Annotated in this window: 61 protein-coding genes and 1 riboswitch (1 of these 62 running past the window's edge); of the genes, 30 read left to right on the top strand and 31 right to left on the bottom strand. The window is 35.4% G+C overall.

Translation table 11 applies throughout. The features are described 5' to 3' along the window. The first annotated feature begins 135 nt into the window (after positions 1-135). Complete coding sequence (locus BLS98_RS14340; protein ID WP_089737186.1) at positions 136-801, top strand: SH3 domain-containing protein; 666 nt, start codon at positions 136-138, stop codon at positions 799-801. 111 nt (positions 802-912) lie between these two features. Here the strand turns inward: BLS98_RS14340 and BLS98_RS14345 are convergent, their stop codons facing one another. Next, positions 913-2025: a 5-(carboxyamino)imidazole ribonucleotide synthase gene (locus BLS98_RS14345; protein ID WP_089737187.1), complete on the bottom strand. Its 1113-nt coding sequence runs from the start codon at positions 2023-2025 to the stop codon at positions 913-915. A gap of 24 nt (positions 2026-2049) precedes the next feature. Then, the gene (locus BLS98_RS14350) at positions 2050-2601 is read right to left on the bottom strand and encodes a DUF1543 domain-containing protein (RefSeq protein WP_089737346.1); all 552 of its coding nucleotides are present in this window, start codon (positions 2599-2601) and stop codon (positions 2050-2052) included. A gap of 97 nt (positions 2602-2698) precedes the next feature. Here BLS98_RS14350 and BLS98_RS14355 point away from each other — a divergent pair, with 97 nt between their 5' ends. After that, positions 2699-3529: a sulfite exporter TauE/SafE family protein gene (locus BLS98_RS14355; protein WP_068944152.1), complete on the top strand. Its 831-nt coding sequence runs from the start codon at positions 2699-2701 to the stop codon at positions 3527-3529. Next, complete coding sequence (locus BLS98_RS14360) at positions 3529-3912, top strand: DUF1634 domain-containing protein (RefSeq protein WP_045499602.1); 384 nt, start codon at positions 3529-3531, stop codon at positions 3910-3912. Before BLS98_RS14355 ends, BLS98_RS14360 begins: the two co-directional genes overlap by 1 nt. On the opposite strand, the gene gloA2 is transcribed toward BLS98_RS14360, so the two are convergent. Next, entirely contained in the window at positions 3913-4290 is a 378-nt protein-coding gene (gloA2, locus tag BLS98_RS14365) for an SMU1112c/YaeR family gloxylase I-like metalloprotein (protein ID WP_089737188.1), read from the bottom strand. A gap of 20 nt (positions 4291-4310) precedes the next feature. Beyond that, entirely contained in the window at positions 4311-4751 is a 441-nt protein-coding gene (locus tag BLS98_RS14370) for a nuclear transport factor 2 family protein (protein WP_089737189.1), read from the bottom strand. Positions 4752-4865: 114 nt separating this feature from the next. Here BLS98_RS14370 and BLS98_RS14375 point away from each other — a divergent pair, with 114 nt between their 5' ends. Next, the gene (locus tag BLS98_RS14375; RefSeq protein ID WP_089737190.1) at positions 4866-5948 is read left to right on the top strand and encodes an endonuclease/exonuclease/phosphatase family protein; all 1083 of its coding nucleotides are present in this window, start codon (positions 4866-4868) and stop codon (positions 5946-5948) included. Between the two features lie 41 nt (positions 5949-5989). On the opposite strand, the gene BLS98_RS14380 is transcribed toward BLS98_RS14375, so the two are convergent. The 9 genes from BLS98_RS14380 to BLS98_RS14420 form a co-directional block, all read right to left on the bottom strand. Continuing rightward, positions 5990-7045: a diphosphomevalonate decarboxylase gene (locus BLS98_RS14380; RefSeq protein ID WP_089737191.1), complete on the bottom strand. Its 1056-nt coding sequence runs from the start codon at positions 7043-7045 to the stop codon at positions 5990-5992. 27 nt (positions 7046-7072) lie between these two features. Beyond that, positions 7073-8842: an AMP-dependent synthetase/ligase gene (locus BLS98_RS14385; protein ID WP_089737192.1), complete on the bottom strand. Its 1770-nt coding sequence runs from the start codon at positions 8840-8842 to the stop codon at positions 7073-7075. Continuing rightward, a complete protein-coding gene (locus BLS98_RS14390; RefSeq protein WP_089737193.1) occupies positions 8839-9852 on the bottom strand; it encodes an NAD-dependent epimerase/dehydratase family protein in 1014 nt (337 codons plus the stop codon). Before BLS98_RS14390 ends, BLS98_RS14385 begins: the two co-directional genes overlap by 4 nt. Before the next feature lie 448 nt (positions 9853-10300). Further along, on the bottom strand, positions 10301-11305 hold the full coding sequence (locus BLS98_RS14395; RefSeq protein ID WP_089737194.1) for an MvdD family ATP-grasp ribosomal peptide maturase: 1005 nt from the start codon (positions 11303-11305) through the stop codon (positions 10301-10303). After that, on the bottom strand, positions 11298-12254 hold the full coding sequence (locus BLS98_RS14400; protein WP_089737195.1) for an MvdC/MvdD family ATP grasp protein: 957 nt from the start codon (positions 12252-12254) through the stop codon (positions 11298-11300). Before BLS98_RS14400 ends, BLS98_RS14395 begins: the two co-directional genes overlap by 8 nt. A gap of 89 nt (positions 12255-12343) precedes the next feature. Continuing rightward, positions 12344-12562: a microviridin/marinostatin family tricyclic proteinase inhibitor gene (locus BLS98_RS14405; protein WP_089737196.1), complete on the bottom strand. Its 219-nt coding sequence runs from the start codon at positions 12560-12562 to the stop codon at positions 12344-12346. 114 nt (positions 12563-12676) lie between these two features. Next, entirely contained in the window at positions 12677-13456 is a 780-nt protein-coding gene (locus BLS98_RS14410) for an alpha/beta fold hydrolase (protein WP_089737197.1), read from the bottom strand. 92 nt (positions 13457-13548) lie between these two features. Then, positions 13549-14268 carry a pyridoxine 5'-phosphate synthase gene (locus BLS98_RS14415; RefSeq protein WP_089737198.1) on the bottom strand — a complete coding sequence of 240 codons (720 nt, stop codon included), beginning with the start codon at positions 14266-14268 and terminating at the stop codon, positions 13549-13551. Positions 14269-14409: 141 nt separating this feature from the next. Next, a complete protein-coding gene (locus BLS98_RS14420; protein WP_089737199.1) occupies positions 14410-15672 on the bottom strand; it encodes a mechanosensitive ion channel family protein in 1263 nt (420 codons plus the stop codon). A gap of 177 nt (positions 15673-15849) precedes the next feature. Between BLS98_RS14420 and BLS98_RS14425 the strand changes: the two genes are divergently transcribed. Together BLS98_RS14425 and BLS98_RS14430 are read left to right on the top strand one after the other, a co-directional pair. After that, positions 15850-16341, top strand: coding sequence for a DUF456 domain-containing protein (locus tag BLS98_RS14425; RefSeq protein WP_089737200.1), 492 nt, complete (start codon positions 15850-15852; stop codon positions 16339-16341). Positions 16342-16360: 19 nt separating this feature from the next. Beyond that, entirely contained in the window at positions 16361-16879 is a 519-nt protein-coding gene (locus BLS98_RS14430; RefSeq protein ID WP_089737347.1) for a hypothetical protein, read from the top strand. On the opposite strand, the gene BLS98_RS14435 is transcribed toward BLS98_RS14430, so the two are convergent. Together BLS98_RS14435 and BLS98_RS14440 are read right to left on the bottom strand one after the other, a co-directional pair. Further along, entirely contained in the window at positions 16845-17486 is a 642-nt protein-coding gene (locus tag BLS98_RS14435) for a uracil-DNA glycosylase (protein WP_045499653.1), read from the bottom strand. The two genes, BLS98_RS14430 and BLS98_RS14435, sit on opposite strands and share 35 nt — an antisense overlap. A 99-nt stretch (positions 17487-17585) precedes the next feature. Beyond that, on the bottom strand, positions 17586-18092 hold the full coding sequence (locus BLS98_RS14440; protein ID WP_089737348.1) for a GNAT family N-acetyltransferase: 507 nt from the start codon (positions 18090-18092) through the stop codon (positions 17586-17588). 127 nt (positions 18093-18219) lie between these two features. Here BLS98_RS14440 and BLS98_RS14445 point away from each other — a divergent pair, with 127 nt between their 5' ends. The 5 genes from BLS98_RS14445 (at position 18220) to BLS98_RS14470 (ending at position 23866) form a co-directional block, all read left to right on the top strand. Next, on the top strand, positions 18220-20367 hold the full coding sequence (locus BLS98_RS14445; protein WP_089737201.1) for an endonuclease MutS2: 2148 nt from the start codon (positions 18220-18222) through the stop codon (positions 20365-20367). Positions 20368-20502: 135 nt separating this feature from the next. After that, positions 20503-21165: a hypothetical protein gene (locus tag BLS98_RS14450; RefSeq protein WP_089737202.1), complete on the top strand. Its 663-nt coding sequence runs from the start codon at positions 20503-20505 to the stop codon at positions 21163-21165. 495 nt (positions 21166-21660) lie between these two features. Continuing rightward, positions 21661-22323: an ATP-binding cassette domain-containing protein gene (locus tag BLS98_RS14460; protein WP_089737204.1), complete on the top strand. Its 663-nt coding sequence runs from the start codon at positions 21661-21663 to the stop codon at positions 22321-22323. Between the two features lie 32 nt (positions 22324-22355). Beyond that, positions 22356-23153, top strand: a complete 798-nt coding sequence (locus BLS98_RS14465; protein WP_089737205.1) for a hypothetical protein — start codon at positions 22356-22358, stop codon at positions 23151-23153. 32 nt (positions 23154-23185) lie between these two features. Next, a riboswitch (cobalamin riboswitch) is annotated at positions 23186-23366 on the top strand. A gap of 116 nt (positions 23367-23482) precedes the next feature. Next, the gene (locus BLS98_RS14470) at positions 23483-23866 is read left to right on the top strand and encodes an acyl-CoA thioesterase (protein WP_047098292.1); all 384 of its coding nucleotides are present in this window, start codon (positions 23483-23485) and stop codon (positions 23864-23866) included. A 57-nt stretch (positions 23867-23923) separates the two neighbouring features. On the opposite strand, the gene BLS98_RS14475 is transcribed toward BLS98_RS14470, so the two are convergent. Together BLS98_RS14475 and BLS98_RS14480 are read right to left on the bottom strand one after the other, a co-directional pair. Continuing rightward, complete coding sequence (locus tag BLS98_RS14475) at positions 23924-24514, bottom strand: HD domain-containing protein (protein ID WP_089737206.1); 591 nt, start codon at positions 24512-24514, stop codon at positions 23924-23926. 1 nt (position 24515) lies between these two features. Next, positions 24516-25220 (bottom strand): XAC2610-related protein, encoded by a 705-nt coding sequence (locus tag BLS98_RS14480; RefSeq protein WP_089737207.1) that lies wholly within the window; start codon positions 25218-25220, stop codon positions 24516-24518. Between the two features lie 600 nt (positions 25221-25820). On the opposite strand from BLS98_RS14480, the gene BLS98_RS14485 reads away from it, so the two are divergent. The 5 genes from BLS98_RS14485 to BLS98_RS14505 all read left to right on the top strand — a co-directional run bounded on the left by BLS98_RS14485 (position 25821) and on the right by BLS98_RS14505 (position 30453). Next, entirely contained in the window at positions 25821-26150 is a 330-nt protein-coding gene (locus BLS98_RS14485; protein ID WP_045499677.1) for a PadR family transcriptional regulator, read from the top strand. A gap of 11 nt (positions 26151-26161) precedes the next feature. Then, positions 26162-27880, top strand: a complete 1719-nt coding sequence (locus tag BLS98_RS14490; protein ID WP_089737208.1) for a PspC domain-containing protein — start codon at positions 26162-26164, stop codon at positions 27878-27880. A gap of 314 nt (positions 27881-28194) precedes the next feature. Then, positions 28195-28779, top strand: a complete 585-nt coding sequence (locus tag BLS98_RS14495; RefSeq protein WP_089737209.1) for a 1-acyl-sn-glycerol-3-phosphate acyltransferase — start codon at positions 28195-28197, stop codon at positions 28777-28779. A 52-nt stretch (positions 28780-28831) separates the two neighbouring features. Continuing rightward, on the top strand, positions 28832-29260 hold the full coding sequence (locus tag BLS98_RS14500; protein ID WP_089737210.1) for a PaaI family thioesterase: 429 nt from the start codon (positions 28832-28834) through the stop codon (positions 29258-29260). A gap of 224 nt (positions 29261-29484) precedes the next feature. Next, positions 29485-30453, top strand: a complete 969-nt coding sequence (locus BLS98_RS14505; protein WP_089737211.1) for a chorismate-binding protein — start codon at positions 29485-29487, stop codon at positions 30451-30453. A gap of 375 nt (positions 30454-30828) precedes the next feature. Here the strand turns inward: BLS98_RS14505 and BLS98_RS14510 are convergent, their stop codons facing one another. The 12 genes from BLS98_RS14510 to BLS98_RS14565 form a co-directional block, all read right to left on the bottom strand. Next, on the bottom strand, positions 30829-31026 hold the full coding sequence (locus BLS98_RS14510) for a hypothetical protein (RefSeq protein WP_066694630.1): 198 nt from the start codon (positions 31024-31026) through the stop codon (positions 30829-30831). Between the two features lie 5 nt (positions 31027-31031). Continuing rightward, a complete protein-coding gene (locus BLS98_RS14515) occupies positions 31032-31634 on the bottom strand; it encodes a MarC family protein (protein ID WP_089737212.1) in 603 nt (200 codons plus the stop codon). A gap of 44 nt (positions 31635-31678) precedes the next feature. After that, positions 31679-33418, bottom strand: a complete 1740-nt coding sequence (locus BLS98_RS14520) for a BatD family protein (protein ID WP_089737213.1) — start codon at positions 33416-33418, stop codon at positions 31679-31681. Continuing rightward, positions 33418-34164 carry a tetratricopeptide repeat protein gene (locus tag BLS98_RS14525; protein ID WP_089737214.1) on the bottom strand — a complete coding sequence of 249 codons (747 nt, stop codon included), beginning with the start codon at positions 34162-34164 and terminating at the stop codon, positions 33418-33420. Before BLS98_RS14525 ends, BLS98_RS14520 begins: the two co-directional genes overlap by 1 nt. A 99-nt stretch (positions 34165-34263) precedes the next feature. Beyond that, a complete protein-coding gene (locus BLS98_RS14530) occupies positions 34264-35271 on the bottom strand; it encodes a VWA domain-containing protein (protein ID WP_089737215.1) in 1008 nt (335 codons plus the stop codon). After that, positions 35271-36263 carry a VWA domain-containing protein gene (locus tag BLS98_RS14535; RefSeq protein ID WP_089737216.1) on the bottom strand — a complete coding sequence of 331 codons (993 nt, stop codon included), beginning with the start codon at positions 36261-36263 and terminating at the stop codon, positions 35271-35273. The genes BLS98_RS14530 and BLS98_RS14535 overlap by 1 nt, the downstream gene beginning before the upstream one ends. Further along, positions 36256-37152 (bottom strand): BatD family protein, encoded by an 897-nt coding sequence (locus BLS98_RS14540; RefSeq protein ID WP_089737217.1) that lies wholly within the window; start codon positions 37150-37152, stop codon positions 36256-36258. Before BLS98_RS14540 ends, BLS98_RS14535 begins: the two co-directional genes overlap by 8 nt. A gap of 56 nt (positions 37153-37208) precedes the next feature. After that, positions 37209-38072, bottom strand: a complete 864-nt coding sequence (locus BLS98_RS14545; RefSeq protein WP_089737218.1) for a DUF58 domain-containing protein — start codon at positions 38070-38072, stop codon at positions 37209-37211. 136 nt (positions 38073-38208) lie between these two features. Next, entirely contained in the window at positions 38209-38664 is a 456-nt protein-coding gene (locus BLS98_RS14550) for a GNAT family N-acetyltransferase (RefSeq protein WP_089737219.1), read from the bottom strand. After that, positions 38664-39668, bottom strand: coding sequence for an AAA family ATPase (locus tag BLS98_RS14555; RefSeq protein WP_089737349.1), 1005 nt, complete (start codon positions 39666-39668; stop codon positions 38664-38666). The genes BLS98_RS14550 and BLS98_RS14555 overlap by 1 nt, the downstream gene beginning before the upstream one ends. A 284-nt stretch (positions 39669-39952) precedes the next feature. Continuing rightward, a complete protein-coding gene (locus tag BLS98_RS14560) occupies positions 39953-40345 on the bottom strand; it encodes a hypothetical protein (RefSeq protein ID WP_139166127.1) in 393 nt (130 codons plus the stop codon). A gap of 91 nt (positions 40346-40436) precedes the next feature. Continuing rightward, positions 40437-41738: a hypothetical protein gene (locus BLS98_RS14565; RefSeq protein ID WP_089737221.1), complete on the bottom strand. Its 1302-nt coding sequence runs from the start codon at positions 41736-41738 to the stop codon at positions 40437-40439. A 238-nt stretch (positions 41739-41976) separates the two neighbouring features. On the opposite strand from BLS98_RS14565, the gene BLS98_RS14570 reads away from it, so the two are divergent. The 7 genes from BLS98_RS14570 (at position 41977) to BLS98_RS14600 (ending at position 50430) form a co-directional block, all read left to right on the top strand. Further along, positions 41977-43314, top strand: a complete 1338-nt coding sequence (locus BLS98_RS14570; protein WP_089737222.1) for a peptide-N-glycosidase F-related protein — start codon at positions 41977-41979, stop codon at positions 43312-43314. 334 nt (positions 43315-43648) lie between these two features. Beyond that, the gene (locus tag BLS98_RS14575; RefSeq protein WP_089737223.1) at positions 43649-44119 is read left to right on the top strand and encodes a DinB family protein; all 471 of its coding nucleotides are present in this window, start codon (positions 43649-43651) and stop codon (positions 44117-44119) included. A 159-nt stretch (positions 44120-44278) separates the two neighbouring features. Further along, positions 44279-45022 carry a 23S rRNA (guanosine(2251)-2'-O)-methyltransferase RlmB gene (gene rlmB / locus BLS98_RS14580; RefSeq protein ID WP_089737224.1) on the top strand — a complete coding sequence of 248 codons (744 nt, stop codon included), beginning with the start codon at positions 44279-44281 and terminating at the stop codon, positions 45020-45022. A 33-nt stretch (positions 45023-45055) separates the two neighbouring features. Then, positions 45056-46105 (top strand): DUF6263 family protein, encoded by a 1050-nt coding sequence (locus tag BLS98_RS14585; RefSeq protein ID WP_089737225.1) that lies wholly within the window; start codon positions 45056-45058, stop codon positions 46103-46105. A gap of 108 nt (positions 46106-46213) precedes the next feature. After that, complete coding sequence (locus BLS98_RS14590) at positions 46214-46444, top strand: hypothetical protein (protein WP_089737226.1); 231 nt, start codon at positions 46214-46216, stop codon at positions 46442-46444. 30 nt (positions 46445-46474) lie between these two features. Further along, positions 46475-49015, top strand: a complete 2541-nt coding sequence (locus BLS98_RS14595) for a YfhO family protein (protein WP_089737227.1) — start codon at positions 46475-46477, stop codon at positions 49013-49015. A gap of 122 nt (positions 49016-49137) precedes the next feature. Then, positions 49138-50430, top strand: a complete 1293-nt coding sequence (locus BLS98_RS14600; RefSeq protein WP_089737228.1) for a glycosyltransferase family protein — start codon at positions 49138-49140, stop codon at positions 50428-50430. A 125-nt stretch (positions 50431-50555) separates the two neighbouring features. Here BLS98_RS14600 and BLS98_RS14605 read toward each other — a convergent pair whose 3' ends face one another. Then, on the bottom strand, positions 50556-51200 hold the full coding sequence (locus BLS98_RS14605; protein ID WP_089737229.1) for a hypothetical protein: 645 nt from the start codon (positions 51198-51200) through the stop codon (positions 50556-50558). Between the two features lie 222 nt (positions 51201-51422). Between BLS98_RS14605 and BLS98_RS14610 the strand changes: the two genes are divergently transcribed. The 5 genes from BLS98_RS14610 (at position 51423) to BLS98_RS14630 (ending at position 55023) form a co-directional block, all read left to right on the top strand. Then, positions 51423-52403, top strand: a complete 981-nt coding sequence (locus BLS98_RS14610; protein WP_089737230.1) for a YpdA family putative bacillithiol disulfide reductase — start codon at positions 51423-51425, stop codon at positions 52401-52403. A gap of 81 nt (positions 52404-52484) precedes the next feature. Then, complete coding sequence (locus BLS98_RS14615) at positions 52485-53432, top strand: hypothetical protein (protein WP_139166128.1); 948 nt, start codon at positions 52485-52487, stop codon at positions 53430-53432. Positions 53433-53435: 3 nt separating this feature from the next. Further along, positions 53436-53723, top strand: coding sequence for a hypothetical protein (locus tag BLS98_RS14620; protein ID WP_089737232.1), 288 nt, complete (start codon positions 53436-53438; stop codon positions 53721-53723). A gap of 21 nt (positions 53724-53744) precedes the next feature. Further along, the gene (locus BLS98_RS14625; protein WP_089737233.1) at positions 53745-54461 is read left to right on the top strand and encodes a hypothetical protein; all 717 of its coding nucleotides are present in this window, start codon (positions 53745-53747) and stop codon (positions 54459-54461) included. A gap of 43 nt (positions 54462-54504) precedes the next feature. Further along, positions 54505-55023, top strand: coding sequence for a hypothetical protein (locus tag BLS98_RS14630; RefSeq protein WP_089737234.1), 519 nt, complete (start codon positions 54505-54507; stop codon positions 55021-55023). A gap of 104 nt (positions 55024-55127) precedes the next feature. Here the strand turns inward: BLS98_RS14630 and BLS98_RS14635 are convergent, their stop codons facing one another. Then, positions 55128-56309 (bottom strand): MFS transporter, encoded by a 1182-nt coding sequence (locus BLS98_RS14635; protein WP_089737235.1) that lies wholly within the window; start codon positions 56307-56309, stop codon positions 55128-55130. Positions 56310-56614: 305 nt separating this feature from the next. Between BLS98_RS14635 and BLS98_RS14640 the strand changes: the two genes are divergently transcribed. Then, positions 56615-57493 (top strand): helix-turn-helix domain-containing protein, encoded by an 879-nt coding sequence (locus BLS98_RS14640; protein ID WP_089737236.1) that lies wholly within the window; start codon positions 56615-56617, stop codon positions 57491-57493. 89 nt (positions 57494-57582) lie between these two features. Continuing rightward, on the top strand, positions 57583-57671 hold the beginning of the coding sequence (locus tag BLS98_RS14645) for an oleate hydratase (RefSeq protein WP_089737237.1). Its footprint extends 1852 nt past the window's final position; the window shows 89 of its 1941 coding nt (coding positions 1-89); its start codon is at positions 57583-57585; its stop codon lies beyond the right edge, outside the window.

Here is a 57671-nt window from a genome sequence, read left to right on the forward strand (position 1 = left end):
TAATAAATGACAATCATTTCGTTTATCTTTTTTCTTAAGAAGACCTGAAAATCATCACCCGTCTCAATACCTTCCAGCCTCTTTCTTCCAGCTTTTTCAAATAATAAAACTATTTTTATCCAAAATTAAAATTCAGTGAAAACAAAGAAGATATTCCTTTTAACAGCAGCTTTAAGTGTACAGTTATCATTTGCCCAGTTTGCAAAAATTGTAGATAAGGATGGCTATGTAAATATAAGGGAAAATGCAGATGCTAACAGCAAGATCATTGGAAAGATCAATTCAGATGAAATCGTCTATATATTTGAAGATGATAATAAGAATTGGGCTAATGTAAGCAATGGATATATCCACAATTCAAGGCTGAAATATATAAAATCTTATCAAGCTGTTCCGCCAACTATACGTGATGCAAACAAAGCAATCTTTAAGTCAGGAAACATTAAAGTAAACATTGTTTCCGGAAAATTTAATTTTAAGGAAAATGAAAAAGATTTTACTTCAACCCTGTATGGAGATTTCTATAAAGAGCAGCAGGTCTGGGGAATAGACGGAACTGTTCCTAAAACCCATTATCTTTCCATCACTGCGCAAATTGGAGACAAAACAATCCAGATTCCTGAAAAGGAGATTGAAAATTTGTTCGAGATCGATAATAAATCTACGAGCTGTTATTATGACCGCATCAATGATATTTTATACATCTCCATGCTGAATTCTGATGGTGCAGGTACCTATGTTGCTCTGTTTACTATTGAAAAAGGAGAATATAAAGGGAGAACTTTGGAGATACCCTTTTAATAAAGTTATCTCTTACCGATTGAGCAGATCCGACAGGTCAATAAAAATCTGTAAGAAGTATAAAGGGCAGTTGTACATCAATACAACTGCCTTTTTTTATTTTAAAATTGATTATTCTGAAATCACTCTCACCATTCCCTTCACCATTACAAGCTTTTCCATAAGCTCTTCTCTGGAATCTGCCAACACATTGATGTGTCCCATTTTTCTTCCCGGTTTGGTTTCTGTTTTTCCGTATAGGTGAATGTAAGTTTCTGGCAACTTAAGAACATCTTCCATTCCTTCGTATACTACCTTTCCAGAGTAGCCTTCTGCTCCTACCAGATTCAGCATTCCGCTGTAGGTAATAGCATCCGTATCTGCTAAAGGAAGATTCTTTACCACACGGTACATCTGCTCAAACTGTGAATTGGTATTTCCTTCCTGACTCTGGTGCCCTGAATTATGCAGTCTTGGTGCCGTTTCATTTACCCATACTTTTCCTTCTTTATCCAGGAATAATTCGATAGCAAAAAGCCCGGGTGAATTTACTGCATTCAGAAATTTTTCTGTAATGGAATCAATCTGCTGCTGAACATCTTCAGTCAACAAAACCGGACAAACATTGAAGTCTAAAAGATTAAGTTTAGGATCCGCCACCATCTCCGTTACAGGAAAAATATTGGTTTCTCCTTTTTCATTTCTGGCCACAATAACGGAAAGTTCTTTATCAATATCAACAAGGCTTTCAATTACTGAAGCTTCTTTCCATACATGTTGGTAATCCTCTTCTGTTTTAATAACCTGTACGCCTTTCCCATCATAGCCGCCAGTATTCATTTTCTGAACAAATGGCAATGGCATCATGATTTTTTCATCACTGTTCCACACTACCTGAAATTCAGGGCTTGGAATATCATGCGTTTTATAAAATTCTTTCTGAAGGATCTTTTGCTGGATAGTTTTGATAATACTGGCATTAGGAACCACTCTGATTCCCTGTTTTTCAAGCTCAGCCAATGCATCAGCATTTACGTGCTCTATTTCAATAGTTACCACATCTTTATCTTTACCGAAATTCAGAACGGTTTCATAATCATTGAAATTTCCTTCCGTAAAATACGAGATATTGTGGCATGGTGCATCAGAAGCCGGATCCAGAGTATAAAACTCGTCATCATACTTCAAAGCACTTTGTATCAACATTCTTCCCAGCTGTCCGCCTCCCAGAATTCCTATTTTCATTTTTTATTTTTATTAGATTTACGCTTATTGAACTTTATCAATTTTTAAATATCCCAGTCCCATTGGGTTCTCCTGATTTTCAGCATCAGATTTTGTAAGAACAATAGAATATTTTTCTTTCATCTCTACTGGCAGAATATCGCTCACATTGAAAATATCATCAATATCTACTCCATGCTTGTCATCAATATGGCTTACAGCTCCCTCAAACCCCATTGTTTTATAGAACTCTGTGGCTTTTGCTCTTTTTACAATCTCACCCATAGATTGTCCTACCATCAAATGCTGCTCATGGAATTCTTCGAAAAAACCTGGCTTATAGCCTCCCAAATTAAGGAAGAACAATTGGTTTTCGGATGTATTTTCACCCTTTTCAACGATCTTCACTTCATAACCATCAGCAAATCTTACTTCCTGATAGCAATCAAGGTGAATCTTTCCTTCCGCTTCTTTCCAAAAGGCTTTCATATCAGGAACAAGGTCCTTCAAACTCTCAGCAATCCCAAAAAAAACATCATGTTGCTCAATGTTTCGTCCTTTGGGAGTTGCCCCTAGAATCACATAAAATAATTTCATTTGATTTTTCATGCATGCAAAAATACGTTAAATTTATCTTTTTCAAATGTTTGGCAGACTACTACAATAATTTTATATTTGTAATATTAATTGTAGTATGTCAGAAATCATCATACTCTTCTTTGGCGCTATTTCCGCGGGCCTTTTAGGCTCATTGACAGGGCTTGGAGGAGGAGTTATCATCATTCCTTTATTAACGCTGGGGTTCGGCGTTCCAATGCATTATGCTATCGGTGCTTCTCTTATTTCGGTCATCGGAACTTCTTCCGGTGCTGCGGTAGCTTTTGTAAAAGAAGGATTTACCAATATGAGAATCGGAATGTTCCTTGAAATAGCCACTACGGCCGGAGCCATTGTGGGAGCTTTAGTTTCAGGAATGCTGAACCCGAATACCATCGGAATTATTTTCGCAAGTATCCTTCTTTTAACGGTTGTTTTAAATTTAAAAGGAAAACCTGATCATCAGGAACCTTTAATTCATGGCAGTCTGGAAGAAAAACTAAAACTTTACGGAACTTTTCCTGATAAAGGAATTCTAAAAAGCTATTCTGCAAGAAATACAGTTCCTGGGTTCTTAATGATGATGTTTGCAGGAGCAATGTCCGGACTTTTAGGAATTGGTTCCGGAGCGTTGAAAGTATTGGCTATGGACAATATGATGAAACTGCCATTCAAAGTTTCTACAACCACCAGTAATTTTATGATTGGGGTAACAGCAGTTGCCAGTGCATTGATTTATTTCCAGAGAGGTGAAATCATTCCGGTAATTGCAGCTCCTGTACTGATTGGAGTGGTAATTGGAAGCTTTATTGGTTCTAAAACTTTAATGGTATCTAAAACCAAAAAGCTAAAAGTATTTTTTGCCATTGTAATTACAATCCTGTCTGTATATATGATGTATAACGGTATCAACAAAAGCTTCAGATAATGAAAAAGAATTTTACAGATGTAGATCTGAACCGCTCCGTAGGAAACCTTCTGAGACTGGGCGTTATTCTGTCTGTGGCTACTTCACTAATCGGTTTCATCAAACTGTTTACCGAAGGTTTTGAAATGCCTAAAAAGTACACGAGTCTTGTTGTAGGAAACTCTTCTGAGAAGGTATGGAGCCACTTTTGGGATTCTCTTTGTAAAGGAGAAGGAATGGCTATTATTCAGCTTGGAATTCTTATACTGATCGTTACTCCCCTGATGAGAATTGTCTTCGCTTTAATAGGCTATTTAAAAGAAAAAGATTACATATATGTATTCATTTCTTCAGTGGTTTTAGCAATTATGGCCGTGAGTTTCTTTGCTGGTTACGCGCACTAATTACATTTCATAAAACTCCAACGGCAACTGATCCGGATCCTGGGTAAAGAAAAATTCTTTCCCGGTGAATTCATCGATGCGGATCTCTTCACAATTCAACCCCTTCCCTATTAATTCATCTCGTTTTTCCGTTACATTTTCTACTGAAAAAGCAAGATGTCTTAATCCACAAGCTTCAGGACGGGATGGACGTGCAGGCGGATCCGGAAAAGAGAATAGTTCAATTACATAATGTTCTCCTATAGCCAGATCAAGTTTATAAGACTTCCTTTCTTCACGATAGACTTCACGAACAATCTGTAATCCTAAAATTTCTGTATAGAATTTCTTTGATACTTCGTAGTTTGAGCCAATGATGGCAATATGATGGATTTTCATTTTCTTCTTAAATATTTTTATTATTTTATTTCCTTACAGTTTTCTTTTCTTCGGGTATCAATAATATACTGAATCTTCCATTCGTTATTCTGTTTCACCAGTTGAAAGCTATTGGCTCCACAATGGGATAATTTTCCTTTCAGATAAAAACTATAAGGTGTAAATACGCTTGCCAGATTTCCATCTGTATGAATAGCTTCAACTACAATTCTTTCATCCAGATCACCTTTTGTAAACTTAGAAACAGTTCCTATAAACTCCTGTATATTATCACTTTTCACAGTACCGTCTTTTGTAATCGTCTGTAGAACGGCATTTTCTGCAAAAGCAGTTTTTACAAGTTCGGGATCAGCGTTTTTCATTCCGAGAAACAGGTTTCGGATAGGTTTTTCAATGTCCTGATTCTGCTGTGCGAAACAAAAACTACTGCATAAGACAAGTATTGCTGTTATGGTATTCATTAAGGGATAAATTTAACTAAAAATAGGTAAAATAAATTTTAAATTGATTATAAGATTTTAAATTTCATTTTTCTTAAATTGTAACAAAAATTATTTCAGCCAAAGAATTTTCATATGTTGATTATTTATATGATTCTGACCGTACTTTTACTGGTCTTAACTATACAGCCTAAAATTCAGCATTCTCACTGGATATTCCGGGTTCCTGAATTTGCTAAAATACAGATCACTTATCTTATTTTTTTTACTTTTCTGTTAGGATTTATAATTGATTCTACAGATTATTTGTGGTATTCCCAGGGTTTGCTACTTGTTTTGTTTGTTTATCACAGCCAAACCCTCATCAGATATACACGCCTTTACCCTGTAAAAAAACATAAACACCGCCGCAAATCCTCTGGAAAACTTCATTTTGTATCAGCCAATGTTTACCAGTTCAATAAGGAATATGGAAGGTTTTATAAGCTTATTGAAAAATATGAGCCTGATTTCTTTATGACGATGGAGAGTAACAGCGATTGGGAAAAAGCAATGAGAAACCTGGAAAAGGAATATCCCTACCAGCACAAAGTAACCCTTGAAAATACGTATGGAATGCATTTCTATTCCAGGATTGAAATTAAGGAAACAAGAACCCATTATTTTGTAGCAGACGATATTCCGAGCATTGAAATACACATGGAAACAACAGATGGTTTTTCCTTTGTTTTCTTTGGTGTTCATCCGCCACCGCCAAGCCCTACAGAGGAAGAAACCTCCAGGGAAAGAGACGGTGATCTTCTAAGTACTGCCAAGCGGGTAAAAGATATCAAAAAACCGGTTATTGTAGTGGGAGACTTCAATAACGTTGCCTGGTCAAGGTCATCTGTACTTTTTAGAAAAACAAGTCATCTTATAGATCCTAGAGTAGGACATTCTTTTGTTTCTACTTTTCATGCGAAGTATCGCTTTTTAAGGTTTCCGATTGATTTGATGTTTCACAGCGAAGATATTTTTATCAAACAACTGAAGACACTGGAAAATTTTGGTTCAGATCACCTTCCTGTATATTGTGAGTTTTTCATAGACCATCATAATAATCAGCAGGAAGAACTCATAGAAACGGCAACTTCAGAAGAAAAAGCTGAAGCAGAAATTATGATAGAAGAAGGAAAACAGGAAGACGGCAACCGGGAAGCAGTAGTTACTGAAGATTAAACATAAAAAAGTGGGTTAAAAACCCACTTTTTTATTATCTTTTAAAACCTCATCACATCCTTCACTACTCCATTCTTCTGCGTATGTTGTAGCAATTCTGCTTCGATAAATGTTTTGATTTGCCCTTCTGAAGCATCACTTGGGAATAAAAGGTGTACATTGGCACCTGCATCCAGAGTGAAGAATAACGGAAGCCCTGTTTCTCTTCTGAAATCCCAAATTTTATTGATAACTTCTAAAGTTCCTGTCTTCATCAGGATAAAAGCCGGATCACTCATCATCATCATTGCGTGAAGGGTAAGCGCTTCGTGCTCTACCAACTTGATGAAACTTTCCATATCCCCGCTTTTCAGAATTTCCTTCATTGGAACAAAGTTTTCCCTTGCTTCCTGAAATCTTCTTTCTGCATATGGGTTGGTATTCATTAAACCGTGCCCTACTGTTGAAGAAACGCTTTTCTGTCCTTCATGGATCAATAAAACCCAATCATTGAAGTTTTTGAATACTTCATGAATTTCAGTCTCTGGATATGCTACAGCAAATAGATCTGAACTTCCCTCAACTTCTTGTGTTTCTCCCCATACGATCAATCCGTTGTACAAGCTTCTGCATGCACTTCCGCTTCCTAATCTGGCTAAAAACGAAGCTTTTCTTAGGGATTCTTCTTCTGAAGTTTTTCCTGTAAATGTTTCATCCAACGCCATCAGGCATTTAGCAATAGCTCCGAATCCTGATGCAGAACTCGCAATTCCTGAACTGTGAGGGAATGTATTTTCTGTTCTGATGATATATTTCCCTTTTAAGATCCATGGAAGATATTGTTCAATATTTTTGAAGTATTTTTCAATCTTTTCAGCAAACTTCACCTCTTCATTTCCTGACAAAAAGGTTTGTACAGAAAAAAGCTCATCAGCCAAAAATTCCATGGTAGTATTGGTTTTACAATGATTTAAGGTATAACTGATACTTGGATTGGCAGGAATCTGATGGTCATATTTCCCCCAATATTTAATCAAAGCAATATTAGATGGACAGCTCTCTGAAACCGTTTGTGTATGAATAGTGAAATTTTCTTTTCCTATAAATTGTGTTGTCATAGTCTATTTAAGTGATTTACAAGACGATTAATACATCTTCTCTATAATATCTGCATATTTTTTAAGAACCACATTTCTTTTTACTTTCAATGTTGGAGTAATTTCCCCTGTATTGATGTCAAATTCTGCTGGCATTAAGGTGAATTTTTTCACTTTCTCATAATCAGCAAGCTGACTTTGCAGTTCTTTGATTTTCTCTTTATAAAGGTTGATTATCTTTTCATTTTTCACCACTTCTTCCCAATTGGTGAATGGAATATTATTCTTTTTAATATAGTCCTGTAAGAACTCAAAGTTCGGAACGATTAAAGCAGATACAAACTGTCTTCCTTCTGCCACCAGCATAATCTGCTGAATAAAATTATTATTGGTCAGAAGATTTTCAATCTGTTGTGGTGCAATATATTTCCCGTTGGAAGTTTTCATCAGATCCTTAAGCCTGTCCGTAATAATCAGATTGCCTTTATCATCTAATTTACCGGCATCACCGGTTTTAAACCAGCCGTCTTCTGTAAATACTTTCTGGGTTTCTTCAGGTCTGTTATAATACCCTTTCATGATTCCATTTCCTCTGGCTTGGATCTCATCACTTTCTCCGATACGGATTTCTACTCCAGGTAACGGTTTTCCGCTCGTAGCATGTTCAAAATGAGTTAAAGGGAAAAGCGTTAAAGTAGCGGTTGTTTCGGTTAAGCCATATCCAACCGTAACATGAATACCAACGGATTCAAAGAATCTGGTTACTTCAGGTGATAATGAAGCCCCACCACAAGGTAAAAACCATAATCTTCCACCCATTTTATTCTTGATCTTACTGAAGACCAACATATCTGCAACGGATTCTTTTAATTTTAAGCCAAAAGGAACAGATCTTTCATTTCTTCTTAATTCGGCGGTTTCCCATCCTGTTTTCAAAGCCCAGTTAAAGATCTTTTTCTTCAATGGTGAACCTTCTTCAGCCTTTTCAAGAACTCCTGCATATACTTTTTGGAAGAATCTCGGCACTGCACACATGGCAGTAGGCTTTACTTCTTCCAATGCTTTGGCTACGTTTTTCGGATCTTCAAGGAAATAGACTCTTGCTCCACCGTACAGGCATAATAAGCTCCAGCTTCTTTCAAAAACGTGGCTTAAGGGTAGAAATGCGAGAGAAAGCTCTTCTTCAAAATTTTTAAATTTAAAAAATTCAAAATGGGAGTCGAATGCTTTGATGAAATTCCCGTGAGTTAACATAACTCCTTTCGGTGTTCCTGTAGTTCCGGAAGTATAGATCAGCGTAGCTGTATCGTCATTTTCTTTTTTGCAGATCTCCAGCTCTGAGGAAGCTTTTGAAATAAAGTCTTCAAGATAAAAGCTGTTGAATTCTTTCTTAATCCACACTGCTTTTTTAGAAACAATAATGGTTTCAAGAAGGTTATCTTCTTTATGTAAAAGCTCCAGACAAGCGTCATACTGCATTTGGTTACCTACCAAAATTACTTTAGCTCCGGAATCTTTAATGATATATTCTGCCTGCTCAGCATTATTGGTAGAATAAATAGGAACGGTAACTGCCCCCATGGCCATTGCAGCTAAATCTACAATCATCCACTCAGATGAATTGTCTGAGTAAATAGCCACTTTATCATTTTCCTGAACTCCTGATTCTTTTAACGCATTGGCTGTTTTAAAAATAATTTCACTGAATTTCTTCCAGCTCAGCTCTTTCCAGGCTTCTTCTTTCTTTTTAAAACCGATGGCCGCTTTTAAAGGATGTTTTTCTACATTTTTAAGGATTATTGCCTCTGCAAGATTCATTTCTTCAGCTTTTTGTCGTTAATATAATTGTTCAGGTGAAAGTCTATGCTTTCTTGAATAGGAATAAACTGATAATTCAATTTTTCCGTGACTTTGTGATTGGAAATGGTGTTGAATGAAGTGATTGCTTCAATATTGGATTCTGTAGCCATTTTCAGTTTGGGAATTAGCCATCCGAAAAGGGTATTGGCTAATTTTCCTATATTTAATACAGATCTTGAAAGTATTCTTGCCTCTTTAAGCCCTAATCGGGTTCTGATCTGTTTGGCCAGATCGGCATATCTGTTATTTTCGGAAACGATGATAAAACGTTCTCCAAAAATATTATTGTCCATCAGTTCAATGGCCGTTTTAGCAACATCTCTCACATCCACATAAGCAGACCCGCCTGCAAAAGTAAAGCTGTTGTCTTCAAAGGTTGAAAAAAGCTCACCGCTGCTTTGCGTCCAGTTTCCGCTGCCTACAATCATTCCGGGATTGATGATTACTACATTCATTCCTTCAGCAGAAGCTCTCCAGGCTTCCATTTCAGATAAATGTTTGGATATAGCATACGCAGAATGCTCCAATTTCGGATTAAAATCTGAATCTTCATCCAGCTCTCCTTTTTCATTGTAATTATCTAAAACGGCTACAGAGCTTACATGCAGAAATTTTTTAACATCGGATCCTTCGCAGGCATACAATAGGTTTTCTGTACCTTTAATATTGGTACGGTACATTTCTTTTTCATCTTTGGAATGAAAACTTACTTTTGCGGCACAGTGGTAGACCTCATCTACCCCTTTCAATGCATCTTTTAAGGAATCAATATCATCAAAATCTACATTAACCCATTCGATCTTATTAAAAAAATCATCAGGATTCTCCGTATAAAAGCTGTATGAATGCCTTACTTCGTTTAAATTGCTGCCTGATCTTTTGGAAGCACGTACATTTTTACCTCTTTTAAGAAGTTCCAGCACGATTATTCTTCCCAGAATTCCGGTTGCACCCGTTACAAAAACCATTAATTATGTTGCTTGATTGCTGACTAAAATATGACAATATTTTCTATCCGGCAATTCTTCAGGTTCCTGCAAAAGTTACCTAAAAAACTGCTTTTGCAAATTTGCGATTTTTAAAGCAAAATTCAACTTTATTTAACCAATATTATCATTCTGGAAATCAGAAAATATGAAATTTAAATACAGAATACTTTTATTTTAACCACAAAGACACAAAAGTTTCTTGAACATAAAAGTTTTTTAAGTTATCTGCTTTGTGAATAATAAGAATACTTAAGCTTATGAAAACCTCCGATTTTCATTAATATGATACCTACAAACAAATATTCTGTTGAAAGTGTGAAAACAATTCAAAGAATTTTTGCCAGGGTGGTTTAAACAATTATCCATTACATACAAAAGCCCTGAAAGTATTAAAACTTCCAAGGCTACTATATAAAAAGTTAATCATTTATACCATCACAACATTATCTCTTCTCGGAGCTTTATCACAGAGAACATCTGCAATACTCTTAGAGATAAGGTTTCCTTCCGTTAGCTTATCCAGCCAGAAGAATTCTCCGGCGGCATTAATTTCGATGAAGTAATATTCATCCTCAGGAGAAACAATAATATCTATTGCTCCATAGTCTACGTTATAAATATCCAAAAGTTCCAAAAGCTTTTCTTCAACATCTGCCGGTAATTCGGTCTGTACCCATTTATCAAGCAGATTAACCCCATCTTTTCTCCAGTCTACTTTAGCATCTTCAAACTGTTGAGAATCTACCTCAAAGGCATAAATATCTCTCCCCACGATAGTCACCCGCAGTTCTTTTTTCTTTTGAATCATTTTCTGAAACTGCATCGGGCAATACAGCAATGAATCCAGCTCTTCCAATTTATCTTCACTCACCACATTGGTAAATACCACACTTTCCACACCATCTTCGTAGATAGCAAATCCGGTTTGCATCTTGGCCACAACATTTTGATGTTTTAAAATGAATTGTCTCGCCTCCTCAGGATTATTGGTCAGACAGGTTTCTGGTATAGAAAGTCCAATTTTTTGAGCAATTTTCAGCTGCTCCTCTTTACTGTCGAGCCTTCTGTAAACACTTGGTTTTCCTAATGAGTAGGCATCAATAGATTCAAAAAAACCGAATAATGTATTACGAATCTCTCCCATCGCTGCACTAAGAAACTTAGCATCCATTTCCTCCTTCAGTCCTTTTCCGATATTGTAAGCCCGGCGATACCAGACTGCTGAAATATCATCCAATCGGTATTTTTTTTCCGGTGTTTCAAGCATTGTAACCCATTCTCCATCCTGAAAAACGGTTGATAATTTATTCTGTAAAGGATATAAATCAACATCAAAGCGAATAACCTCACAATGGTTATCCTGAATATATTCCGTTACTTTTTCAATGGAAAAATTATCTGCAGTATGTGTTATAATTAAAATTTTATTCATGAATATTGATTCTTTTAATAAGATTATCGGCAATTCTTTCTGCAATAGGAAATCCCAGTTCTTTTTGAAGCATTCCCCATTCTCCTTGTGGATTGACTTCCAGAAAATAATATTTTCCATCTTTTCCCCGAATCATATCAATAGCTCCGGTATACAACCCCATTTCCTTCATCATTGAAGTCAGATTGATTTTGATATCCGCAGGCAATTCATAAGGTATCCAGGAATAGTCTTGATGACTTACCCTCCAATCTGCATTTTCACTGTTATTGATTTTTCCTGTATAAAATTCTCCATCTATATACATAATCCTCAGTTCATATTCTTTATCGATATAAGGCTGAAAAATCATAGGACAATAAATAATATCCGAAAGGTTTTCCAATGTTTCCTGTTCAATCACCATCGTGGAAATCAGATTCTCACCACTCATTGTTTTCCGGGTTACGCCGTGAAGTTTTGCAATGGCTTTTCCTGAACAATGCTGTTCAAAAAAAGCTTTTACTTTCTCTTCATCATTGGTAAAAACCGTTGGAGGAACTATCAGATGATTTTGTTGGGCTATTTTTAGCTGAAGCATTTTATTCCCATCCATTTTCTTTTCTGTCTCATAAGGATTGATCCATGGGAGGTGTTGTAGTTGGGTAAACAGATTGTAGCGCAGATGAGCATATTCATTCAGAAATATTTTTTCATATTCCTGATCCAGCTCTTCGGGAACACTCATCCGCCATGCTTTTCTATGCCAGACTCCTGTAATATTATTGGAATGGATGGAATTTCCATCTCCATCAGTAATCTCAAATGAGTCCTCGCTGATGCTGATTTTCTGAAGATGATTTAACTTGTCAGAATTCAGTCTGAAGTAGGGAATATTTTTAGAAGAAAGGTGTTGAAAGAAACGATCAATAGTATAAAAATCCTGTGAGTGGGTAATACAGAGAATCATTTGCCGACTTTATTAAAAAGGGAAACTTAACATGTTAAGTTTCCCCCTTTGTTACAATTTTGTTAATATGTTACTGTAAAATAATCATTTTATAGTTCAGCAGTATCATCATCCCCGTCAGAAGGATATTTCATAGTATGATCCATATCCGTTAACTTAGATGTTACGCCATCTAAAGTAGGTTTTGTAATCGTATCCCTCTCAGGAATTGTAATATCTGCACCTCCTTTTACTGTTTCCGGATCTTTAAGTTGTTTCTCAAGAAATGTTGCGAAAAACGGTTTCTTTTTTGAATTTTTGTTTTCCATAAGTTAATATGTTTGTTTATTTGATAATCGAATATACATAATTTTCAACTTATGGAGAAATAAATTAATACTTTAAGATAATTTTAACATATTATCGAAATATAAAGTATATTATTAATTTAAACCAAGAAATTGTTTAACAACAACAGCAAAATCAACAGGATTTTCAGCCTGAACCCAGTGTCCTGCATTTCTAACGGTTACAATCTTCGCTTTTGGAAATTGCTGTTTGATTCCGTATTCATCCTGTGGCAAAATATAATTGGACTTTTCTCCAGCGATGAACAAGGTTTCTCCTTCAAAAACACCAAATTTCACAGCATTGGATACAAATTCATTATACTTTTCAGAGAGTGTTTTCAGGTTAAATCTCCAATTCAGTTTTTTATTATCGTCCCAATATAGATTCTTTGTTAAAAACTGTATCGTTGATTTTTCCGGAATATACTGACTCAAAACAGCTTCCACATCATTTCTTGAACCTACTGTATTAAAATCTACCGTTTCAAGGGCCTTGATGATTCCCTGATGGTGTGGCGGATAGGCTTTTGGTGAAATATCTACCACGATCAGTTTCTCTACCCTTTCAGGATATTTTAAAGCAAACTGCATCACAGCTTTTCCACCTAAAGAATGTCCTAAAACATGAGCTTTCTGAATGCCATAATACTCCATATAATGAGCAATGTCATCAGCAAGATCATCGTGAGACATATCATCGGAATGAAAACTTCTTCCGTGATTTCTAAGGTCAATAAGATGCACCGGAAGATATTCTCCAAGATCTTTCCCGAAGCTTCCCCAGTTATCAAGCATTCCAAACAATCCGTGGAATACTAAAAGCGGCGTAGCGGTTGAACCTTCGCCAAATATTTTTGAGTTTAAGATTTCCATATTTTTTTAAATAACAGATTTGAAACACAGATTTCAGAAGATATTGACAAGACTTTTACAACAAGGTCTGAGTCACACATCTGACCTCTATTTTACCATTTTGCTAATCTCTTCAAATAAGATTGAACTGTATTTTCCAAGCCCATATATAACGCTTCAGAAACCAAAGCATGTCCGATGGACACTTCTAAAAGATTAGGAATAGTATCAGCGAAATATTTCAGATTTTCAAGGCTCAAATCATGTCCTGCATTAATTCCCAATCCGAATTCATTGGCCACTACAGCAGTATCATAATAAGGCTTGATCGCCTGTTCTTTATTAGACAGATAGTTTTTTGCATAAGCTTCCGTATACAGTTCAATTCTGTCTGCACCTGTCTTTGCCGCATATTCTACCAACTCAGGTAAAGGATCAAGAAAAATAGAGGTACGGATACCTGCATTTTTAAATTCTGCAATAATTTCTGTAAGATAATCCAGGTGTTTTTTAGTATCCCAACCTGCATTGGAAGTAATAGCATCATCTGCATCCGGAACCAGAGTTACCTGTTCAGGTTTCACATCCAATACCATATCAATAAAAGACTGATGTGGATTTCCTTCAATATTAAACTCAGTCGTCACCAATGGCTTCAGATCATAGACATCTTTTCTTGTAATATGTCTCTCATCCGGTCTTGGGTGAATTGTAATTCCCTGACCTCCGAATTCCTGAATTTTTATAGCAGCCTCTGTCACACTTGGTGTTTCACCTCCTCTTGCATTTCTTAATGTCGCAATCTTATTGATGTTTACGCTTAGTTTTGTCATTTTTTTATTTAGATGTTAGATAACAGAAGCTAGAAGATGGAAGGCAGAAGCTGGAAGTTTATCCAGACTACTACTTCTTTTTGACGTTCTAACTCCATTATCACTTAAGTTGAATTTATTTTTTAGAGACCTAACCTCTTTTTATACTTTAACACTTACCTGCATCACCTGAAGCTCAAACTCTTTGGATGCTACCAGTAAATGATCGAAAATATCAGCCTGAATCTGCTCAAAATGTTCCCATTTGGAATCATTTGCGAAACAATAGACCTCAAGCGGAAGTCCTTGTGGGGTAATTTCCAGCTGCCGAACCATTCTTGTTGCATTTTTCTCCACATCAGGATCATTTTCTATATATCTCTGTGCATAATATCTGAAGACCCCAATATTGGTTAACTGCCTTCCGTTAATCGTCTTATCATTATTGCTCAGGCTCTCTTTTTCATTTCTGATTTCCACTCTTTTCTGTTCGAGATAATCTGCAATAAGGTTAATTTCTTTTAAACGCTCAATATCTTCATCCGTAAGAAACTTAAAAGAATTGATATTAAAATAAATAGATTTCTTAATTCTTCTATTATTGGACTCGGACATTACCTGCATGTTTTTGATCTCCGTAGTCAGAAAATCATAGGTAGGAATAGTAGAAATAGTTTTATCAAAATTGGTGATTTTTGTAGTCAGAAGGCTTATTTCTGTAATATTTCCTTCTATACTGTATTTGGGAATACTGATCCAATCGCCTACTTTTAAATTCTTGGAAGTAGCTACGTGAATCCCGGTAACAAATCCCAGAATAGTGTCTCTGAAAACAAGTACTAAAACTGCCGTTATTGCCCCAAGACTTCCTAAAATTGTTCCTCCTTTAATTCCAAAAATCAAGCAGATACCTATTACAGAAAGTACAAAGATTCCAAATATTTTTACACTTTCTGAAATAGCATTAAGCGTCATAATTTTGTAGTAATCCTGCTTAATCACAAAATAATTTCTAAAAGCTGTTAATGCTCTAAATAATAACCCTGCTATAACAAAAATAGTTGCTACTCCCACAATTATTTCCAGCAATGCAAAGCTTTTCGGATGTCTGTAGAAAACAGAAAACAATGCATATCCGGCAAAATTCAATGCTCCTAAATGAACCACAGAATTAGTAATTCTTGAATCATAGATTGACTTTAAAACAGGAAATTTTTCTTTATCAAAAAAGAATTTGAAAATAGTATTGACAATAAATTTAAAAACAAAATCCAAAATATAAATCATCCCTGCCAGAAATATAAATTTCAGCATAATCTGAATGGGAAGTGCCAGCTCAGAATACACATGATCCCTCACAAAATAATGAATCTGATCGCTGATATTCTGTAAAAAATCTCTAGTATCTTGTATTTCGTCTTTCATTACAGCAAATTTATAAAATTAAGGATGATGATGTTACTATTCACAATCAATTTTCATCCCAAAATTTAAAGCGCGTTATAAATTTGCATTAAATCATTTAAAAATCTCCTGTATTTTCATAATCCGCCCTATTTGTTGAATCACTAAGGTTTCATATATTCGTTTATATTTTAAAGAATGGACACAACTGTTATTAATATTCTCTGTCTTATTTTATTGTTTGTAGGGATACTAGGCACCTTCCTTCCTGTATTACCCGGACTTTTGTTAAGCATCTGCGGATTGCTGATCTATAAATTCGGGACCGATGCTGATCTTCCGATGATTTATATCTGGGCTTTTGGAATTCTCACGGCAGCTTCTGTTATTTTAAGTTATGTAATTCCTGCACGAACCAACAGGAAATACGGCGGAACCCGCTGGGGAAGTATTGGTTCTGTAGTAGGAACTATTGTCGGGATTTTCATTCCAATCCCGTTAGGCTTCCTTATCGGAATGTTTGCAGGGGTTTTTATTGGTGAAATGCTTCACGACAGCAAAGACATGAACAAAGCGTTGCAGTCCACTAAAGGTGCTCTCATTGGATTTATTTATGGTACCGGCTTCAGTTTCGTTGTGGGTGTGGCAATGTTTTTGGTAGTATTCCTTAATATGTTTGATATTATTTAACTCAAAAAAAAGAAAAATCATGCTTCATAAAGCCATCTTATTCAGCCTGGGAGTTTTCGCATTAACAGGATGTGATGCCCAAAAGAAAGTTAAAGCAAATTCAAAAGCTCCTGAAATGACGACCAATACAAAGTCTGATGAGCAAAAGAATGATCTCATCTACCTGAATGAAGGAGAAAATAAGTTTCTTCTGGATTATAAAATGAACATCACTTTCAAGGGAATTTCTGAAGACAGCCGATGTCCTGAAGGGGTAAATTGCATCTGGGCCGGAGTTGCTCTTGCTCAAATTGAAGTTATGGGGACTTCTACCCGCCCTGTCCTTTTGAATCTTGCCAGTATGGATTTTCCCAATCGAAACTATCACCAATCTGCAGAGTTCAACGGCTATACCATCACCCTGCAGGAAGTCACTCCATATCCTAAAGCAGGAGGAGCTGAAGAGTTAAATGGAAAATATAAAATTGGGGTAAGTATTAAAAACAACAGACCTTCATCAGACACTACCAAGAAATCGCCTCCTTCCCTTTGGAAATAAGATATTCATTAATTTTTGAGAAGGGCTTACTTCCGAAAAATCCTCTATAAACAGAAAATGGTGATGGGTGTGCCGATTTCAATATAAAATGCTTAGCCGGATCAATAAGTTCGGCTTTTTTCTGTGCAAAAGCTCCCCATAACACGAAAACTACGTTCTCTTTTTTATCTGAGATCTCTTTAATGATGTAGTTGGTGAATGTTTCCCAGCCAAGATCTTTGTGAGAATTCGGTGAATGGGCACGTACGGTAAGGGTTGCATTTAATAAAAGAACACCTTGCTTTCCCCAATCATCCAATTCTTTAGAGGTTCTTACCACTCCCAGATCATCTTTTAACTCGATAAAAATATTCTTAAGGGATGGTGGTGCTGTAACTTGCTCAGACACGGAAAAACATAAACCATTAGCCTGATAATCGTTATGATAAGGGTCCTGACCAATAATCACTACCTCAACATCTTCAAATGCTGTAATTTCCAACGCTCTGAAAATTTGATTTTTCGGAGGAAAAACCTTGGTGGTTGCATATTCATTTTTTACTTTTTCCCAAAGGGTTGTAAAATATTCTGTACTTTTTATCGGGGCTAAAATTTCTGTCCAGGTCATGCTGCAAAAGTACTTAATATTAAAATAAAAGCATAATCTACCCATTAAATATCTTCACTTTTCTTTCTGTTAGATATGGGACAAGATAATAGATACCACTCAATCTCTATTTAAACTAAAAATAGTATTGTCTGGATTATGTTCATCTTTTTCACCTTCTTCAAGAACAAAATTTTGCTTTAAAAGGAGCATTTTAGAGTTTTCGTTGAACTTATTTGTAACAGCAATAATCTTCTGTAATTGCAATTGATTAAACCCATGCTCTAAAACGCTATGGAGAGCTTCGGACATGAGCCCTTTTCGATGATAATCCGGTAACAGCTCATACCCGACTTCTGCGGTCTTTCTATCTTCTGAAAAATTCCAGAGACATATTGTTCCGATAAGATTTGAACGGTCTTTATATGAAATTCCCCAGAAAACAATTTCTTTATGCTGCGTTTTTCTTTTAATATGCAGAATAAATTCCAACGCATCATAATTGGTTTTGGGAGAATTTCTTTTCACATATTGATTGATAACCTCATTACTTCTGATTCGAAGAATATCCTCTATATGAGCTTCATTGATTTCTTTTAAGGCCAATCTTTCAGTTTCCAGTTTCATATTTTCATTAAAAATTATCATCAAATCTTTGAAAAGAAATATTGAATAGGGAATAATTCTTTCATTAATCTATTTTGTAAATCACTCAAATATACGTAATAATCAAAATTCTCACTAAATTTGCATTGTGTATATAGATAAAGAAGATTTAGACGAATTAGAGTTTCCGCAATTGCTCGCGGAAATCTCCCCATTTGCGTATTCTCCGAAAACAAGAGAAAAAATTCTTCAACTTCGTCCGATGGAAATTGACGAGGCGGAACTTTCACTAAAAAAAACATCAGAATATCTGTCTAGTTTTGAAAGTTCAAATGCGATTCCGTTTGATGAATATGAAGATATTGAAAGTGAGCTGAAATTGATGCTGATTGAGAATTACCGTCTGGAAAACAGTGCTTTCATCAAAATAAAAACCATCACGGAACAGATCGGAAAACTGCAGAAGTTCTTCCCTACCATGCCGGAAACGTTTCCTACTTTACTGGAAGAGGTTTCTGTACTGGAATTCAGAAAAGAGATCATCGATAAGGTGGATAAGGTATTCAACCGATTTGGTGAAGTGAAAAATGAGGCTTCTCCAGGATTGAAAGGGATAAGAACTGAAATACAGCTTGCTAAAAAAGCTATTCAGGAAAACTTCAACCGTGCTCTGACTACCTATGGACAGAGTGATTTTTTGGATGATATACGGGAAACAATTATTGATGACCAAAGGGTTTTAGCGGTAAAATCAGGTTTTAAGAAAAGAGTTCCGGGAAGAACCCTGGGAATTTCAAAAACCGGTTCCATCACCTATATCCAGCCGGACAGTGTTGTAAAACATTATTTCAAACTTCGTGAAAGTGAAGAGGAAGAGAAAAAAGAGATTGATAAAGTCTTAAGACAGCTTACCACAGAGCTTGCAGAATTCCAGCCTCAGCTTTGGAGGTATCAAATGTATATTTTTGATCTTGATCTGGTAAGGGCTAAAGCTAAGTTTGCAGAACTTATCAATGGTATTCTTCCTAAAATCAACCGCCATAAGACATTGAGGTTAAAAGATGCCTTTCATCCTTTATTATGGTTAAGAAATAAGGTAGAGAACAAAATCATTCACCCACAAACTCTGGCTTTAACGGAACATAACAGAATTATCTGTATTTCCGGGCCTAATGCCGGTGGAAAATCCATTACCCTGAAAACTGTCGGGTTGCTGCAACTGATGATTCAGAGTGGTATTCTGGTTCCTGTTCATCCAAAGTCTGAAATGTTTTTCTTTGAGAAGATCATGACTGACATTGGTGACAATCAATCCATTGAAAATCATCTATCCACGTATTCATCAAGGTTAAAGAAAATGTCAGGAATCATCCGTGAGGCTGATTCGGATACGCTTTTATTGATTGATGAGTTCGGAACGGGTTCTGATCCTGAATTAGGTGGTGCTTTGGCTGAAAGTTTCATGGAGTTTTTCTATGATAAGAAGAGTTTTGCGATCATTACAACGCACTATACCAATATCAAACTGGTTATAGAACAGCTTCCGAATGCTCAGAATGCAGCCATGCTTTTCAACGAAGAAACGCTGGAACCAATGTACAAACTGGAAGTTGGGCAGGCAGGAAGTTCATTTACTTTTGAAGTTGCTGAAAAGAATAAAATCCCAAGGTTCATCATTCATTCTGCTAAGAAAAAGGTAGAACATGATATTGTGAATCTTGATAAAACGATTGTAAAGCTGCAACAGGAAAAATTTGAGGTTGAAAAACTGAAAACTGATCTTGCAGAAAGAAAAGAATCTGTAGAGGACAAACGTGATAATCTTCAGAAACTGAATGAACAGCTTCAGCAGAAATTGTTCAATTTTCAGAAACTGTATGAAGAGGAACATCGTAAACTTCAATTTGGAAATAAGATTGAAACTTTCATCGACAGCTATACGAAAGGAAAGTCCAGAAAAGATGTTGTAAAGGATTTTGTGAAACTTCTTGAACAGGAAAAGTTCAGAAAGATAGGTGCTGACAAGGATGAATCCAAGCGTCTGCAGGTGGTGAAGAGAAAGATTACGCAACAGCTTAAAAAGGAAGATGTGATTGAGAAAATTGCTGAAACCAATGAAAAACTGGAAGAAAAACGTAAAAGTGATCGCGCAGTCTGGATGAAGGAAGGCCAGCGTGTCCGAATTACCGGAAGCACAAGCGTAGGAACAATTGAGAAAATTTCCAGAAACAAGGTGATTGTGAATTACGGAACTTTCAAAACGACGATTGATGCAGATGAATTAGAAAGAATCTAATCCATTTGAAAATGGATTAATCTGAGAGTTTGAAAATTAACCGAATACAATAATGGAAGAGAGTGTCTTAGGATGCTCTCTTTTCTTTTATACATTATCGTAAAATTTCCCTACTTTTAACAAAAACAATAATTTATGAAACCATTAAAAGCACTTTCAGACCTTATTCCAATACCAAGTTATACTGTTATCATTCTCTGTTTTTTCTTTCCTTTTTTCCTGATAAAATGTGGTGATACCACCTTAATGTCTATCAAAGGAACAGATCTGGTAACTGGAATTTCCCAGCAAACAATGAATGAACGGATGAAAGAAAATCTGAAAAAAACTTCTCCGTTTGGTTCTGCTTTCGGAAATGATTCAGGTGATAAATCTTCAAATACCGATTCTGAATACTCACCACTGAACGAATCCAACAATAAAAAAGACAAGGAAAATATTCCACCAAGTCCGATTGTTATCATCGCTTTTCTGGCGGCTATTGCCGGGATTATTATTCAGCTGGTAAAAAGTATAAAAAAGAAATACATTTATCATATTGTGCTTTCCTTAGTTGGTTTTATCTCTTTACTCGCTTTCTATTTAACTTTCCAGTCAAAAATGGAAGGATTAGGTAATAATCAAGTCGGAATGGGATTAGGAAACGGAGTAACCATCAGCTATGGTTTTGGAACTGCTTTTTATGTATGTGAAGCATTATTTCTGCTTGTACTGCTATTCTTTGGAGTGTTTTCTTATTACCTTAAAAATGATCCGAGGGCAATTTATGACTCAACAGATCAAAACCCAGAGGCTTAAAAAATAGATTTAACTCAAGATAAAAAGATTGTTTGAGCCCGTATCAAGCACTCTTTTTATTTATTTCCATGTTGGTTTTATTTTTACCTTTTAATATTCATTTTAAAAAAGCCAGTTTTAATTACAGTTACTGCTTTTAAAATTCTTTTAGTATTACATTTACAAACATAATGATGTTTTAATTAAGGGGCATTATAAAAGTACCAGCAGAAGCAAAATCATGAATAAAAACCTTCTTATCCTTTGGATTTTCTATAAAAAACTCATTCTTCCTGCTGGAATATTTTCCCTGCTTTTTTATTTTTTATTTCAATCTGATCCTGAGACTTTTGGACTGAGCTTTCTTTTCATTTTACCTCTTCTTCATTATTTCATTTATGAGCTGAGATTACAAAATGAATATTATTTTTATGCAAATTTCGGATTCTCAAGATTGTTCCTCTGGATCTCTACTCTATCGTTGGGATTAACTGTAAAAATCATCACTTATCTCTTATGAATAGACTCCATATTGACAGTATTACCAAATATTTTGGTGAGAAAAAAATCCTACAAGACATCTATCTTGGATGTAATATTGGGCAAATCGTAGGATTATTAGGCAGAAACGGTTCTGGAAAATCAACTTTATTAAAAATTATTTTTGGAGTTCTGGACAGTGAAACCCAATTTATAAGGGATAATGGTAAAATTTTAAAAAGCTTAGCAAACAGAAAAAAATTAATTTCTTATTTGCCACAGGAACCTTTTTTACCTAGAAAAAAGAAGGTAAAAGATCTAATTTTACTGTTTTGCAATAAAGAAAATGCTGGAGTTCTTCTTACCTTGGATCTGATCAGTCCTTTTCTTAATGAAAAGCCTGAAACCCTTTCCGTTGGAGAACAAAGATTGATTGAAGCTCTATTGATTATCTATTCTGAGGCCGATTTCATCCTCTTGGATGAACCATTCCAAAGTCTTTCACCGAAAATGGTTGGCGAGCTCAGGAAAATCATCAGTTTGCAAAGCAAAAACAAGGGTTTTATTATCTCCGATCATTACTACCAAGATGTACTGGCTATTTCAACTTTCATTTATCTACTTTCCAATGGTCATTTGAAACCGATACAGGATTTAAAAGAATTGCAACAATATAGTTATCTTCCGCAAAGCATTTAATTTATATATTTGGGAATCTAAAATTTGTTAAGATGATTTCAGTAAACAAAGCATTGTACCTGTCTGCTTTCAGTATTTTTTCTTTAGCCTTCGTTAAAGGTCAGAATAAAGTTCCTTTTGGTGTTGTAAAAGCTGAAGAAGGATATGCCAATGTACGTGTACATAAAGATAACTATAGAAAAATTGTAGATAAAATCCGTATGCGTAAAGGGGATGTTTTTGTTTATGTAAAACCTGCTCCGGGAGAAACAGAATGGATATGGATTAAATATCCTGAAAAGCAGGATGAAGAAAAACCATTTGTTCGCTACGAAACCCTTGACAAGGAGGGAATGGTGAATAAAGAACGTATTGCCTTTGTGGATCAGCTTCCAGCCTATACTCCATCTAAATCTAAAAACGGAAGATCACTCATCTTCACAGATAATTCTGACCCTAAAATCCCTACCGCTCAAAGAAGCAAGGTTGTTATTGATGTGTATCCATCCAATGCCGGTTACCGCAAGAAGGAAAAAGATGCTGAAGGAAAACTTCTTACCATTGATAAAGTAAAACCATGGGGAATTGGAAATGATCTTCCTGAAGGGATGACCGAAATCAAATCGATCCGACTTCAACAACCCGGAAGAGGATCTGTTTTTGTAAGAGAAGCTATTAAAAATATGTTCCAGCCCACAATGGACTTTAACAATATAGGAGTAACCTCTCTGGACAATGACAATATTTTCCTTTATATGACCAATGGTACAGGGGAATACAGATATACTACTCTTTGGACCATCAAGAAAGGAAGAGTGATCAGCCAGATTATTTATCATAATCCGGAATAAATTCATTATTTTTGCACAGAAAAAGTTTAGGCTTATTCATCACAGAAACTGGTTCTGCATAACCGCAGATTAAAAGGGAACCGTGTGAAAATCACGGACTGTCGCGCAACTGTAAGTAACTGAAATCTTTATCAAAAGATCCACTGTGCGAGGCATGGGAAGGAGATAAATGATGTTACAAGTCAGGAGACCTGCCGATTTCTTAAACAAAAAACTTTCGCGATTTGAAGTTTTATTGATCTGATGGATTGTTTCAGGGATTTCTAAAGTTCCTGTCATTATTCTGTTGTTTTGATACTATTTCATTTCGCCTTAATTAATAATGAAATATGACTACAGAAGAAAGAATTGAAGCTGCCGAAACCAGAATCTTTAAAGCGGTTTTCCCTAACACGACCAATCATTACGACACCCTTTTCGGAGGTACTGCCATGCAGCTGATGGATGAAGTAGCCTTTATTGCTGCGACCCGTTTCGCAAGAAAAAGAGTGGTAACAGTAAGCAGTGACAAAATCGATTTTAAAAAACCTATTCCTGCAGGAACAATCGTAGAACTTATCGGAAAAGTTTCATATGTTGGTAAAACCAGTATGAAAGTAAGTGTTGAGATCTACACAGAGCAAATGTACTCTTACGAAAGAGAAAAAGCAATTGTGGGTGACTTTACTTTTGTAGCCATTGATGAATTCAAGAAACCAATTCAGATACTATAAATAAAGAAGCTTCGGGCGCTCAAAGGCCGCCCGAAGCTCTATATCCTATTATTTTATTTACTTTAAAACTTTTCCCGTATCCAGGCTTCTACTCAACAACATTTCAAAAGCCTCTCCCATTTCATCTGATGCTCTGGTAATGGCATTTTCAAGCATATTTCTGATTTGCTTTTCAGTAACACCGGCTTCTGTCCAGCTCTTTCCTGAAGTATACGAATTCAGAATGAAAGGCATAATCCTATCGATGGAACAAGCAAAAATTGCATCCGGAGTAGCTTCTTCTTCAAATTCAAGCCATAGATTAAAGAATTCCGAACGTAAAGGTTCATCCAGAATTCCAAAGATTTTCTGTGCAGAAATCTTTTCTCTTTCAAACTTTCCTACCATAGCTGCTTCATCGAAAAGGAAAGTATCTCCTGCTTCAATCTCCACAAGATCATGAATAGAAAGCATTCTAATGACTCTCAACAAATTGATATCCTCACGGTTTCTCGCATAAGGATAAAGGATTTGAGCTAAAATAACGATCTGCCATGAGTGTTCTGCTGTATTTTCTCTTCTGGTATCGTCTGCATTGTAATTTCTTCGCTGTACGTTTTTCAGGGCATCTACTGCCAGGATAAAATCGATCTCTTTTTGAATCTTCATCTTACTTTTCTCTATTATATTGATCTGATGGATATACCTTGGTTCTGGTAGTCCATTTATTGTTTTTCTTTTCTTTTATAATGACTTTCACATACCCTTCTTCACTGCTGTCTTCTTCTTTTTCAAGCACTCTATCAAGTCCTTTTTGAGGAATTACTTCAAATTCTGTGGTGAAAAATCGGCAGCATCCATCCTTTCCAAAAGTAATAATGCGTTTACGAACCGGATCTGTTTCAAAAAAATCAAAATAATTTGATCCCAGGTCGGTAAGTTCTTTACTTTTTACAAAAGCCATTCTGGTACTATTAAATACATAAACGTCATAGGATGCCGAACTGTAGTTTCCCATATTTCCATTTCTTATAGCAAGGTCTTCCGTTCCGTCAAAATTAAAGTCACCAAAAATAAGGGGACTTTGATCCTTGGCTAATGGGATCACTTTTCCTCGTTCCAGTCTCTGTCCTTCTCCAAGATGCAGTACCAAATTATCAGACGTAAAAGTCTGTACTTTGGTGTTATTGTTATTAAATAATTCAACAGTACCTTTATCCATACACTGGTCAGTGAAACAATTGTCTATATGAATGATGGCATCATAGTTTTTAGAGGCATCTTTAACCCCAAACTGATATTGTCCAAAGCATAATGGACCTAATAATATAAAAGCGGATAAACTCCTGTAATAATTCAAAATATTCATTTTCATAGTTATATTGGATTCAAATGTTTTTATAACAACTTTCAAACAAAAATACGAATCATAGTTCCGATTTCAAAACTCAAATGTATTAGAGAAATAATAAACGATGATTAATAAGTGATGTTTGATGAAAGATAGAAACTGAAATTATTGCCAACTGCTTTTAATTTAAACACAAATTACACAAATGCTTTTCACAAATAGCACAATAATCTGAGGTAATTAATAAGTAATATCCATACCATGTTACCTAAAAATGTTTTTTATACCTTTTGTTATCCTGTAAGAATCTAAACATCCCAAACATTTTGTTCTAGAAAAAACCTTAATCTTTGATGCTATTTCCTTCCCTAGATTTAAAAATGCTGTCAGTTCTTTGAACTTTTTTAAAGATTTTTTCTCGAAAAACGAGATCATGAAAATTTAGACTAAAATTTATTAAACTGATTTTCAATTGATTAAATGTTTTATTTTTAAAATTTCACTACTTTGTATTGCATAATACCATTTTATTTACATATCTTTGTAATGTAAAATTAGAATAGGCTCAACTAGCTAGGAGCATCTTTCTAAAAATATAACCTTAATTAACAAAAATTATCAAAGATGAATACTGAAAATACCAAAGCGCAAATGCGAAAAGGGATTCTGGAATTCTGTATTCTAAGTCTCATTAATAATCGCGAAATGTACGTTTCTGATCTTATTGATGAACTGAAAAAAGGAAAACTGGATGTAGTGGAAGGTACCCTCTACCCTCTTCTCACAAGACTTAAAAACGGAGAGTTTCTCTCTTACAGATGGGAAGAATCTACAGGCGGACCACCCAGAAAATACTATCAGATCACAGAAAAAGGAAAACTTTTCCTGGATGAACTTCAAAATACGTGGAATGAGCTTACAGCTTCAGTAAACCAAATCACTCAACAACATTAAAAAACAAAGCTATGAACAAGACACTCTCAATAGGACTCGCAGGTTTTTCTTTTACAATAGAAGAACACGCATATATAAAGCTCAGCGATTACCTGAACGCTCTGAGAAGCTCACTGGATGCTTCTGAAGCCGATGAGGTAATGCATGACATAGAAATAAGAATGGTGGAAATCTTCAGAGATTCTCTGGGAAAACGTGAAGTAGTTAACGATACTGATGTAGAAAAAGTAATCGCACAGATCGGAACTCCTGAGAAAATTGAAGAACAGGAAGAGGCTTATTTTTCTGAAAAAAATACAACTAAAGAGACCAACACCGGCGCTCATTATACAGACAAAAAACAATTATTCCGTGACCCTGAAAAACAGAAAATCGCGGGTGTTTGTGCAGGTTTAGCTCATTATGTAGGAATGGACATTACAGCGATGAGAATCATCTGGGTAGTTGTTTTCTTAGTGATGATTCCTGCAGCAGGAAGCGCACTAGTAATTCTTCTGCTTTATCTGATCCTTTGGCTGGTACTTCCAAAAGCACAATCCGCTTCAGATTTCCTGAAGATGCAGGGAAAGCCTATGAACTTCGACAATCTTAAGAATGAGTCTAATAAATTGGTACAATTTGCCAATGAATCTACTCAGAGGGTCGGAGAAATCTACAACGAAAACAAGCCATACATTAATAATGCAGGAAGTGGAATCTGGAATATTTTCAAATATATCATTGGGGCATTCTCAGTATTGGTAGCTGTAGGAAGTATTATCGGAGTATTTGTATTATTTGCACTCTTCGGAATGGATACAGATTTCCCTGGAGCTAATCAGATCAGATTCTATATGGATGATAACGGTCTGGACAAAGTACTGGCAGCGATCATGATTATAGGAAGTTTAATTCCTGCTATCCTTTTCAGCTTATTAAGTATTAAGATATTCTCTCCAAAAACAAAACTGAGAAATCTTGGATGGGTAGTTGGCGGATTATTTCTTCTTCTGATTGGACTTGGAACTTATTTCGGAATCAGCATGGCGAAGAAAAATCTGATCTACAAAGGCAGTAAAGAAGATATTGAAAATGTAGCCATCAATACTACTTCCGATACAGTGTATGTAGATGTAAAACAGGTAAGCATTCCACAGAATTATAAAGCCTATGATGATGACGTTTATTCTGATAAAAAATCAGTGTATGAAGAAGATTATATCTCTGTAGAAGTAACAAGAAAACCGGAAGTAAAGACCCCTTATCTAATCATCAAAAAAGAAGGAAACGGTTATAATTTCCCTATTCAGGTAAATGTTCCTGTAGAGGTTGTAAATAATAAAGTAATGCTTCCTAACTACATTAAATATCCGTATGAACACAGATTCAGAGATTACAGAGTAAATTATGAACTTGTAGTTCCTCAAGGCACAATAGTAATTCCTGTTAAAAAAGACAGAATTGACTTTGACGGAGACCTGAACGGAGATGGTATGGATGATGATGACCAGGACAGAGATGAAAATCACAACGGAATCAGAATCGAGAAAAATAAAATCACGGTAAACGGTTCAAGCATAGAATATAACTCTGATGATAAAGACAGTGTCATTATTAACGGTAAAAAAGTTCCGAACAACCAGGCTAAGAAAGTTATTGATTCCGTAGCATCTGATATCAAGAAAATCAACAAAGATGTGGACATCAAAATAAAGGACGGAAAAAACGAAATATCCATAAAAACTAAATAATTAACTACAGAGAGTGGTAGAAGGTGTGAATGGAAAGCAACCGTTTGAAATTCACACCATTCTTCTCTCAGAAAAGTGAAAAAAAATTAACATTTAGTTCTTCATATGGAAAAATTGTTATAATTTCGTATAGTTAAAATTTAATAACCAACCAACACTAAAAAACACTCTTATTATGATACAATTTGCAATGGAATTCGTAATGAAAATCGTAGATTTAATTAACGGTTTGTTTTAAGAGCAATAATATTTCAATATATTTGTAAAAGTATAACCAAATTGGTTATACTTTTTTGTTTTTAATCCAAGAATCTATGAAAAAGCTGTTAGGCAAACTGATGTTAAAATTATTAGGATGGAAAGTTGTTCTGCAGGGCGATGTAAACGTCCTGGACCGATGTATCCTGGTGGTAGCACCGCATACCCATAATATGGAATACATTTTAGGAAACTTTGCCTATTGGTCCTTGAATAAACCTTTAAAAATCATTATTAAAGATGCTCACACCAAAGCTTGGTATGGAAGTATTGTAAAAGGACTTGGTGGTATTGGTATCGACAGAAGCCAGAAAAATGATCTTGTCAATTTTGTAGCCAGTCAATTTGCCAAAGAAAATTTCAGTCTTGTGATTACTCCAGAAGGAACAAGAAGCTGGGTTCCAAAATGGAGAAAGGGATTCTATCATATGGCTATGGCTGCAAAAGTACCTATTGTGTTGGCAGCTGGAGATTTTAAAAGAAATACCGTATACCTTGGCTATACCATTCCTTACGAAAGACTTGCATCTGTTCCGTTTTCTGAGATCATGCAGGAAATTCAGGATTATTATGTGAAAAACGATATTGTACCTAAGGTTCCGGCTAACTGGAATCCAAATATTATGGGTACAGGAGAATAATAAAAATAATTTCTCATCATCATTTATCAATCATCTCTTATCTATTATAACAATGAAAGGTCAGACAAAAGAAGAAATATTAGCATTCATCAATAACTGGGGCGGTGAAACCCTGGCAAAAGCAATGGAAATCAAATTCATTGATATTGATCTCGAAAATGAAACCCTTACCGCTACCATGCCGGTACTGCCAAGAACACACCAGCCTTTCGGAATCATGCATGGCGGAGCAAGCTGTGTACTGGCTGAAACACTAGGTTCAAGCCTGTCTAATATCTTTATTGACGGTGATAAATACTATGGTGTAGGAACTAATATCAACTCCAATCACTTAAGAAGTAAGAAAGATGGAATTGTAACAGCTACTGCCCGCTTCATCAGAAAAGGAAAAACAATGCACGTTTCTGAAATTGAAATCAGGGATGAAAAAGGAACGCTCATCAACCATACTACGATGACCAATAATATCATTAACAGATAGGTTGAATATCCATAAAAATGTAAAAGCTCAAAAAAAATTGAGCTTTTTTTATATCCTTACTGCAACGTTTTGTTTTTCTATTTCAAAAACAACATTTCCTTAAAAAACAGCTCATATAATTTTGACATCTTTAAGACTAATAATACCTTTGTAGAAAGGAAAATCAACTTCGGAATTTCCTATATTATTTCCGGTTAATGATTTTCAAAATCCGTTCATAACTCATGATTTATTTCAAACTTCCCTTCAATGAAGGATTGCATACTGTAGAGGAAACAGCTGATAAAAACGCAGTCAATTTTCATTCTTATAACAGCCTGAACCAGATCAACTTTAATGGAAACATCATCAAGGTTGAATCTGCAAATTGGAATGAAGTTTCAATTACTAATGAGTCCCTGGCAAATGACACAACGGATTTTACAGCAGAAACGAAGGAAGAATATTGCAGTACTTTAGAACAGGTAATTGAAGTGATTAAAGAAAACGATCTTCCCAAATTAGTTTATTCAAGGAGAAAGATCTTTACAGACTTTAATACAATTGATTTTAAGGCCAGTTTTGATAATCTATGTACAACTTATCCCAATGCCTTCCGATATCTGTTTAACGATGGGGAAAATGCGTGGATGGGTGCCTTTTCTGAAGTATTAGGCAAGTTTAATAAAGCTACCCATGAGTTTGAGACCATGGCATTGGCAGGAACTCTTCCCACAACTGAAGAATGGACGGAAAAAGAGATCGAAGAACAAAAACCGGTTACCACTTATATTCAGAATATTCTTAAAAACTATTCGGATCAGGTACAACAATCTGAAACCCATGACCACGTTTCCGGGAATATTAAACATCTTCGTACAGATTTTAAAACTACAATAAAACCTAGTGATCTTGACCGCTTAATTCAGGATCTGCACCCTACTCCGGCAGTTTGTGGTATTCCTAAAGATTTCTGCAATGAAAACATTCGGAAGTATGAAAAATTCCCCCGTGAATTCTATGCCGGTTATATCAAAGTGGAAACCGACGAAAACATCCTTTATTTTGTGAATCTTAGATGTGCAAGATTGTACAGGAATGCTGTGCATGTTTTTGTAGGTGGTGGAATTACCGCTCAGAGTAATCCTGAAAAGGAATGGATTGAAACAGAACTGAAATCTGAGGCTATTTTGAAAAATTTAGTTGTTTCTTAGGTAAGAAAGGGCGTTTTATTGCATTTTTTAACCACAGATTTTCTCACGATAAGTTTCTTTCATTTAAATAATGATAAGTCGGTTTAGATTCTTTCAGAATGCCAAAATGTATGGTTTAAACTGTTTCAAATCATTGTGAAATTCGTGAAACTATTTGTGCTATTTGTGTTTCAATATAAGTTTCGGCTAAAGCCAGATGAATTTTTATTGGGTTTATTTAGGCGGGCTAAAGCCCACCTCTATTGATGTTGATATCCTGATGGATAATCGTTAAAGCAATAGTTGTTTAACGACAAGATCTTTTATCTTTTATCTTTTATCCATAAAAAAACCTCCTTCAAAACGAAAGAGGCTATATCTATATAAATATTTAATTTACTTCTTTACACCGATTCGGCTCCAGGTATCCATAACAAAAAGCAGGATAAGACCTATTGCAGCAGCTGATGCAGAAAATACAAACTTGATGTTGTCTTCATCCGCGATAAGGTCATTCTGCCAGTTGATAGCATATAAATTAATAGCGATGAAAACGATGAACAGTACTAAAAATACTTTATAAAACTTCTTCATAATTTTTAAAAATTAACATAATTCAGCACCAATTGGGCAAAATTTGCAGTGAATAATTTAATTGAAATCGCTAAAAGGATAATACCGAAAACTTTCTGAAGAATCATCAAAGTAGCATCTCCTATTTTCTGCTCCAACCATTTCGCTGATTTCAGCACCAAATATACGAAAATTGTATTAAGAATAATTCCGCAAATAATATTAATATCATGAAATTCAGCTCTGAGGGATAGTGCTGTTGTTAAAGTTCCTGCTCCTGCAACCAGTGGAAATGCGATGGGTACGATGGACGCAGCCTTTGCCTCGGTGGTTTTATTGATCTCGATTCCTAAAATCATTTCAAGCGCTATGACAAAAATCACAAAAGCTCCTGCAATCGCAAATGAATTTACATCTACTCCGATGAGTTTTAGAATTTTATTTCCTACAAACAGGAAAACAATCATAATTACTCCCGCAGTAATTGCAGCCTTGCCAGCTTCAATCTTTCCGAACTTCTGCTGAAGGCTTACTATAATGGGAACTGAGCCGATAATGTCGATAACGGCAAAAAGAACCATAAAGCTGGTAACAATCTCTTTAATAGAGAAACCATCAAAAATTTCCATCTCTTTGTAATTAAAAATTTCGCAAAAATATGAAAATAAATTAACTATTTGCTAATTTGTGAATATAAATTAACAATTGTTTTCAAAAGTTCTTCTATCCCATCGTGAGATTTCACAGGAGCATATTTCTCCATCTGAATTTTCTGCTGCAATCTTACATATTGTTCAGCAACTGAAGAACCTTTGTGTTTTTCAAGAAAAGTCTTAAACTCGGCAACAGAGCCTTGAAAATACTGGTTTCTTACTTCCTGATCCAATTCTTCCAGTGTAACAAAAAACTTTTCATAATCGCCATTATCTTTGAGGTTTTCAAGATAACCAAAATAATCATTGATATCCGTTTTCAGCAACTCTCTGATTTCTTTTTCTGTTTCAGCCACAGAACCTAAGGGTTTTTGAGGTACGGTTTCCCTAACTAATGTACGTTTTTTTTGCCAAGTTTTAAATAGCAGATACACAACAAATAAACCTAAAAGAATAGCAATATTGGTTAAAAGAATATTCCAGTGGAATTTACTTTTTTCTTTTACTTTAAATGAAGTAGTTTTCAGAACCGGTGTATCTACCGTCTCCAAAAGGTTATTGGTATATTCATTTACCTTTTCTACTGTAGAACGGGATTCCATTACCTGATCATGGGAAAAAGCCTGGATATCCAATGTTTTCTGTCCCATATCCACATACTCTCTGTTTTCAGGATTAAAGAAAGCAAACGGTTCCGTTTTAATAGCAATAGCTCCTGATTTGTTAGGAATTACTACATAATTGGCAAAAATTTCCCCTTTCATCCCAGTGCTTCCCGGAGAAACCTTTGAAGTGATTTTTGGAGCAAAAACTTCATAATCGGGAGATGGTGCAATTTTCGGCAGTACCAGATCCGGTAAATTTCCTTCTCCGGCAACCTTCACTACAACATTCAATGGCTTTTTAGCCTCAGGCTTTTCTTTCGTTGTATTATAAACGCTTACGTTGAAATTTCCAACGGCATTTGTAAAACCGTCAGGAGCCCCTTCCGGAAGTTTTCTTACATTAATTTTTACCTTATTGGAAACAATTTTATTTTTATTTGAATAGGTACTTACCGATGCTGATACTCCTGGCACTTCAACATAGCCGGCCTCATTCGGGAATACCATAAACATCGCCAGGATCTGGGATGCCATATTTCCGTTATCAGACGGATCAATCTCAGACTTAGTGAAATTAATAGGATGTACATTGATATTTTCCTGTTGTGGAAGGCGGATATTCTTTACTTTTCTAAGGTTATCCATGTTTCTGGAATATACTTTCAGAACGGCAATGGTAGGCTGATCCTGATATACATCCCTGTCTTCAATCTCCATATTCAGATATACTTCATTGGAAGTAGTACTGGCTAAGGATTTCTTTTCAACAATATCCCGGATATTAACGTCGAAGGGTTCTGTTTTATAGATTTTATTATTGACAGTAACCAGTACTGACCCGATTTTGATTTTTCCTTTTTTCTTAGGTTCAAGAGCAATTCTGGATACTTTTTGAGTAATAAGTGTGTTGGTTGCAGGATCAATCACCGTGTTGGTTACAGATCCGCTGCCTATAATATTGAATTTTGAAAGATCCGGAAGCTGAAAACCTGTCTGCTGAACAAGGTCACTTCCATTCAGTTCAAGAACAATGGTAAGGTTAACAACATCCTTACCTCCATAGTCATTTTTGTCAGCATCAAGAGAAAGATTTACCTGTCCGTAAGTAATTACGGATGCTAGAGTAAGCAATATGTAAATCAATTTATCTTTCATCACCAATCTTTCTCGTTGCTTTCGGGCATCGAATAAGAATTTTTGTTTAAAATTCTTCTGGCGGTTTCTTTTTCTTTTTCGTTTATTTTATCTAAGAGCTGATTTTCAAGATTTTTTGGCATTCTGCCATCATTATTCTGATTTTGCTGAGGATTGCCCTGGTCGCTTTTACCTTCGTTTTGCGGCCCATTTCCCTGATCCTGCCTTTGGTCTTTTTTATCGCCTTTCTGATCTTCACCTTTGTTCTGATCGTTACCGCTACCGCCTCCTTGTCCGGATTTATTCTGCTCGCTTTTGTTTTGCTGCTTTTCTTTTTCTTTCAGCTTGGCAATTTCATAATTTTTACGGGTAGCCTCACTGTAAGGATTTTGTTTAAGCGCTTTTTTATAATAATCTGCCGCTTTTTCCGGCTGATTCATCTGCATATAGGTATTTCCTAAATTATGAAGAGCAGCAGCCTTGTCTGGAAGAGTCTGTGAAAGCTGTTGTGCTTTTTCAAACTCTGCTTTTGCTTCATCATACTTTTTACTTTTATACAGAGCATTTCCCATATTGTAATGGGCTGTAAAATCTTTATCATTGGATTTTACAGCTTCCATATATTTGGAAGAGGCTCCATCATAATCTTTACCGTCAAATTTCTGATTGCCTTCATGAACCAAAGTCCTGTAGTTTTCCTGCCCAAACAAGAAGCCTGAGAACGAGAAAGCAACTATAAACGATAAAAATATGGTTTTAGTATTCATTACTTGCAAAATTATTCCTTTATATGTTAAGAAACAGAGTTTTATTTGTTAAAATTGGGTTAAAGTACCTGTAGATTTTCTTCTATAAATAAAGGAAAACTATAGATTAAAATCATTTTTGGGATTAAAAATATAAATTAAAAAGAAGAACAGGATAGATACTGCTAAAAAATATTGATAATAATGGTTTGCATTCTGTGATTTCACTAGTGTTTCTGATCCTGAAGACTTCTTATTAATAGCATCAATAATCCTGTCCGGAGCTTCATTGATGTTATTTCCGTCAATATATGTTCCTCCAGTAGAGCCCGCCATTTTATTGAGAGCTTCAGTTTGTCTTTTGGAAATAACAGTACTTCCGTTGACATCTGTTTTATAGCCCATCAATTGTCCATCATTGTAGACAGGAACCGGTGCTCCTTCATCTGTTCCTATTCCTACAGAGGTAATGGTTATTCCTTCTTTATTGGCAAGTCTTATGGCTGCGTTGTCATTCCCTTCATTATCTTCACCATCACTTAATAATATAATTTTTCGGGATCCTTTGCTTACATTTTTGAATTTCTCAGTAGCAGCCTGCATTCCTTTCAGAAAGTCCGTACCCTGAATCTTCATAGAGTTGGTTTCAATAGCCCCAATATAAGTTTCCGCAGAATTATAATCTGTTGTTAAAGGCATTATTGATATAGCCTGCCCTGCAAAAATAACAATCCCAATCTTATCGTTCTTCATTTTAGACATGGTCTGCATCATCAGATTTTTGGCTTCCGTAAGACGGCTTGGCTCAATATCTTCAGCATTCATGGAGTTGGAAACATCCAGCATAAAGATCACATTATTCAATCTCTGATTGCTTTTCACCTCTTCAGAACCGTTCAGAAGATCAATAATTGAGAATATCAGAAATAATGTACCCAACAGATATAATGCCGGAAAAAACCTTGTAAATCCTGAATTCTTTTCAAATAAATTATCATGAAACTGGCTGGCAGCAAAGATCTCTCTCTTTTTCTTTCTCCATTTTAAAAAACGGATCAAAAAGGAAGCTAACAGCGGCAGCAGCAACAGTAAAAATAAATACCAGTAATTCCCTAAAGACCAACTCATTAGCTTAAAATTTTATAAAATACCCATCTCATTAATGCATCCAGTACCAGCATAGCCAACGCGGCCCATAGAAAGATCATGAAATACTCGTCATAGTTATACAGCTTTGATACTTTTACATCAGATTTTTCCAGTTGGTTGATCTCATCATATACTTCTTCAAGGCTGCTGTTGGAAGTCGCTCTAAAGTATTTCCCACCTGTGGTCTTGGCAATCTCTCTTAATGTATTTTCATCGATAGTCACCTCAGCTTCGGTAAAAATAAGGTCACCGAAAAAATCTACAGCTGTTGGCATCAGTGCATAACCATTTGTTCCAATACCAATGGTGTATACCTTTATATTATTATTTTTTGCCAGTTCTGCAGCAAGTTGTGGCGGAATTGCATTTTCTATATTGCTTACTCCATCTGTCATCAAAATGATAACCTTGCTTTTGGCTTTACTTTTAATCAAATGATTTACAGCAACAGAAAGTCCCTCTCCAATGGCTGTTCCTGGCTCAAGGCCCGTAGAATTAAGATTTTTGATCTCATCAATCACTACCTGATGGTCTGAGGTAACAGGAACTTTGGTAAATGCTTCAGCGGCATAAGCAACGACTCCTATTCTATCATTCGGGCGTTTCTGAACAAATTTAACAGCAATATCCTTCAGGGCAGTAATACGATCCGGATTTAAATCTTTTGCCAGCATACTGAGTGAAACGTCAATAGACAACATAATATCTACTCCTTTGGTATCATCTCTGTCCTGTGAAACCGTAAAGGTTCTTGGCCTTGCCATGGCAATAATAAGCGCTGTAAGAATGATATACTTTGACATTTTCAATAGGAAAAGAACCCCTTGTATACCACCGCTTGTTCCCATATTTTTTATGGTAGGAACTTTTATACCTTTTCTTTTCTTTTTACCCGCATCTTTTATAATAAGAGGAATAAACAGCAGAAAAAGCAGTAAAAACCACGGACTGTAAAACTCAAAATTAAACATCCTTTCTTAAGTTTTCGAATTCTAAATCTTTGGATGATCTTTTCACAAAGTCTTTAATGTCTGCAAAGTCTTTCTCCATCACAGCCTGATCAGGGAAGGTTTTCGCGAATTTCACCAGATCTCCTCTCAGGAATACATCCTCAATGATTTTCTCATTATCCTGAGAAATGGTATTATTCTTCTTCATCACATCAATAAGGTCATCTGTTAAAAGAACATCTGCAGGAAGATGATATTGTTTGGTAATAAAATTTCTAGATATTTCGATCAGTTCAACATAGAATGAACGGAAATTACCACCTTCTATATATTTTTTCTTTTTAAGAGAATCCAACTCTTTCAAAGTTTGATTGGTTGCTACTACTGGAGAGCTTTTCGCTTTCCTACCCCATTTCACGATCATAATAATAGCAATAATGAGAGCAATAACCGCCAATGCTGCCAGAATATAAAACTTGTACAGTTCCCAATAATCTTTGGCATCAAGCTTTACTTGCTTATTTTTCATGATATCATTAATCTGATCCGCTTTCTGAGCTGTGTTAATGACCTCTATTTCATAAGGAATAGTTTTAAGGATCTTATCTCCTACTTTAAACTCCAGTTCGGGAATGGTGAATTTTCCTTCTTCAAAAACTGCAAATTCTATTTTTCTTTCATATGAATTGGCATTTTGCCCGATACTGTCTTTGGTTTCTTCAAAGTGAAAAGGCAGCAATTCATTTTTGGCCGCAGAGTTCACCTGCTCATCATAAAGATTATCAATCTTAATAACAAGGTGATTGGTTTCTCCCAAAGCAATGGTTTTCTTCTCTACGTTGGAGGATAATATCTGTGAAAAAGCGTTTGCACAGACTAGAAAAGATAGTATTAAAAGTATTTTTTTCAATGTTAAATAATAATAAAGGCTAAAGCCTAAGTTTTATTGACGAACAAAACCCGTCGTTATTTTTTCTGAAAATAATTATACAACAATTTTGAATAATCCGAACCGGTATTTACATTCATAAAGCTGGCTGAACTATTGGCAAAATCTTCTTCCAACGCTCTTAATTTCTGTTTCTGAGCTTCTGCAAAGGTATATCTCCATCTTGCACTGGAAGTATTTGCCCATATTTCGTTTCCTGTTTCAGCATCATATAGCAAAGTGTATCCTACATCAGGAATTTCATTGTCTTTTTCATCATAGATTCTCATTCCTAAAAGCTGATGTTTCTTTGATGCTACTCTCAGCATTTTAGAATCATATTCGTCCTGAAAATCTGAAAACAGAAAGACCAGAGATTTTCTTTTGAAAATTCCCATCATATATTCCAGTGCCTTATCTATTTTAGATTCTGCCGGAACATAATCTGCCGTAAGAATATTGCTGATGATAGAAAGGATATGCTTTCTTCCTTTTTGAGGAGGAATTACTTTATATACCTTATCTGCAAACAGGATCAATCCTACTTTATCATTATTTCCGGCTGCTGAAAATCCCAGACTGGCTGCTATTTCTGCAACATATTCTCTTTTCAGCTGAGCTTTTGTTCCATAATCCATAGAGGCGGAAATATCCACGACAATCATCATGGTTAGCTCTCTTTCTTCTTCCATTACCTTTACGAATGGTTCGCGGAAACGTGCCGTTTTATTCCAGTCGATTCTTCTGATCTCATCGCCAAACTGGTACGGGCGAACTTCTGAGAAAGTCATACCCTGCCCTTTAAAGGCACTGTGATATTGCCCCATTAAAGCAGCTTCCGTCTTTTTTCTGGTACGGATTTCTATCTGCTTTACTTTTTTTACAATATCTTTTATCTGCATAGAGGATTGTTATGTTTAAAGTTGAAAGTTTTGGGTTTAAGGTTTTCGGGATTCGAGATTCGAGATACGAGTTTCGGGATTTTCAGTATATGTTTTAAATATATGATTATAGTCTCTAATTCCCGTCTTCTAATTCTTACTTAAACTCAATAGATACGTTCAACCATTCGTCATCAAACTTTGGACTGTATTTTTTATAAAAATTGATGGCAGGTTCATTCCAATTCAATACCTGGAACACCATTCCGCTGTAGGCATTTGATTTCCCATATTCTACTGTGGCATCAAACAGAAGTTTTCCGATCTGTTTTCCTCTCATTTTCTCTGTTACTACTAGGTCTTCAAGATAAAGTCTTCTCCCTTTCCAGGTTGAATATCGATCATAGTATAATGAGATACCTACAATTTCACCATTCACTTCAGCAACAAAAGCACCCCAAACCGGAGATTTTCCAAAGCCATCTTCAGTAAACTCGTCCAGAGTTACTGTTACCTCGTGTAATGCTTTTTCGTATTCTGCCAGCTCTTTAATTAATTCCAGCATGGAATTGCAGTCATCCTGAACTGCTTTTCTGATTATAACGTCACTCATTATGGTGCCTGGATTTTTGCTAAAATTCTATTAATGATTTCTTCTGTTGTTATTTCTTCTGCTTCTGCTTCAAAAGTTAAGCCCATTCTATGTCTCAATACGTCTTTAGCCAATGCTTTTACGTCTTCAGGAATTACAAAAGCTCTTCCTTTTAAGAATGCATAGGCTCTTGAAGCAATAGCAAGGTTGATGGATGCTCTTGGAGAAGCACCAAAACTGATATAATTTTTAAGTTCGGATAATCCATAGTTTTCAGGATAACGGGTTGCAAAAACCATATCCAGAATATATTTTTCTATCTTTTCGTCTAAATAGATCTGATTAATCAACTCCTTCGCATCAACAATATCCTGAAGTCCGATCACCGGATTTACAGTTGGCTGATGAGAAGTAGAAACCATTCTCATTACCTGTCTTTCATCTTCAAAAGCTGGATAATCAATGGTACATTTCAGCATAAAACGGTCACTTTGTGCTTCCGGCAAAAGGTATGTTCCTTCCTGGTCAATCGGGTTCTGAGTAGCCAGTACCAAAAATGGTTTTGGAAGTTTCATAGTTTCGTCACCAATCGTTACCTGCTTTTCCTGCATCACTTCTAAAAGTGCTGACTGTACTTTTGCAGGAGCACGGTTAATCTCATCCGCAAGAACAAAATTCGCAAATACCGGACCTTTTTTTATAGAGAAATCATTGTCTTTGATATTGAAAATCATAGTTCCCACGACATCTGCCGGAAGTAAATCCGGTGTAAACTGAATTCTGGAGAACTCACCATGAACAGCATCTGCCAGGGTTTTGATGGCTAAGGTTTTTGCTAATCCCGGAACTCCTTCAAGAAGAACGTGACCATTTCCTAAAAGCCCGACTAATAGACGGTCTACCATGTATTCCTGCCCAATAATCACCTTGTTGATTTCCTGTCTCAGAAGAGAAAATAAGTAGTTTTTTTCTTTTACTTTTTCCGTCAACTGACGGATATCCTCGGCTTGATATGTATCTGACATAGCTTGATTTAAAATAAGTGGTAAATTTCTGATAAATACTTGCATTAATCAACATAATGAATGCCATATTTGAGTTAAAGTTTGTTAAATATTCCGGGTTTAACAAACATTTTAGAATTCAAAATACATTCTTTTGCGATAATTCTATTGTAATATTTCAATCTTTTATATTAACATTCAATTCATTATAAAAATATGTTGTGACAAATAATTATCACAACATATTTTTATCAATTGATATAACAGCGTTTATTTTAGATATTCTATCAGAATAAAAAAATCAATTATTCGTAAGCTATATCTGAAGATTCTATTTTTTTTATTTCTGACTTATTTAAAATAACATCCTGAATGATGGTATTTATTTCATTAAATCTTTTACCATTTGAACAAAACCATCCATCATCACGATTGTGTATATATTTTACAGAAAAATCTTCTATGAAAAGTTCATCGTATATTTTAGGATTAGTCCCCCATTTAGAACAATCAATTTCATGAGGAAAATTTTGAAATTGATTTTCGGAAAATGCCTTTACTATCTTTTCCCTTTCATTTTCTGTTAATATTATTTTTATTTTGATGGTATCATCACTATATCTTCTTTCAAAAATATTAGTTTTTGAATTGTAACTATCAGTTAAGCTTTCATAGCCAAATGAAGGGTTAGGGTTCAACTTTACTTTTCTATTACAAGAAACCAGGAATAACGAACAACAGATTGCTAAAAAAAACTTGGAGTTTATCATGTATTCCTTTTACACAGAATTAAAGTTTTGTAATGTTTATTGTAAATGCACCTTCCGGCATATCTACTGAATCTTCATAAGATCCTACATTAATATAATATTCAGTTCCTGCACTGGTTGTAATAGTCATTGTTTCAGCAGAGCCTCCGCCGCCATTATCTTGTGTACCTACACAAACCAAACTGTTACAATTTCCAGTATAGACTCCTATTTTAGGATCAAAAGAAGCTACTCCAGGAGCAACCTTAATGGTATACTGACTGCCATCTCCTGTAAATTTAAACCATAAACCATCGTTCATCCCATCATTAGCACATGCTAAAATAAATCCACCGTTATTTGTGGAAGACATTCCATCAGCCTGTGTATAAGCATAAGGAAATGCAGAAACCTGCAAAGCTCCGGAACATGCATCATTTACAGGTACAGGAGGAATTGTTTTAAAAGTATAATCTGCACAGCCTAAAGACTCTCCGTTAGCAGATACAGCCGTTACTTTTAAATAATAATTAGTATCATTGTTAAGTACAGTGGATGGAGAAAGGTTATAGCCTACACCATTTACAGTTTGATGGTTGATAACATCAGTTCCGCCAGGTGTTGTCCCCAAAGATAATCTATAAGAAGTTGCTCCCATTACAGATTGCCAGCTAATACTAGGTGACAAAGGAATAAATTGTGCATTATTGGCAGGAGAAATCACCAAAGGACAACCTGGAGCAAGATTAGTTGTTAAACCTGAAATAGTTACCGCAGATTTATAATCTACTCTTATCCCTCCCGGTGGAGAGGCTGGATCAACAACATTACGATCTCCTTTATAAACAAGAGCAGAATTCTGTATATAAGGATAAACACGAAAGACTTCATCAAAATTATTAATATCGATACTTGGCGAATTTTCTTTGGCAGCTACTACCAGATTATCAATATTATTATAAGCAAATGGAGTAGTAAAAACAATTTCAACTTTGTTCCCATTTTTACTAACAGCCCCTGCAAATACCTGAGTCAGTTCAGCAGCTGGAACCCAGTCTGTATTGGATGCAAAGGATATTTTGGGAGTATGACCAAGATAGACAGTCCAGTTAGAAGAATCTGTAATTAAAGCTGATGGATCAAGATAAAATGTTAAGCCTGTTATATTTCCTGCGGCATTAGCATTCACTTCCTGCTTCGGATAGATCTGCTGAACATAGGAATAGGAAAAAAAACTGCTTATAGGTGCAGATCCTACATTACTGCTTCCAATATTGATATTGATCTGAGCTTTAACTGCTAACACTACAAAGAACAGAGATAAAAGTAAAATTCTTTTCATTATTAATAATATTACCATTGAATACAATGCTAATTTAACAATAAAATATTGATTATTGTAATAAAAAAAATATTCAATTATATCTATTAACTCATATGAATGCTTTCAATACAAATTTCTTTATTTAATTAAAATATTTAAACATTCAACAATAAAAGATCGATTAGCTTAAAAACAAAAACAAATAATCGTTATTTTTAATGCATATTTTAATATATTTACATTAAATATCAACGATATGTATAAAAGACTATTTTTTGCAAGTCTATTTCTTACAGGCCTTTTCAAATCACAGACAACCACTGTGACGAATTTGATTTCAGATGCTGTATATTATGACGGCTATGCCCCTACTACCACTCAACCCGTTCCTTCCGGTCTCATAAGGTTAGGTAACACAAGATATGCAAAGAAGCTTACAGATGCAGAATTAGATTCCTTTAAAGCAAAAATCGCAATGAGAGTAACCATAGGTGCTCTATGTGATAATTACGATCGTCTGGGAGAGGTATTTTTGGCACTGGTTCCCAAAAACCAACCTACCTATACTATGAATGATGCGAATGTGAAAAGAATTGAAGCAGCCCGCTACATCACTCCGTTCATGAATAAAAACCGAGCTCCAATAGAAGTTCCATTCACTTATGACATCAGCAACCTGAACAGCGTATTTCATAATACAGAACTGCGAAATGCTTATGATATGTATATGGAACTTGATGTTTTTGGAGTACCTTATGCTGCACAGACACAAGTTGCAGGCTGTGCAAATAGAATTGATGTTTTTTCAGGAAACCTAACTTTCTTCTCAACTGACGCAGGAGCCACTCCTACAGATTACAATACACTGGTTCCTATATTAAGTTATAATAAACTCAACAACTATAACAGTACTGATGTTTCAGGAGAAACCGTAAGACTTGTCACCTTCAATCTTCCTACAGCTGTCAGCAATGCTCGCTTTTTTGTAATCTCCACTCCGCATGGAGCTGGTACAGGAGGTGAAGAATATGTTAGAAGACAAAACTACACCTATATAGATGATGTACAGGTATTGACCTATACTCCAGGTGGAATTTCCTGCGAACCTTTCAGAGCATATAATACACAAGGTAACGGAATCTATCAAAGTGCTCCTGCAACATTTGCACAATGGACTTCATGGAATAATTGGTGCCCAGGTAATTCGGTTCCTATCAGAGGTTTTACTTTACCCTCTATGACTGCCGGAAATCACACTTTAAAACATACAGTCCCTACTGCAGTTTTCAATGGAAAGGATGGTGATGTATTTTTATCTGTTTATATGCAGGGGAAAAGCAATGCTTCTTTACATGTAAAGGATGTAAAAACGATAGATGTTAACATCTATCCCAATCCTACCACTGATTTTGTTAATGTAAAATCGAAAGAGGATGTAGCATCAATGACCCTTTTCAGTATAGATGGAAGAAAATTGGCGGAAATTTACAGAGAAAACAGAATCAATCTTTCATCATACAATACTGGAGTCTATTTTCTCAATATTGTTTTGAAGGACGGAACCACTTTTAAGCATAAAATCATCAAAAAATAATCAATTTCAAAAAGAAAAGGAAAGCAAATCATCCTTAATGACCTCTTTGAAAAGGATAAAACAATTCATAAAAAACAGTTAACAAAATAATAAAAAACCCTTCTTTGATGAAAATCATCGGAGGGTTTTTAGCTTCATAAAAATTGATAAATATCTAAAAAGGAGAAGTTAAATTTTCTAAAACCCATTATGATCCCGTCAAATTTCCCCATAAAAAGAAAATAATAAATAATGCGTGTTTTCGGCATTATAGAACTTTTACTTTAATCCTTTACTCAAAAAATTGTCATTTTCAGTTTATTAAACTATTTTTGGTGATTAAAATTTCTGCAAAATGAATTATCATTTTCAAGCACACAGACAGGTAAGAAGAAACCTTTTAGATATCCTGCAGAACACATCTCATGAGGATCTTCTGCTGATTCCGGATGGCTTCAACAACAATATTTACTGGAATATTGCCCATACAGTTGCTACTCAGCAGCTTTTGCATTATTATTTAAGCGGAAACCCTTTCCGTATTGATAAATATTGGGTTGAAACGTACAAAAAAGGAACGTTACCGAACTTAAATGTTCAAAAATCTGAGGTAGAAGATCTGGAGTTTTTACTTACAGAAACCTCTAAGATTTTAATGAAGGATTATGACAGCGATTTCTTTTCAGATTACACTCCTTACACCACAAGTTTCGGGATGGATTTGAAGAGCATTCAGGATGCCATTATCTTTAACAATATGCATGAAAGCCTACATTACGGGTATGTAATGTCGCAGAAAAGAGCAATTTTAGGAGAAAAATACTAAATGTTCTAGGCTTAAAGTTATGGGAACAAAAAGATTAACTCTTTTATAAAATATTTAAATACAACAGATTTAAAGGGAACAAAGTACAAACCTTAAACTCAAAACATTGAACTTTAAACATTAAACTTTGAACCTTAATATAAAATTTTATACAAATCAATGAAAGACGATTTTATTTTCGGGCTGCGTCCCGTTATTGAAGCAATTGAAGCGGGAAAAACGATTGACAAGATCTTTGTGCAGAATGCACTTCAGGGTCCTATTTATGCTGAACTAAAAGCGATTTTAGCGAAAAACAAAATCCGTCCCAATTATGTTCCGATTGAAAAACTGAACCGTTTTACAAGAAAAAACCATCAGGGTGTGGTTGCTTTTATTTCGGATGTTCCGTTTTATAAAGTGGAGGATCTTATTCCACAATTATTTGAGGAAGGTAAAACGCCTTTCCTATTAATTCTGGACAGGCTTACAGATGTAAGAAACTTTGGTGCTATCTGCAGAACGGCAGAATGTGTAGGGGTAGATGCCGTTATTATTCCTGAAAAAGGAGCAGCTCCTATCAATTCTGACGCTATTAAAACTTCTGCAGGAGGTATTTATAATATTAAAATCTGTAAGGAAAACAATCTTGCTCATGCGGTAGATTTCCTTCAACAGAGTGGAATTACAGTATTTTCAGCATCTGAAAAAGCTCAAAAACTTATCTATGATGTAGATTTCACAGAACCATGCGCTATTGTTATGGGAAATGAGGAAACAGGTATTTCTAAAGAAGTATTGCATCATTCTGACGAAAAAATAAAACTTCCTATTGAAGGAAAAACTCAATCTCTGAATGTTTCCGTAGCATGTGGAGCGATCCTTTATGAAGCTGTGAGACAGAAGAGTTTGAAAATAAATTAATTCGATAACACACAACACTTAAAAAAATTAAAAATGAAAAACATAGCAGCAATAGCGCTATTATCATCTATAGCTCTAGTATCTTGTAAAAAAGAAACGGCAAAAATCACAAAAGTAGACCCTAAAACAGGAAAAACAGTAACGGTAGAAGTTCCTGCTGATTCTGTTGCAACGGTGGCAGAAAATCCTGCTATCAGAGACTCTGCTGGAATCGTTACTCAGACTTTCAAACTTGAAAAAGGGAAAACATATCCTCTTACTACTTACCAGAGAGATGTAAAAACAATGACGGATCCTCAAGGAAAATCCATCACAGCAACTGCAGAATCTACAGATGAAATGAACTTCACTGTAAATGATATCAAAGGAAACGTTTACGAAATGACGCTTAACCTGGTTTCTAAAAGAAGTTCTCAATCTGCACAGGGTAAAACAGTAGTGGTAGATACTAAACAGGCTCTTCCGAAAGAAGATGACCTTAAAATGATCTGGAATATCAACAAAGCGCTTACCAGCAATAAGCTTGATATGAAGATGGATACCAAAGGAAATGTAATTTCTATTACAGGTTTTGATGCTGTTTATGCCAAAGTAACAACAGCTCTTACCTCATTAATTAAGGATGCTAATGAAAGAGCGAGCGTTGTAGCAAGCCTTAAGCAGTCTTTTAATGAGAAAGTATTGAAAGACCAGTTCAGTAAGAACCTTTCCATCATTCCTAAAAAAGGAGTGAAAATAGGTGAAAAATGGACAACTTCTGAAAATGCAGACCCAAGCGGAGCCATCAAGGTAACTTCAAACTATGTTTTAAAGAGTCTTGGAAACGGAACTGCTGAAATTGCTGTAAGCGGAGGAATTCCTAAGAAAACTGAAAAGAAAGCTCAGGGACCTATCACACACAGCATGAGCAGCGAACTTGCTCAGAACGGAACCATCAAATTTGACGAAAGTACAGGATGGATTACCAATCAAAACATCAACGTAAAAACGACGCAGATAGAAACTATTTCAGACGGAAAACAATCTCAATCTATGAAAAGTGTTTCCAATTCTTCTGTAATGGTAAACCCTACTGCAAAGTAAATAAGTTTGGGGGTTTGAGAGTTTTAGAATTTGAGTGCTTTATTGTAACCGATAAAGCACTATCAACAAACAACTTTTAACTTTTTTAGATCTTAAATATAATTTATTATGAAGTACATTCTTGAGTTAGTACTGTCCGCCATTATTATTTTCTTTGTCTGGAATATTCTGAAAAGAATTTTTTTTAAGACATTTTACAGCTACAGGTTCAATAACCAACAGCAAAATAATTCAAAGCAAGATATCAATGACTCGAATAAGAATAACAATAAGAACCTTAAATGGGATGCGGAAACCGTAGATTATGAAGAGGTAAAAGAGAGTAATGGTAAAAGGTAAAAATCCAAGAAATAAAAGATAATAACCAGCATGGCAAAAAATAAAAACTTAATTTATATTGCAGTTTCATTAGTAGTATTTATAGTTTTAGCATTTTTATATTCCACTCCTGTATTTTCAGGAAAACAGCTTTTCCAGCATGATATTGTGCAATACAGAGGAGGAGCAAAAGAACTTTTAGACTATAGAGCTAACACAGGAAATGAAACGTATTGGAGTGACTCCATGTTCGGGGGAATGCCGACTTATCAGATGGGTAGCCAGTTTAAAGGGGACATCATCAAGAAAATCGACAGTAACCTGAATTTCCTGCCTAGACCGGTCAATTATCTCTTCCTGCTTTTTGCAGGTTTTTTCCTTTTGGGAATGGTAGTGGTCAGAAACTGGAAGTATGCCTTACTGGGCGCAACATTCTTTGGACTTTCCACTTATTTCTACATTATTATTGCAGCGGGACACAATGGAAAAGTAAATACTATTGAATATTTCGCACCACTTTTAGCCGGGATTTTACTGGTTTATATCAGAAAACAATACATCTGGGGATTCATTGTCACGACCCTATTTATGGGGCTACAGATTGCAGCAAACCACCCGCAGATGACCTATTATCTGTTTTTAGCTCTAGGATTTTTATTCCTTTCTGAATTAATCAGAGCAATCCAGAAAAAAACTCCGATGAAGCACTTCCTGATTTCTTCAGGAATCATCGCAGCATCGTGTATTATTGGGGTTGGAATGAATTCTCAAAGAATCATGGCCAATTCTGAATATGTAAAAGAAACCGTTCGTGGAAAGCAGATCTTAACCAATGACAGCCATACTTCAGGAAAATCCGGAATGGATAAAGAAAGTATGCTGATGTGGAGCTACGGGCAACTGGAAACACTAAACCTTTTCATTCCGAGATTAATGGGTGGCGGAAGCCAGGAACCTGAAGCTAAGGAAATGATGAATAAGGTACAGGAGCTTGTTCAGGAAAATGTGGGTTCACAAGCTGAAATGGATAGAATTTCAAAAGGGTTCAGCGGAATGACCTATTGGGGAGACCAGCCGGGAACCTCAGGACCTGCTTATCAGGGAGCCATTGTATGTTTCCTTGCCTTGTTAGGATTCTTTTTTGCATCGAAAAAATACCGTTATTGGATCTTAGGAGCTTCTATTCTAACCATCTTATTGGCGTGGGGAAGTAACTTTATGCCGTTATCTGATTTCTTTATTGATTACGTTCCGTTTTACAATAAGTTCAGAGCACCGTCTTCTATCCTTGTGGTAGTAGAATTATTATTCCCACTCATTGCTATTATAGGATTATACAGATTCTTCACAGATGAAAAACTGACTGAAGAATACAAACAAAAAGTCCTTATGTATGTAAGTGGCGGAACATTAGGCTTATTATTAATTCTTTTAATCTTCGGTAAATCATTACTAGGATTTTCTACAGCAGGTGAGAAGACCTATTTCCCACCTTTCCTGTTGGATTATTTAGTAGATGAAAGGTATAAACTGTTCAAAGCAGATGCTTTAAAGGCATTTATGTATGTAGCTATTGCTGCTGCTGCCCTATTCTTGAGCTTAAAGAAAAAACTTAATCCTAACATTGCTTTGGTAGTGATTGGTTTAGTAAGTTTATTTGATCTGTGGACAGTGAACAAACGTTATTTAAATGACGAAAACTATGTAGACAAAATCTTTGCTGAAAATCCTTTCCAGACAGAAAGCTCAGATTTATTAACTGAAAAGGTACAGGGAAATCCTAATCTTGAGTCTATTTTATCTAATGTAAACATTAACAAGACCTTAGAAACGATCGCTGAGAAAGATAAAGCTCACTATAGAATTTACAACCAAACTCTAGGCGTTACCAGTGAAACGAATACTTCTTACTTTAAAGCATCCATTGGTGGATACCATGCTGTAAAATTGAGAAGATATGATGATGTGCTGAATGAGTATATCAACAATACCGACACTGTAAAAACACCAAGAATATTAAACTTACTGAATGCAAAATACATGGTTTTCGGAGGTCCGGATCAGCCTCAGGTTGTTCCCAATCCTAAAGCAAACGGAAATGCATGGTTCGTAAGTGATCTTAAATTTGTAGATACTCCTAACGAAGAAATTAAATCTATCGGGGAAATCGACAATAAAAAAACAGCTGTGATTGCATCTTCTGACAAGGCTTATTTTAGTAATAAACCCGTTCAGGCAGATTCTACAGCGTTTATCAATTTAACAACGTACCAACCTAACGAATTAGAATTTAAATCTCAGTCGAAGACCCCTCAATTGGCCGTTTTCTCTGAAGTATATTATCCTCACGGATGGAAAGTTCTTATTGATGAAAAAGAGGTTCCTTACATTAAAGCAGATTATTTACTTCGTGCAGTACATGTTCCTGCAGGAAGTCACCACATCAGAATGGTATTTGAGCCGGAAGTGATTGAAAAAGGAAAATGGATCTCTTTGTTAAGCTTCGGTTTATTTATTGCTCTGGCAGCCTTTGGAATGTTCTGGATGAATAAGAATAAGAAAAAAGAAACTTTAATTGAACCAACTGCCTAACATTGCTTTGTGTCATTTCATGAAGAGATAGAATGAGGTTCTTCACTACGCTTCTGAACTCTGTTCGCAGACCTTCAGTCTGTGTTCAGAATGACAAATGAATAATAGACGATTCATAAAAAATGGAACAAAAGAAAATATTGATTATCACCTATTACTGGCCTCCTGCGGGAGGTCCTGGTGTTCAAAGATGGTTGAAGTTCGCCAAATATCTACCTGATTTTGGCTGGAAACCGGTAATTTATACCCCGGAAAATCCAAGTTATCCATTGATGGATGAAACCTTAATGAAGGATGTTCCTGAAAACATTGAAATCGTAAGAACAAAAATATGGGAGCCTTATCAACTGGCTGAAAAGCTTAACAAAAGCAACAAAAAATTCAAGGCCGGGCAATTTGATGTAGGAAAAAACCAAAGCTGGAAATCGAAACTCTCAATATGGGTAAGAGGCAATTTTTTCATTCCTGATGCCAGAGTTTTTTGGGTAAAACCATCTATTCAGTTTCTGGAAAAATATGTACAGGAAAATAAGATTGACACCATCGTAACCTCAGGCCCACCCCACTCTCTTCACCTGATTGGATTAGGCTTAAAGGATAAATTACCAAATTTAAAATGGATTGCAGATTTCCGTGATCCGTGGACAGAGATTTCCTATTATAAACATCTGAAACTTACCAAAAGTTCAGACAAAAAGCATCGCCAGCTGGAAAGTGCCGTCTTCAAAAATGCTGATATTACACTGGCAACAAGTTATACGGATGCTGATCATTTCAGAAAAGCTGGAGCTAACGCCGTTTGTATCACCAATGGTTTTGATGAAAGTGATTCCCATGAGAAAGCAGCAGAACAAAAAGAGACCAATACATCTTTTGTGTTAAGCTATATCGGAGTACTGGAACAGCTTAGAAACCCTGAGAATCTTTGGAAAGCCCTGGATGAGCTGGTAAAAGAAAATACAGAATTTGCAAAGCATTTCAGCTTAAAGTTTGTAGGAAGAATTGATGATAAAATCCTTCATACTATTGAAAACTCAAGTCTTAAAAATCATATTTTGAATCTTGGATATCTATCTCATGGCAAAGCTGTTGAGGAAATGCAGACTTCAGAAATGTTGCTGATCACCAATTTCCCTAATGAATCTTCAAAAGGAATTATTCCCGGAAAGATATTTGAATATCTGGCATCCGGAAAACAGATTCTTTCCTTCGGGCCGGATCAGGCTGATGTTTCTAAAATACTGGAAGAAACCCACGCCGGCAAACATTTCAGCTATAACGATTCTGAAACCGTAAAAAGATTTATCCTTGAAAAATTTGAGCTTTGGAAAAACGGAAATCTCTCTGAAAACACTCAACATATTGAACAATTTTCAAGAAAAAACTTAACAAGGCAACTTGTTGATATTTTATAAATAAAGGAAGTTAGAAGCTGGAAGAAAGAAGTTATGAAATGGGGAAAAACAATTATCATTTTCAAAATATAATTGAAAACCGCAGGTATTTTTTATAACTAAAGCTTCTTCCAGCTTCCCTCTTCTTATATAGTCCATTGGTCATTCACTACAGCGATCAGGTAGTATTTTCCCTGGAATTCCTCAAATACAAAGCGGACCGTTTTCCAATCCATCTCCCCATTCTTTTCAGTTCCTTTAATATAGTTTTCTGTAAAATCTTTCTTAGGATAAATTTTTTCAAGGTTATTCAATGAATTTCCACCCCCAATAAATTTATTCAGTGAATATTGGGAAGTCGTAAAGTCACCGGAAAACACCCACTTTCCGAGATAATCATTAATTGTTGCTTTATAGGGATCTCCGGAACCATCCTTTGCTCCCCATGTAAATAATGTTTTTGTGGGCTGATATTTTTCAAATTCCTCTTTGGTAAAATGCTTGTCTCCTTTAGGATCTACAAATGCATACATGGAAAAACTAATTCCCTTTTCAGGATGAATATGTGATGCAAATGTTTTGTAATCCTTAGCTTTTAAAGCCTTCAAAACCTCATCATTAGTCATTTTAATATCACCTTCTTTCTTCACTTTCTCCTTAGCAATTGCAGCACTGTCCAGTGGTTTTACACGTATAACAGTATCAATTTCGCTAGGAACAGGCTTTCCTGCTTCTTTCTTACAGGCAACCACCAGACTCAGCATAAGGATTGAAACGAATAGTTTTTTCATATCTTTTAGTTTTGCAATAACTAGAAAAACACCAAAACTGATGCCAATGCGGGATACGAAATATGAGGCACACAAGGTTATAATAAATTCAAATCTAAAAGTATTAGTTTCCAACTTCCCTTCTCAGACCATTCCGTCTCTCATCTATCCGTCTATTATCTAAATATCTATTATCTCCTCCCCAATGAATACTTTTTCCCAATTACATCGTACCTTTGGAATATGGAAATTTTGGATATTCTCATTATAGGAGCAGGCCCTATCGGCATCAACTGTGCTATTGAAGCCCAGAAAAACAACTTGAATTATTTAATCATAGAAAAAGGAACCATTGTTAATTCATTGTACCATTATCCTTTGTATATGAGGTTCTTTTCAACAGCTGAAAAACTGGAGATTGATGGAACTCCTTTTATTTCCACTGCTCCCAAACCTGGAAGACAGGATGCATTGGAATATTATCAGGGAATTGCCCGACAAAAGGACCTGAATATCCATCTCTACGAAAAGGTGCTCAAAGTATCCAAAGTACTTGATGTATTTGATATTGAAACCACAAAAGGCAAGTATAAGGCTAAAAATGTAGTGATTGCCACTGGGTTTTATGATATTCCGAACCTGATGAATATTCCAGGTGAGGAACTTCCTAAGGTGAAACATTATTATACTGAACCTTATCCGTATGCAAGACAGAAAGTGGTGGTGGTCGGATCCAGCAACTCAGCAGTGGATGCAGCTCTTGAAACCTATAGAAAAGGAGCTGACGTTACCATGATTGTCCGTCATTCCGAAATTTCAAAAAGTGTAAAATATTGGGTAAAACCGGATATTGAAAACCGGATTGCAGAAGGAAGTATTAAAGCTCATTTTAATGCAGAGATGGTGGAAGTAAAAGAAAATTCTGTGATTTTTAAGGATGAAAACAACCATATTCATGAGATTGAAAATGATTTTGTTCTGGCCATGACAGGTTACCTTCCTGATTTTGAATTTTTGAAAAATTCAGGCATTGAATTGAATGGTGATTGCCTGAATCCATATTATAACCTTGAAACCATGGAAACAAATGTTCCTCATCTCTATCTTGCAGGAGTTGTTTGTGGGGGAAAAGATACTCACCTGTGGTTTATTGAAAATTCCAGAGTTCATGCCAGTATGATTGTTACCTCCATTCTGTCTAAATATCCTGTAAACCATTCCTAATTTTAATTATTTAATAAAAATTACAGACTCATTATAAAAACCAAGGATACAGATGAAGAGGCAGGTATAAAAACAAAATATATGACTAATAACCGTTTATTTTTGGGATTCTTTTTTCTTCTTTTGTTAGGGAGTTGCAAAGAAGAACACGGGAAAGATAAACATCCGGATATACCCCTTTTCCCAGCCACTTCTAATTCCAATATCGTAGTACAACCGATAGCAAAAGAGATTGATAAAATTTTCTATAATGATTCTACCTTGGTTTATACACACTATGGAGACAGTATAAGTTTTTATTCTGCCCGCACTGGTATGAGTCATCGTATGAAGAGTCCTGTTTTTGTATATGGTGATGGCTTTTTCATTGTAGAAAATAAATACGGAAAATATGAATTGCTTAATGATATTACTTTAGAAAAACAGGAAATAAAAACCATTGACGAATCTGCCAGATATAAAAGAGGAAAAGATAGTTTAAGAAGCACTTATACTCAAAAATCCGATTATGAACTCAATCAGATCAATGATTCTTTATTGATCAATTATTTTTCTGTTACATATAATATCCCGAAGGATAAAATTCCATTTACAAGTGATCTGAAAAAAGGAGATCTCTATGTACACACAGGACAAGATCAATTCATAGTATTGAATGTTCCTGAATCTTTGGATAAATTTTTAAATCCTCTATTACAGTCCACTGCAAAAAAAATACGCCCAAAATTTAAAAGGCATTTCATTCCTTTTGAAGATGGTTCATCAGTCAAAAATATTTTTGAAGGATACGACTATGCCATGATGAGCAAGTTCTGGGTATGGGGCGGCGGCGGAAATCATTATGTTCTTGCTATCCCTCATAAGGTAGAAGCCGGATATTATTATACCAATATATCTATGAATCGGCAGAAGGGGAAATTCAAAATAATGTCAAGCAGCGATCCGGAATTTAATACAATACCTACTACAATCAACAACCAGTTGTATTTTGTAAATAACAGACAACTGTATAAAGTTTTCACAAAATAGAACATGGGTCCAATACATATTATTCCTATTATCATTACAATACTACAGCTGGCCGGAATCAGCCGTGTGTGGTATACTTATTTATATGAAGACGGGCAGATTCCTAAGTCATTCATAGAGTTTAATATCCTGGCCCTATTCAGTATGGTTGTATTGGTGCTTTTCAGATGTAAATATTTTAATCCCGGAAAAAAAACAGGGCTATGGTTCTTGCCCATCAGCATTTCATTTCTCATCATTATTGTATTGATCATTTCTTATATATTGATGGGAATTGATAAATACAAATAAAGCATACCAAGCACAAAAACCATGAAAATTAATCCTATTATTATTTTTAATATATTCATTACCATTTTTCTAATCATTGCAATTATGGTTATTGTTTTGATGGTAAAAAATGAGATGAATTTGTATTATATTTCAGCAGCCTTCATGGTAAGTTTCCTTCTGATTTTTATTTTGTATACGATCAACAAAGGAATTCCCAATTCAAACCAAGAAAAAGAGAGTCATCAATATAAAGCCAAACTATTATATCATCAGGATTACTTTACAATTGTTACCTATACCCAGGATCTCATCATTAACTGGAGGGATATAGAAGCTATTTTCTTTATCAATTCACCCCCTCTTGACGGAGAATATCATACGATGGAATATCGGATTTTTTTAAACAAAAAGCCAGAAACAGTAAGAAAACAACCGCTTAAATGGTATGATAAAATCTTACCTGAGCCTAAACAGGAAAAATTTCCAATGATTAAAATTGATGATCATTACCATATTGATTTTAATACATTTCACCCATCCCTTGAAAAGTTCTTACTTACCGAAAAAATATCATCTGATTTCCTAAACGGCAAATTTGGAAATGAGGTAAAGTATACCCAAAAAGGGAATAAAACTATTGGTATTCCTTACAATAAACAACTCAAGACAACAGGCTTTTACAAAATCTTTGACAAAGGAGCTTATGCCAATAGCGGTAGTTTGAAAGAGTATAGAGAACAGGCAACAGAAATATAACTTGTAACCATCTGAGATAACAGAAAAATTAGAATGTAAGCTCATGAGTACTGATACATTAAGAACAATGGTCTTCAACCGGGAAGGTTTTATTCTCAATATTCCTATATTGGACGAAATTCATTTTTTTGCATGGGATTCTATTGATACGATTCTTTATGGTGCTGAAATCCTATACCATGACCATTCAGAATTTATTATGTATCTGAATCAGCCGCCAATTATCAAATTAAAGGAAAATGCATGGTGGCTCAACAGGCTTACCTTTTGGATAAAAAACAGGAAAAATAAAAAGATTAGAATTTCTGATGAATGGAACAAGGATTTTTCAGACTTTATAGGCAATGCTAAAAAATATCTTCCCCATGTTCAGGACATTGATCTTGACAATGACAAAAGAAAAGGAACCCTTATCAACAGAACAAAAGTCGAAAAAAATAACCGTTCTGTTATCATAGAAAAATGGAAACCGGAAAGAACCACCTCCCTTCAATGGAAAATGGTTTATGACCGATATAGTAGAAGTGTGGAAGATATTTACAACCGGGATAAAGGAATATAACTCATATTCCGCAATCTTTATCCTTAATGATATTCAATACAAAACCCAGTCATCACATGATTCGACTGGGCTTTCTATATTATTTGTCAAAGGATTGGCTTATTTTAAATCATCTCCTCTTCCACTTTCTTTTTATCTTTAAGCATCCATGGAATCACAAAATAAAGAGCAGCTGCAATTCCTGTGGCCAGTACCCCAGTCCCGATCCATAAAGTATTAAATCCTAATTTATCAGCAATCAAGGTTCCTATATAAGGGGTAATGATAAATGCTATGGAAAATGACATCCCGTTCAGCCCCATATAAGCTCCTTTATTATTGGCTCCGGAACGTAAAGCCGTGATAGTTGACATAAAGGGTAAGGTCCAGATTTCCCCGATACAAAGCAGTGTCATAGAAACCAATAAAGTAATTATGCTATAGTCAAAAGCCATCATTGCATAGGAAAAACCACATATAAGTGTTCCTATCAGCATGGTAAACGCAAGACTAAAATACTTTTCAGCCACCTGCACCAGCCCCATTTCCAACAGAACGATCAGGAATCCGCTATATCCAAGAATATATCCGATATTCTGCTGACTTAAATGTGCCGTATCCTTATAAAAAATCGTTAATGTACTGAATAACTGGAAGAAGCACACAGAAAACAGCATACACAATATGCAGTAAACCAAAAATTTACCATCCTGATAAGGTGAGTTTTCTTTTTTAATTTCAATTACTTCTTTTACTTTTTTCGCTTCCTGTTTAGCCAGTTTAGCGCGGCCTTTAAAGAACCAGATATACATTAACCCAGCCAATAAAGCAGCCAAAGCATTGCTGTAAAACAAGAATTCATAGGAAATAGCAGATAGGATTCCTCCCAATGCAGGACCTATGGAAAATCCTAAATTAACGGCCATACGGTTCAGTGAGAAAGCTCTGGTTATATTTTCGGGCTTCGCATACTTTGTAATTGCCACCGAGTTTGCCGGGCGGAATGTTTCACTTACAATACTCTGAGCGAGGATAATTCCTGCTAAACCTACTTCTGTTTCAAATAAAGGAATCATACAGAACAAAGGTACACTGAGCAGCAAACTCAGACTCTGTACTCTATATTCCCCAATCTTATCGGTGATCATTCCACCAAACCATGAACCAATAACCGACCCGATTCCAAAAAAGCTCAGGACAATTCCTGAATTTTCAATGCTAAAATGTAAATGATCTGTCATATAAACTCCCAAAAAAGGAAGTACCATAGAACCAGCTCTGTTGATGAGCATTACCAACGCCAGCATCCAACTCTCCTGCGAGAGTCCTTTGAAAGAACTCGTGTATACGTTTATTAGTTTCACAATAATATTTGGGGGGAAAATTTGAAAGCGCAAAGTTAGCTAAAAATAGCCTCAAACATCTTTATTTTAAGGCTTTTTTATAAATAACATTCATAAAAATAACCAATTAGCTGTATCCTAGTAAAAACGAATATTTTCGATACATAAGACTTGAAAACATTTATAAAATTCGTAAATTGCAGTAACAAAAGGCTTTTTTAGCCTTTTGTATTCAAAAAACACCTAAAAAAATTAACCAACACGTAAGAATGGTAACCTACGAGAACTTACACGATACTCTTTCTTTTTACAGTATTGACTGCCGCCAATCCTACTATATCTCCTCTGGAAAACCCATTTTTGAATTCCCTAAAGCTTCTTTCAGAATGGATTACTATGCGCTCTGCATCTGTACCGCAGGAGAAGTAACTGTTGAAATAGACCGTCATCAGTATAAAGCAGATGCCGACAGTATTCTGGTTGCCGCCCCCTCTACTATTGTAAAATTTCTGAAAACCAGTCAGGATTTCACGATGAAATTATTATTCTTCGACAAAAATTTTCTGATCAAAAATATCTCTAACCCATTTATCATTGAGAAAATGAACCTGTTTTCTAAGGGTTCTTATAGCATTGTAAAAACAACACCTAAAAACTCTTTAACCCTTCAGAATCTGCTGACCTATCTCAAAAAGAAATCCAGAAAACAGGGAAAATTCACAGAAGAAATTGTTCGTACTATTATTTTCAATCTTCTGTTGGAAACTGCAGAAATTATAGAAACGAAACATTCTACAGATTGTGATAAGGATGAAGGTAAAAAAGATCTCTATCTTAAATTCAGTCAGCTGATCCGGGAAAATATCAGACAATACAGAACAGTTCAGTTTTATGCCGATCAGCTTTGTGTTTCTAATAAATATCTTATTGAGATCATTAAAAAAGCCAGTGGAAAGACTCCTCACGAGGTCATTGATGAAGCTCTATTGAAAGAAGCTTATGTTATGCTGGGAAATCCGGACCTTACGATCTCTGAAATAGCTTTTGAGCTTCAATTTAATTCCACGTCTGCCTTTGGCCGTTTCTTCAAAAAACATACTTCTGTTTCGCCTTCTGAGTATAGAATAACGGAAAATATTCAGTCGTAGGAATTTCGGGACACTAATTCTGACATTAGGGATATATATAGCATTTTGAATAGGGGTACCTTTATAATGTTCAATAAAAACAAGATAAAATGAGTACGATCAATTCAAAATTCGACAAAGTTTTAAATACCTCTGACCAGTTTGGAAAAGTAAACCACGAACCGGATTCAAGCAAGGA

This window comes from Chryseobacterium jejuense (assembly GCF_900100075.1).
Taxonomy (GTDB): Bacteria; Bacteroidota; Bacteroidia; order Flavobacteriales; family Weeksellaceae; genus Chryseobacterium; species Chryseobacterium jejuense.

What these genes read in the sequence shown, in the direction of transcription:
- BLS98_RS14640 (WP_089737236.1), top strand. Translation starts at nt 56,615, where the DNA reads ATGGTAACCTACGAGAACTTACACGATACTCTTTCTTTTTACAGTATT.
- BLS98_RS14410 (WP_089737197.1), bottom strand. Translation starts at nt 13,456, where the DNA reads ATGGAAATCTTAAACTCAAAAATATTTGGCGAAGGTTCAACCGCTACG.
- BLS98_RS14620 (WP_089737232.1), top strand. Translation starts at nt 53,436, where the DNA reads ATGGGTCCAATACATATTATTCCTATTATCATTACAATACTACAGCTG.
- BLS98_RS14480 (WP_089737207.1), bottom strand. Translation starts at nt 25,220, where the DNA reads ATGAAAATGAATATTTTGAATTATTACAGGAGTTTATCCGCTTTTATA.
- BLS98_RS14555 (WP_089737349.1), bottom strand. Translation starts at nt 39,668, where the DNA reads ATGTCAGATACATATCAAGCCGAGGATATCCGTCAGTTGACGGAAAAA.
- BLS98_RS14460 (WP_089737204.1), top strand. Translation starts at nt 21,661, where the DNA reads ATGAATAGACTCCATATTGACAGTATTACCAAATATTTTGGTGAGAAA.
- BLS98_RS14595 (WP_089737227.1), top strand. Translation starts at nt 46,475, where the DNA reads ATGGCAAAAAATAAAAACTTAATTTATATTGCAGTTTCATTAGTAGTA.
- BLS98_RS14575 (WP_089737223.1), top strand. Translation starts at nt 43,649, where the DNA reads ATGAATTATCATTTTCAAGCACACAGACAGGTAAGAAGAAACCTTTTA.
- BLS98_RS14585 (WP_089737225.1), top strand. Translation starts at nt 45,056, where the DNA reads ATGAAAAACATAGCAGCAATAGCGCTATTATCATCTATAGCTCTAGTA.
- BLS98_RS14615 (WP_139166128.1), top strand. Translation starts at nt 52,485, where the DNA reads ATGACTAATAACCGTTTATTTTTGGGATTCTTTTTTCTTCTTTTGTTA.
- BLS98_RS14590 (WP_089737226.1), top strand. Translation starts at nt 46,214, where the DNA reads ATGAAGTACATTCTTGAGTTAGTACTGTCCGCCATTATTATTTTCTTT.
- BLS98_RS14430 (WP_089737347.1), top strand. Translation starts at nt 16,361, where the DNA reads ATGCTTCATAAAGCCATCTTATTCAGCCTGGGAGTTTTCGCATTAACA.
- BLS98_RS14390 (WP_089737193.1), bottom strand. Translation starts at nt 9,852, where the DNA reads ATGGTTTTTGTAACGGGTGCAACCGGAATTCTGGGAAGAATAATCGTG.
- rlmB (WP_089737224.1), top strand. Translation starts at nt 44,279, where the DNA reads ATGAAAGACGATTTTATTTTCGGGCTGCGTCCCGTTATTGAAGCAATT.
- BLS98_RS14610 (WP_089737230.1), top strand. Translation starts at nt 51,423, where the DNA reads ATGGAAATTTTGGATATTCTCATTATAGGAGCAGGCCCTATCGGCATC.
- BLS98_RS14465 (WP_089737205.1), top strand. Translation starts at nt 22,356, where the DNA reads ATGATTTCAGTAAACAAAGCATTGTACCTGTCTGCTTTCAGTATTTTT.
- BLS98_RS14370 (WP_089737189.1), bottom strand. Translation starts at nt 4,751, where the DNA reads ATGAATACCATAACAGCAATACTTGTCTTATGCAGTAGTTTTTGTTTC.
- BLS98_RS14550 (WP_089737219.1), bottom strand. Translation starts at nt 38,664, where the DNA reads ATGAGTGACGTTATAATCAGAAAAGCAGTTCAGGATGACTGCAATTCC.
- BLS98_RS14520 (WP_089737213.1), bottom strand. Translation starts at nt 33,418, where the DNA reads ATGAAAGATAAATTGATTTACATATTGCTTACTCTAGCATCCGTAATT.
- BLS98_RS14345 (WP_089737187.1), bottom strand. Translation starts at nt 2,025, where the DNA reads ATGAAAATAGGAATTCTGGGAGGCGGACAGCTGGGAAGAATGTTGATA.
- BLS98_RS14495 (WP_089737209.1), top strand. Translation starts at nt 28,195, where the DNA reads ATGAAAAAGCTGTTAGGCAAACTGATGTTAAAATTATTAGGATGGAAA.
- BLS98_RS14355 (WP_068944152.1), top strand. Translation starts at nt 2,699, where the DNA reads ATGTCAGAAATCATCATACTCTTCTTTGGCGCTATTTCCGCGGGCCTT.
- BLS98_RS14505 (WP_089737211.1), top strand. Translation starts at nt 29,485, where the DNA reads ATGATTTATTTCAAACTTCCCTTCAATGAAGGATTGCATACTGTAGAG.
- BLS98_RS14425 (WP_089737200.1), top strand. Translation starts at nt 15,850, where the DNA reads ATGGACACAACTGTTATTAATATTCTCTGTCTTATTTTATTGTTTGTA.
- BLS98_RS14475 (WP_089737206.1), bottom strand. Translation starts at nt 24,514, where the DNA reads ATGAAGATTCAAAAAGAGATCGATTTTATCCTGGCAGTAGATGCCCTG.
- BLS98_RS14450 (WP_089737202.1), top strand. Translation starts at nt 20,503, where the DNA reads ATGAAACCATTAAAAGCACTTTCAGACCTTATTCCAATACCAAGTTAT.
- BLS98_RS14565 (WP_089737221.1), bottom strand. Translation starts at nt 41,738, where the DNA reads ATGAAAAGAATTTTACTTTTATCTCTGTTCTTTGTAGTGTTAGCAGTT.
- BLS98_RS14535 (WP_089737216.1), bottom strand. Translation starts at nt 36,263, where the DNA reads ATGTTTAATTTTGAGTTTTACAGTCCGTGGTTTTTACTGCTTTTTCTG.
- BLS98_RS14515 (WP_089737212.1), bottom strand. Translation starts at nt 31,634, where the DNA reads ATGGAAATTTTTGATGGTTTCTCTATTAAAGAGATTGTTACCAGCTTT.
- BLS98_RS14510 (WP_066694630.1), bottom strand. Translation starts at nt 31,026, where the DNA reads ATGAAGAAGTTTTATAAAGTATTTTTAGTACTGTTCATCGTTTTCATC.
- BLS98_RS14395 (WP_089737194.1), bottom strand. Translation starts at nt 11,305, where the DNA reads ATGAATAAAATTTTAATTATAACACATACTGCAGATAATTTTTCCATT.
- BLS98_RS14405 (WP_089737196.1), bottom strand. Translation starts at nt 12,562, where the DNA reads ATGGAAAACAAAAATTCAAAAAAGAAACCGTTTTTCGCAACATTTCTT.
- BLS98_RS14360 (WP_045499602.1), top strand. Translation starts at nt 3,529, where the DNA reads ATGAAAAAGAATTTTACAGATGTAGATCTGAACCGCTCCGTAGGAAAC.
- BLS98_RS14630 (WP_089737234.1), top strand. Translation starts at nt 54,505, where the DNA reads ATGAGTACTGATACATTAAGAACAATGGTCTTCAACCGGGAAGGTTTT.
- BLS98_RS14490 (WP_089737208.1), top strand. Translation starts at nt 26,162, where the DNA reads ATGAACAAGACACTCTCAATAGGACTCGCAGGTTTTTCTTTTACAATA.
- gloA2 (WP_089737188.1), bottom strand. Translation starts at nt 4,290, where the DNA reads ATGAAAATCCATCATATTGCCATCATTGGCTCAAACTACGAAGTATCA.
- BLS98_RS14600 (WP_089737228.1), top strand. Translation starts at nt 49,138, where the DNA reads ATGGAACAAAAGAAAATATTGATTATCACCTATTACTGGCCTCCTGCG.
- BLS98_RS14385 (WP_089737192.1), bottom strand. Translation starts at nt 8,842, where the DNA reads ATGAATCTTGCAGAGGCAATAATCCTTAAAAATGTAGAAAAACATCCT.
- BLS98_RS14570 (WP_089737222.1), top strand. Translation starts at nt 41,977, where the DNA reads ATGTATAAAAGACTATTTTTTGCAAGTCTATTTCTTACAGGCCTTTTC.
- BLS98_RS14435 (WP_045499653.1), bottom strand. Translation starts at nt 17,486, where the DNA reads ATGACCTGGACAGAAATTTTAGCCCCGATAAAAAGTACAGAATATTTT.
- BLS98_RS14400 (WP_089737195.1), bottom strand. Translation starts at nt 12,254, where the DNA reads ATGATTCTCTGTATTACCCACTCACAGGATTTTTATACTATTGATCGT.
- BLS98_RS14415 (WP_089737198.1), bottom strand. Translation starts at nt 14,268, where the DNA reads ATGACAAAACTAAGCGTAAACATCAATAAGATTGCGACATTAAGAAAT.
- BLS98_RS14530 (WP_089737215.1), bottom strand. Translation starts at nt 35,271, where the DNA reads ATGAGTTGGTCTTTAGGGAATTACTGGTATTTATTTTTACTGTTGCTG.
- BLS98_RS14420 (WP_089737199.1), bottom strand. Translation starts at nt 15,672, where the DNA reads ATGAAAGACGAAATACAAGATACTAGAGATTTTTTACAGAATATCAGC.
- BLS98_RS14545 (WP_089737218.1), bottom strand. Translation starts at nt 38,072, where the DNA reads ATGCAGATAAAAGATATTGTAAAAAAAGTAAAGCAGATAGAAATCCGT.
- BLS98_RS14350 (WP_089737346.1), bottom strand. Translation starts at nt 2,601, where the DNA reads ATGAAATTATTTTATGTGATTCTAGGGGCAACTCCCAAAGGACGAAAC.
- BLS98_RS14605 (WP_089737229.1), bottom strand. Translation starts at nt 51,200, where the DNA reads ATGAAAAAACTATTCGTTTCAATCCTTATGCTGAGTCTGGTGGTTGCC.
- BLS98_RS14625 (WP_089737233.1), top strand. Translation starts at nt 53,745, where the DNA reads ATGAAAATTAATCCTATTATTATTTTTAATATATTCATTACCATTTTT.
- BLS98_RS14375 (WP_089737190.1), top strand. Translation starts at nt 4,866, where the DNA reads ATGTTGATTATTTATATGATTCTGACCGTACTTTTACTGGTCTTAACT.
- BLS98_RS14635 (WP_089737235.1), bottom strand. Translation starts at nt 56,309, where the DNA reads ATGCTGGCGTTGGTAATGCTCATCAACAGAGCTGGTTCTATGGTACTT.
- BLS98_RS14485 (WP_045499677.1), top strand. Translation starts at nt 25,821, where the DNA reads ATGAATACTGAAAATACCAAAGCGCAAATGCGAAAAGGGATTCTGGAA.
- BLS98_RS14380 (WP_089737191.1), bottom strand. Translation starts at nt 7,045, where the DNA reads ATGACAACACAATTTATAGGAAAAGAAAATTTCACTATTCATACACAA.
- BLS98_RS14500 (WP_089737210.1), top strand. Translation starts at nt 28,832, where the DNA reads ATGAAAGGTCAGACAAAAGAAGAAATATTAGCATTCATCAATAACTGG.
- BLS98_RS14525 (WP_089737214.1), bottom strand. Translation starts at nt 34,164, where the DNA reads ATGAATACTAAAACCATATTTTTATCGTTTATAGTTGCTTTCTCGTTC.
- BLS98_RS14440 (WP_089737348.1), bottom strand. Translation starts at nt 18,092, where the DNA reads ATGAAACTGGAAACTGAAAGATTGGCCTTAAAAGAAATCAATGAAGCT.
- BLS98_RS14470 (WP_047098292.1), top strand. Translation starts at nt 23,483, where the DNA reads ATGACTACAGAAGAAAGAATTGAAGCTGCCGAAACCAGAATCTTTAAA.